The sequence below is a fragment of the Limnobacter parvus genome, assembly GCF_024623725.1.
In the GTDB taxonomy this organism is placed as follows: Bacteria; Pseudomonadota; Gammaproteobacteria; order Burkholderiales; family Burkholderiaceae_B; genus Limnobacter; species Limnobacter parvus.
The window spans coordinates 633847-690893 of record NZ_JANKHG010000017.1 but is presented as its reverse complement, the minus strand read 5'-3'; the positions used below and the strand labels follow the sequence as shown (position 1 = coordinate 690893).

At 50.6% G+C, this 57047-nt stretch carries 52 protein-coding genes and 2 tRNA genes (2 of these 54 only partly in view); 30 read left to right on the top strand and 24 right to left on the bottom strand.

Going from position 1 to position 57047, the window contains the following annotated elements; translation table 11 throughout:
* The 3 genes in view from hrpA to NSP04_RS10340 are tightly spaced (at most 23 nt apart) and all read left to right on the top strand, a layout consistent with a single transcriptional unit that may run on beyond the window.
* A protein-coding gene (hrpA, locus tag NSP04_RS10350) for an ATP-dependent RNA helicase HrpA (RefSeq protein WP_257512248.1) crosses the window boundary here: on the top strand, nucleotides 1-2445 show its 3' portion. 1491 nt of this gene lie to the left of the window's left edge; only the last 2445 of its 3936 coding nucleotides appear in the window; its start codon lies off the left edge, out of view; its stop codon occupies nucleotides 2443-2445.
* A gap of 13 nt (nucleotides 2446-2458) precedes the next feature.
* Nucleotides 2459-3223 carry an EI24 domain-containing protein gene (locus NSP04_RS10345; RefSeq protein WP_257512247.1) on the top strand — a complete coding sequence of 255 codons (765 nt, stop codon included), beginning with the start codon at nucleotides 2459-2461 and terminating at the stop codon, nucleotides 3221-3223.
* Nucleotides 3224-3246: 23 nt separating this feature from the next.
* A complete protein-coding gene (locus NSP04_RS10340) occupies nucleotides 3247-4029 on the top strand; it encodes a competence/damage-inducible protein A (RefSeq protein ID WP_257512246.1) in 783 nt (260 codons plus the stop codon).
* A gap of 95 nt (nucleotides 4030-4124) precedes the next feature.
* Here NSP04_RS10340 and NSP04_RS10335 read toward each other — a convergent pair whose 3' ends face one another.
* Nucleotides 4125-4682 carry a phasin family protein gene (locus NSP04_RS10335; protein WP_257512245.1) on the bottom strand — a complete coding sequence of 186 codons (558 nt, stop codon included), beginning with the start codon at nucleotides 4680-4682 and terminating at the stop codon, nucleotides 4125-4127.
* A gap of 145 nt (nucleotides 4683-4827) precedes the next feature.
* Here NSP04_RS10335 and NSP04_RS10330 point away from each other — a divergent pair, with 145 nt between their 5' ends.
* The gene (locus tag NSP04_RS10330; protein WP_257512244.1) at nucleotides 4828-5784 is read left to right on the top strand and encodes a histone deacetylase family protein; all 957 of its coding nucleotides are present in this window, start codon (nucleotides 4828-4830) and stop codon (nucleotides 5782-5784) included.
* 132 nt (nucleotides 5785-5916) lie between these two features.
* A complete protein-coding gene (locus NSP04_RS10325; protein WP_257512243.1) occupies nucleotides 5917-6825 on the top strand; it encodes a serine hydrolase in 909 nt (302 codons plus the stop codon).
* Here NSP04_RS10325 and NSP04_RS10320 read toward each other — a convergent pair.
* Nucleotides 6822-7622, bottom strand: a complete 801-nt coding sequence (locus NSP04_RS10320; protein ID WP_257512242.1) for an IclR family transcriptional regulator — start codon at nucleotides 7620-7622, stop codon at nucleotides 6822-6824. The genes NSP04_RS10325 and NSP04_RS10320 overlap by 4 nt on opposite strands.
* A 139-nt stretch (nucleotides 7623-7761) precedes the next feature.
* Between NSP04_RS10320 and NSP04_RS10315 the strand changes: the two genes are divergently transcribed.
* A complete protein-coding gene (locus NSP04_RS10315) occupies nucleotides 7762-8502 on the top strand; it encodes a (Fe-S)-binding protein (protein ID WP_257512288.1) in 741 nt (246 codons plus the stop codon).
* Between the two features lie 17 nt (nucleotides 8503-8519).
* A complete protein-coding gene (locus tag NSP04_RS10310; protein WP_257512241.1) occupies nucleotides 8520-9929 on the top strand; it encodes a LutB/LldF family L-lactate oxidation iron-sulfur protein in 1410 nt (469 codons plus the stop codon).
* A 74-nt stretch (nucleotides 9930-10003) separates the two neighbouring features.
* Here NSP04_RS10310 and NSP04_RS10305 read toward each other — a convergent pair whose 3' ends face one another.
* From NSP04_RS10305 to NSP04_RS10290, 4 genes are read right to left on the bottom strand one after another with little or no spacing between them, the layout of a single operon-like run.
* Entirely contained in the window at nucleotides 10004-11059 is a 1056-nt protein-coding gene (locus NSP04_RS10305) for a quinone-dependent dihydroorotate dehydrogenase (protein ID WP_257512287.1), read from the bottom strand.
* Between the two features lie 56 nt (nucleotides 11060-11115).
* The gene (locus NSP04_RS10300) at nucleotides 11116-11853 is read right to left on the bottom strand and encodes an arginyltransferase (RefSeq protein WP_257512240.1); all 738 of its coding nucleotides are present in this window, start codon (nucleotides 11851-11853) and stop codon (nucleotides 11116-11118) included.
* A complete protein-coding gene (gene aat / locus NSP04_RS10295) occupies nucleotides 11840-12568 on the bottom strand; it encodes a leucyl/phenylalanyl-tRNA--protein transferase (protein ID WP_257512239.1) in 729 nt (242 codons plus the stop codon). Before aat ends, NSP04_RS10300 begins: the two co-directional genes overlap by 14 nt.
* Complete coding sequence (locus NSP04_RS10290) at nucleotides 12568-13131, bottom strand: NUDIX hydrolase (protein WP_257512238.1); 564 nt, start codon at nucleotides 13129-13131, stop codon at nucleotides 12568-12570. The genes aat and NSP04_RS10290 overlap by 1 nt, the downstream gene beginning before the upstream one ends.
* Before the next feature lie 191 nt (nucleotides 13132-13322).
* Here NSP04_RS10290 and NSP04_RS10285 point away from each other — a divergent pair.
* The 6 genes from NSP04_RS10285 (at nucleotide 13323) to NSP04_RS10260 (ending at nucleotide 19643) form a co-directional block, all read left to right on the top strand.
* Nucleotides 13323-13398, top strand: a tRNA-Ala gene (locus tag NSP04_RS10285).
* A gap of 16 nt (nucleotides 13399-13414) precedes the next feature.
* Nucleotides 13415-13490: transfer RNA gene (locus NSP04_RS10280), tRNA-Glu, on the top strand.
* Between the two features lie 169 nt (nucleotides 13491-13659).
* A complete protein-coding gene (locus NSP04_RS10275; RefSeq protein ID WP_257512237.1) occupies nucleotides 13660-13863 on the top strand; it encodes a hypothetical protein in 204 nt (67 codons plus the stop codon).
* A 130-nt stretch (nucleotides 13864-13993) separates the two neighbouring features.
* The gene (locus tag NSP04_RS10270) at nucleotides 13994-15073 is read left to right on the top strand and encodes an efflux RND transporter periplasmic adaptor subunit (protein WP_257512236.1); all 1080 of its coding nucleotides are present in this window, start codon (nucleotides 13994-13996) and stop codon (nucleotides 15071-15073) included.
* On the top strand, nucleotides 15070-18198 hold the full coding sequence (locus NSP04_RS10265) for an efflux RND transporter permease subunit (protein WP_257512235.1): 3129 nt from the start codon (nucleotides 15070-15072) through the stop codon (nucleotides 18196-18198). Before NSP04_RS10270 ends, NSP04_RS10265 begins: the two co-directional genes overlap by 4 nt.
* Nucleotides 18195-19643, top strand: a complete 1449-nt coding sequence (locus NSP04_RS10260) for an efflux transporter outer membrane subunit (protein ID WP_257512234.1) — start codon at nucleotides 18195-18197, stop codon at nucleotides 19641-19643. Before NSP04_RS10265 ends, NSP04_RS10260 begins: the two co-directional genes overlap by 4 nt.
* On the opposite strand, the gene NSP04_RS10255 is transcribed toward NSP04_RS10260, so the two are convergent.
* Nucleotides 19644-21131 (bottom strand): OmpP1/FadL family transporter, encoded by a 1488-nt coding sequence (locus NSP04_RS10255; RefSeq protein WP_257512233.1) that lies wholly within the window; start codon nucleotides 21129-21131, stop codon nucleotides 19644-19646.
* Nucleotides 21132-21405: 274 nt separating this feature from the next.
* Here NSP04_RS10255 and NSP04_RS10250 point away from each other — a divergent pair, with 274 nt between their 5' ends.
* A complete protein-coding gene (locus NSP04_RS10250) occupies nucleotides 21406-21948 on the top strand; it encodes a hypothetical protein (RefSeq protein ID WP_257512232.1) in 543 nt (180 codons plus the stop codon).
* On the opposite strand, the gene NSP04_RS10245 is transcribed toward NSP04_RS10250, so the two are convergent.
* The gene (locus NSP04_RS10245) at nucleotides 21945-22745 is read right to left on the bottom strand and encodes a crotonase/enoyl-CoA hydratase family protein (RefSeq protein ID WP_257512231.1); all 801 of its coding nucleotides are present in this window, start codon (nucleotides 22743-22745) and stop codon (nucleotides 21945-21947) included. The genes NSP04_RS10250 and NSP04_RS10245 overlap by 4 nt on opposite strands.
* Here NSP04_RS10245 and NSP04_RS10240 point away from each other — a divergent pair.
* Nucleotides 22744-24075, top strand: coding sequence for a PcfJ domain-containing protein (locus NSP04_RS10240; protein WP_257512230.1), 1332 nt, complete (start codon nucleotides 22744-22746; stop codon nucleotides 24073-24075). The two genes, NSP04_RS10245 and NSP04_RS10240, sit on opposite strands and share 2 nt — an antisense overlap.
* On the opposite strand, the gene NSP04_RS10235 is transcribed toward NSP04_RS10240, so the two are convergent.
* From NSP04_RS10235 to yjgA, 4 genes are all read right to left on the bottom strand, one after another.
* Nucleotides 23998-24312 (bottom strand): DUF3717 domain-containing protein, encoded by a 315-nt coding sequence (locus NSP04_RS10235; RefSeq protein WP_257512229.1) that lies wholly within the window; start codon nucleotides 24310-24312, stop codon nucleotides 23998-24000. The genes NSP04_RS10240 and NSP04_RS10235 overlap by 78 nt on opposite strands.
* A 103-nt stretch (nucleotides 24313-24415) precedes the next feature.
* Nucleotides 24416-25093, bottom strand: coding sequence for an alpha/beta hydrolase (locus NSP04_RS10230; protein WP_257512228.1), 678 nt, complete (start codon nucleotides 25091-25093; stop codon nucleotides 24416-24418).
* Nucleotides 25090-25710 (bottom strand): molybdopterin adenylyltransferase, encoded by a 621-nt coding sequence (gene mog, locus NSP04_RS10225; RefSeq protein WP_257512227.1) that lies wholly within the window; start codon nucleotides 25708-25710, stop codon nucleotides 25090-25092. Before mog ends, NSP04_RS10230 begins: the two co-directional genes overlap by 4 nt.
* Nucleotides 25707-26273 (bottom strand): ribosome biogenesis factor YjgA, encoded by a 567-nt coding sequence (gene yjgA / locus NSP04_RS10220; protein WP_257512226.1) that lies wholly within the window; start codon nucleotides 26271-26273, stop codon nucleotides 25707-25709. The genes mog and yjgA overlap by 4 nt, the downstream gene beginning before the upstream one ends.
* A 27-nt stretch (nucleotides 26274-26300) precedes the next feature.
* Between yjgA and pmbA the strand changes: the two genes are divergently transcribed.
* The 4 genes from pmbA to NSP04_RS10200 all read left to right on the top strand — a co-directional run bounded on the left by pmbA (nucleotide 26301) and on the right by NSP04_RS10200 (nucleotide 30793).
* On the top strand, nucleotides 26301-27653 hold the full coding sequence (gene pmbA, locus NSP04_RS10215; protein ID WP_257512225.1) for a metalloprotease PmbA: 1353 nt from the start codon (nucleotides 26301-26303) through the stop codon (nucleotides 27651-27653).
* A 21-nt stretch (nucleotides 27654-27674) separates the two neighbouring features.
* Nucleotides 27675-28754, top strand: coding sequence for a TRAP transporter substrate-binding protein (locus NSP04_RS10210; protein ID WP_257512224.1), 1080 nt, complete (start codon nucleotides 27675-27677; stop codon nucleotides 28752-28754).
* Between the two features lie 214 nt (nucleotides 28755-28968).
* Nucleotides 28969-29637, top strand: a complete 669-nt coding sequence (locus tag NSP04_RS10205) for a response regulator transcription factor (protein WP_257512223.1) — start codon at nucleotides 28969-28971, stop codon at nucleotides 29635-29637.
* 10 nt (nucleotides 29638-29647) lie between these two features.
* On the top strand, nucleotides 29648-30793 hold the full coding sequence (locus NSP04_RS10200; RefSeq protein WP_257512222.1) for a sensor histidine kinase: 1146 nt from the start codon (nucleotides 29648-29650) through the stop codon (nucleotides 30791-30793).
* Here NSP04_RS10200 and NSP04_RS10195 read toward each other — a convergent pair whose 3' ends face one another.
* The 3 genes from NSP04_RS10195 to argH are packed head-to-tail and all read right to left on the bottom strand — an operon-like array spanning nucleotide 30794 to nucleotide 34184.
* Nucleotides 30794-32236 (bottom strand): TRAP transporter large permease, encoded by a 1443-nt coding sequence (locus tag NSP04_RS10195; RefSeq protein WP_257512221.1) that lies wholly within the window; start codon nucleotides 32234-32236, stop codon nucleotides 30794-30796. It abuts the gene before it with no gap.
* Nucleotides 32227-32757, bottom strand: coding sequence for a TRAP transporter small permease subunit (locus NSP04_RS10190; RefSeq protein ID WP_257512220.1), 531 nt, complete (start codon nucleotides 32755-32757; stop codon nucleotides 32227-32229). The genes NSP04_RS10195 and NSP04_RS10190 overlap by 10 nt, the downstream gene beginning before the upstream one ends.
* Before the next feature lie 2 nt (nucleotides 32758-32759).
* Nucleotides 32760-34184 (bottom strand): argininosuccinate lyase, encoded by a 1425-nt coding sequence (gene argH, locus NSP04_RS10185; protein ID WP_257512219.1) that lies wholly within the window; start codon nucleotides 34182-34184, stop codon nucleotides 32760-32762.
* Between the two features lie 149 nt (nucleotides 34185-34333).
* Between argH and hemC the strand changes: the two genes are divergently transcribed.
* From hemC to ppa, 4 genes are read left to right on the top strand one after another with little or no spacing between them, the layout of a single operon-like run.
* A complete protein-coding gene (gene hemC / locus NSP04_RS10180; protein ID WP_257512218.1) occupies nucleotides 34334-35266 on the top strand; it encodes a hydroxymethylbilane synthase in 933 nt (310 codons plus the stop codon).
* Nucleotides 35267-35274: 8 nt separating this feature from the next.
* Nucleotides 35275-37239, top strand: coding sequence for a uroporphyrinogen-III C-methyltransferase (locus tag NSP04_RS10175; RefSeq protein WP_257512217.1), 1965 nt, complete (start codon nucleotides 35275-35277; stop codon nucleotides 37237-37239).
* Nucleotides 37236-38426 (top strand): heme biosynthesis HemY N-terminal domain-containing protein, encoded by a 1191-nt coding sequence (locus tag NSP04_RS10170; protein WP_257512216.1) that lies wholly within the window; start codon nucleotides 37236-37238, stop codon nucleotides 38424-38426. Before NSP04_RS10175 ends, NSP04_RS10170 begins: the two co-directional genes overlap by 4 nt.
* Nucleotides 38427-38476: 50 nt before the next feature.
* Complete coding sequence (gene ppa, locus NSP04_RS10165; protein WP_257512215.1) at nucleotides 38477-39004, top strand: inorganic diphosphatase; 528 nt, start codon at nucleotides 38477-38479, stop codon at nucleotides 39002-39004.
* A gap of 52 nt (nucleotides 39005-39056) precedes the next feature.
* On the opposite strand, the gene NSP04_RS10160 is transcribed toward ppa, so the two are convergent.
* Nucleotides 39057-40262, bottom strand: coding sequence for a GNAT family N-acetyltransferase (locus NSP04_RS10160; protein ID WP_257512214.1), 1206 nt, complete (start codon nucleotides 40260-40262; stop codon nucleotides 39057-39059).
* 41 nt (nucleotides 40263-40303) lie between these two features.
* Between NSP04_RS10160 and NSP04_RS10155 the strand changes: the two genes are divergently transcribed.
* On the top strand, nucleotides 40304-41959 hold the full coding sequence (locus NSP04_RS10155; protein WP_257512213.1) for an NAD+ synthase: 1656 nt from the start codon (nucleotides 40304-40306) through the stop codon (nucleotides 41957-41959).
* Nucleotides 41956-42294, top strand: coding sequence for a P-II family nitrogen regulator (locus NSP04_RS10150; RefSeq protein WP_257512212.1), 339 nt, complete (start codon nucleotides 41956-41958; stop codon nucleotides 42292-42294). The genes NSP04_RS10155 and NSP04_RS10150 overlap by 4 nt, the downstream gene beginning before the upstream one ends.
* Here the strand turns inward: NSP04_RS10150 and NSP04_RS10145 are convergent.
* The 4 genes from NSP04_RS10145 to trxB form a co-directional block, all read right to left on the bottom strand.
* Nucleotides 42291-43796: an NEL-type E3 ubiquitin ligase domain-containing protein gene (locus NSP04_RS10145; RefSeq protein WP_257512211.1), complete on the bottom strand. Its 1506-nt coding sequence runs from the start codon at nucleotides 43794-43796 to the stop codon at nucleotides 42291-42293. The two genes, NSP04_RS10150 and NSP04_RS10145, sit on opposite strands and share 4 nt — an antisense overlap.
* 104 nt (nucleotides 43797-43900) lie before the next feature.
* Nucleotides 43901-44821: an alpha/beta fold hydrolase gene (locus NSP04_RS10140; protein WP_257512210.1), complete on the bottom strand. Its 921-nt coding sequence runs from the start codon at nucleotides 44819-44821 to the stop codon at nucleotides 43901-43903.
* Between the two features lie 34 nt (nucleotides 44822-44855).
* Entirely contained in the window at nucleotides 44856-45518 is a 663-nt protein-coding gene (locus NSP04_RS10135; RefSeq protein ID WP_257512209.1) for a Smr/MutS family protein, read from the bottom strand.
* Between the two features lie 26 nt (nucleotides 45519-45544).
* A complete protein-coding gene (gene trxB, locus NSP04_RS10130) occupies nucleotides 45545-46510 on the bottom strand; it encodes a thioredoxin-disulfide reductase (RefSeq protein ID WP_257512208.1) in 966 nt (321 codons plus the stop codon).
* Nucleotides 46511-46618: 108 nt separating this feature from the next.
* On the opposite strand from trxB, the gene NSP04_RS10125 reads away from it, so the two are divergent.
* From NSP04_RS10125 to serS, 4 genes are all read left to right on the top strand, one after another.
* The gene (locus NSP04_RS10125; protein ID WP_257512207.1) at nucleotides 46619-48931 is read left to right on the top strand and encodes a DNA translocase FtsK; all 2313 of its coding nucleotides are present in this window, start codon (nucleotides 46619-46621) and stop codon (nucleotides 48929-48931) included.
* Nucleotides 48932-49052: 121 nt separating this feature from the next.
* The gene (gene lolA / locus NSP04_RS10120; RefSeq protein WP_257512206.1) at nucleotides 49053-49688 is read left to right on the top strand and encodes an outer membrane lipoprotein periplasmic chaperone LolA; all 636 of its coding nucleotides are present in this window, start codon (nucleotides 49053-49055) and stop codon (nucleotides 49686-49688) included.
* On the top strand, nucleotides 49685-51052 hold the full coding sequence (locus tag NSP04_RS10115; RefSeq protein ID WP_257512205.1) for a replication-associated recombination protein A: 1368 nt from the start codon (nucleotides 49685-49687) through the stop codon (nucleotides 51050-51052). Before lolA ends, NSP04_RS10115 begins: the two co-directional genes overlap by 4 nt.
* An 84-nt stretch (nucleotides 51053-51136) precedes the next feature.
* Nucleotides 51137-52426, top strand: a complete 1290-nt coding sequence (gene serS, locus NSP04_RS10110; RefSeq protein ID WP_257512204.1) for a serine--tRNA ligase — start codon at nucleotides 51137-51139, stop codon at nucleotides 52424-52426.
* An 18-nt stretch (nucleotides 52427-52444) separates the two neighbouring features.
* On the opposite strand, the gene NSP04_RS10105 is transcribed toward serS, so the two are convergent.
* The 3 genes from NSP04_RS10105 to NSP04_RS10095 all read right to left on the bottom strand — a co-directional run bounded on the left by NSP04_RS10105 (nucleotide 52445) and on the right by NSP04_RS10095 (nucleotide 54985).
* Nucleotides 52445-53761, bottom strand: a complete 1317-nt coding sequence (locus tag NSP04_RS10105; RefSeq protein WP_257512203.1) for an MFS transporter — start codon at nucleotides 53759-53761, stop codon at nucleotides 52445-52447.
* A gap of 69 nt (nucleotides 53762-53830) precedes the next feature.
* On the bottom strand, nucleotides 53831-54454 hold the full coding sequence (locus tag NSP04_RS10100; protein WP_257512202.1) for a hypothetical protein: 624 nt from the start codon (nucleotides 54452-54454) through the stop codon (nucleotides 53831-53833).
* 138 nt (nucleotides 54455-54592) lie between these two features.
* Complete coding sequence (locus NSP04_RS10095; RefSeq protein WP_257512201.1) at nucleotides 54593-54985, bottom strand: GIY-YIG nuclease family protein; 393 nt, start codon at nucleotides 54983-54985, stop codon at nucleotides 54593-54595.
* A 319-nt stretch (nucleotides 54986-55304) separates the two neighbouring features.
* On the opposite strand from NSP04_RS10095, the gene NSP04_RS10090 reads away from it, so the two are divergent.
* The gene (locus NSP04_RS10090; RefSeq protein WP_257512200.1) at nucleotides 55305-55940 is read left to right on the top strand and encodes an NYN domain-containing protein; all 636 of its coding nucleotides are present in this window, start codon (nucleotides 55305-55307) and stop codon (nucleotides 55938-55940) included.
* 46 nt (nucleotides 55941-55986) lie between these two features.
* Here the strand turns inward: NSP04_RS10090 and NSP04_RS10085 are convergent, their stop codons facing one another.
* A protein-coding gene (locus tag NSP04_RS10085; RefSeq protein ID WP_257512199.1) for an AMP-dependent synthetase/ligase crosses the window boundary here: on the bottom strand, nucleotides 55987-57047 show its 3' portion. The gene runs 619 nt beyond the window's last position; only the last 1061 of its 1680 coding nucleotides appear in the window; its start codon lies off the right edge, out of view; the stop codon is at nucleotides 55987-55989.

Sequence of the window (57047 nt, the reverse complement as noted above, 5' to 3'; positions counted from 1 at the left end):
GCCGACAATGCGCAGCAGCAATTTGACGACACAGAATCAGACTTCATGTCATTTCTTAAATTGTGGAAGTATTATGTTAATTTAAAAGAACAATCATTGACCAATCGCGAAATGAAAAATGCGCTGCAGCGCAAATTCTTGTCAGCCAACCGCCTTCGCGAATGGGGCGAAGTGCACCAGCAGCTAACCGCCATGGTGAAAGATCAAAAGTGGACCTTGAACACCAAAGCAGCGGAATACGATCAAATTCACATGGCTTTTATGGCGGGTTTGCTGGGCAATATTGGTTTGAAGCACGAAACCGACCCGATTTATTTGGGTGCACGCAGCATTAAGTTTTCAGTGCACCCGGGGTCGAATCTGTTTAAAAAAGGATTTAAGTGGATTATGGGCGCAGAGCTTGTTGAGACCACGCGCCTTTACGCCCGCAGCGTGGCCAGAATTCAACCCGACTGGATAGAAAAGGTCGGGGCACACCTGCTAAAGCGAAACCACACCAATCCGCATTGGGAAAAGGGTTCAGGCCAAGCTGTTGCACTGGAAACTGGCACCATTTACGGTTTGCCCGTGTATTCACAGCGCAGGGTCAGCCTTGCCCGGTTCAATCAGGCCGATGCGCGAAGGCTGATGATTCACGAGGGATTGGTGCCGGGGCAAGTTAAAACCAACGTGCCCTTTTATGTTCACAACCGCAAGTTGATTGAAGACTTGGAAAAGCTTGAACACAAAGCGCGTCGCCAGGATATTTTGGTCGACGAAGCATTGATCGCCCAGTTTTACGACGACAAGCTGCCAGCAGGTGCCTACAACCAGCAAACCCTGGAAAACTGGGCCAAGCAAGCCAGCAAAGAAGACCTGGCCGCCTTGTATTTGAACAAGGAAGACCTGCTGAGCAAAAAAGCGGGTGACATTACCACCGAGTTTTATCCCAAGAAGCTGGAAATGGGTGGTTTGGCCTTTGATTTAAGCTACCACTTCGAACCAGGCAGCCCCCGTGACGGCGTTACCTTAACCATACCTTTGATGTTGCTGAACCAGGTGAATGTAGGCCGCACGGAATGGCTGGTGCCCGGCATGCTGAAGGAAAAAGCCTTGCTGCTGCTGAAAAGCTTGCCCCAAAAAATTCGCCGCCATTGTGTGCCAGTGCCGCAGTTTGCAGAGAAATTTGCGCAGGCGCATTACGACCCCAAGCTATATGAAAAACCTTTGCTTGAACGCCTGCGCGACTTTGTGGCCAGTGAAACACCCGCACGGCCCTTGCTGAGCGACTTCAGAATTGAAACCCTGCCACCGCACCATTTCATGAATTTCAAGCTGGTGGATGAACATGGTCGCCAACTTGACATGCAACGCAGCCTGTCTGCCTTGAAAGCCGAATGGGGGCGCAAAGCGCAAGAAAGCTTCAAAAGTTCAGCTGTAGTTGAACAGGTTCGCGCGCAGGTGCAAGTGCAAGTGGGGGTGGGTGAGGGAGCTGCCCCCCAGGCTAACGCAAAACCCGGACACCACAATGTTACGCAAAACAAGCTGACGCAAAACAGTCAAGCCGCCAAGACCAGTGAGGCCAGTGAGGCCAATAAGTTCAACGACCAGCCAATCACCGACTGGAGTTTTGGAACCTTGCCCGACATGCTGGAAATCAAGCGCGGTGGGCAAACCTTCTTTGGCTACCCCGCTTTGAAAGACATGGGCGAGCACTGCATTGTCGAGGTGTACGACGAAGAAGAAATCGCACGAAAGGTTCATCTGGATGGTGTGCTGCGCCTGTTCAATATCGCGTTGAAAGAACCGCTGAAATACCTGACCAAGAATCTGCTTGATTTCCAAAAAGTGGCCATGCTGTACATGCCTTTGGGTTCGGCAGAAGATCTTCAATTGCAGTGGATAAAGTTGACCTTGATGCGCAGCGCTTTGGCTGCTGGTCTGCCTTCCACGCAAGCAGAATTTGCAAGCAAAGTGCAAGAAGCACGTGCACGAATGAATTTGATTGCACAGGAAATCGGAAAAATCCTGTTGATTATTTTGAATGAGCACAGTGCCTTAAGTAAAAAGCTTCAAGCCTCTGCCAAAGCCTTTCCAGATTGTGTGGCAGACATTCAAAACCAGTTGAACTGGCTGTTGCCCAAGGGCTTTCTGCTGAAAAAACCATGGGAGCAATTGGCCCATTACCCACGTTATTTAAAGGCAGCACAGATTCGCCTGGAACGTGCGCGCAATTCAATCGACCGTGACAAGCAGTTGATGAAAGAAGTCATGGATCTTCAATTACACTGGGTCCGTGCAAGTTCGCAATTGAAAGGTCAGGAAGACGAAAGCTTGAGTCAGTTTGCCTGGCAGCTTCAAGAACTAAGGGTGTCTTTGTTTGCCCAAGAGCTGAGAACCCCCATGCCTGTGTCGGCAAAACGACTGCAGAAAGCCTGGGAAACCATGGCCAGGCGAAATCAATAAATAAGGAACGTGTATGAACAATGCAATGTCCATTCTTTTTAATGCCCTGGTCGATTCTTTCCGCCCAAAAATGCTGATGCTGACTTTGGTGTCAGTGGCCATCGCCTCTGTATTCTGGCTGGTGGTTATCTGGCTTTCTATTGACCCTTTGGTCAATGCGGCCATGTGGGCTTTGTCGTTTGTTGGGCTCGACTTTTCTGTAGAAGCCTTGGCCACCGATGCAGCGTTTCTAGGCTGGCTTAAGTTCATTCTTGTGCCGTTGGCTGTATTTGGATTGTTGTGGCCAATTGTTGCCACTTCAGCAGTGCTGCTGGCTGGCTTGTACGTCACCCCGCCTGTGGTGAACTATTTGACCGACAAAGAGTTTCAAGGCATTGCGAAGAAGGGCGATTCAGGCACGGTCATGAGCTTGTGGGTCACCTTAAAAGCAGTTGTTGTCTTCTTGATTGCCTGGATTGTGACATTGCCCCTTTGGCTGATTCCCGGCATGGCTTTCGTGTTGCCAGTGTTGCTTACTGCCTATTTGCTCATGGCGGTGATGCGGTTTGACTCCCTGGCTGGGCATGCCACCAAGTTGGAAATAAAGGAAATCAAAAAGCGCGACAGCACTTCGGCCTGGCTGATCGGTTTGGTGTGTGCGTTTCTTAGTTTCATACCGCCCATCCTGTTAATCATGCCTGTAATGTCAGCCCTTGCGTTCACACGCCATTACATGGGCGCATTGGTCAAAGTGCGTGAAGACAAAGTCATTGAAATGCCCATGATTGAAACAAACTAAAAACCTTATCGAAGAGCAACACAATGGCAGTACCTAAAATTGGCCTCATCGTGGTCGGCGATGAAATTTTGTCGGGCTTGCGGCAAGACAAGCACATACCTGCAGTCATCGAAAGACTTTCAGCACGAGGTTTGCATCTTTCTTGGGTGCAGATGGTGGGTGACGACCGTGAATTCTTGACTGATACATTAAGGCGTTCATTCGCAAGCGACCACATTGTGTTGAGCTGCGGCGGGATTGGTGGCACACCCGATGACCACACTCGGCAAGCAGCGGCACAAGCATTGGGTCGGCCTATCGTTCGCCACAGTGGGGCAGTGGAATTGATTCGCCAGCGTTGCGAAGAAAGTGGTCAGCCGATGGATGAATTCAGATTGCGCATGGCTGATTTCCCTGAAGGTGCCACTCTGATCCCCAATCCTTTTAATCGAATCGCTGGCTTTACTGTGGGGCAGCACCATTTTGTGCCAGGCTTTCCGGTCATGGCATGGCCCATGATTGAATGGGTTCTAGATACCTTGTACATCGAGTATCACCATCAGGAACTTGAATACAAGCGTGCCTTGCTGTTGTTTAATACCCCCGAAGCGAGAATCACGCCTGTAATGGAGCTGCTTGAAACGGCATTTCCCGACTGTAAGCTGTACAGCTTGCCCAGTGTTGGCGACAATAAAATGGCCAGGCACATTGAACTGGGTGTTAAAGCGCGTGGTGGCATCGAGAAGAAAGAGGTGGTTACAACTGCATTCAACGAGTTGTTAAAAATTCTTGAAACCATGCAGTGCAAAGTTGAATTGATTGTATAAAAATTGAATAAAAAAAAGCCTGCCACAAAAGTGGACAGGCTTTGAGAATTCGTTCCAGGAGGAACGAGGAGACATCGTTACAGGCAAGCTACCAATTAGGCAGCTTTGCGGGCCTTGGTTGTGGCTGTGTTGGTGGCCTTGATGGTTGCCTTGCTTGCGGCGTCCATATTGGCTTCTGCCATTTCAACAGCTTGTTTTGTGGCCTTGCTTACACCTTCGTAAGCTGTATTCGCTGCCGTCAGTGCGGACTTCATGAATGCAACTGCACTCTCAGAACCGGCTGGGGCGTTCTTGCTGGCTGTTTCAACGATTTCGGCCAGTTTTTCATTGCTTTCAGCAACTTGCTGCTCAACCATTTTGGCTGTCTCAGAAGCGAAACTGGAAGTCAAAGCGTAAAGATCTTTGCTGTATGCAACTGCTTTCTCAGACATTGGCTGAGCAACAGAGCTAGATACAGCCATAAATTCTTGGATGTCTTTCGCAGATGACAAAGCCTTCATGGCTTCAGCGCTGTCTTCCATGTAAGATTTAACAGCATTCAAATTCAATTCGACTACTTTCTCAACGTTGCTGAACGACTGCTGGCTCAGACCCAAGATCTTCTCAAGGTTGGTTTTTTGAACGTCCAGGAATTGTTCGGGGGTCATCATCATAGTTTGCTCCGTCAGGTTTTTTAACGCTAAATTTGTCGTTTTGAACACCGTTTGACGCGGTGCACAAATTGAATTCTACCAAAATTTTTTTCGCTGTCAATAAAAATGTTGCGATGCAATAATTTATGTTCGTTCTGTTGTATTAATGATGATTGACGTTTTCTACACCGATGAGTTCGTGCTGCCGCTGCCTGCTGGTCATCGGTTTCCAATGCAGAAGTATCGGATTCTTCGTGACAAAGTGGAGAAAACCCTTCACACAGCAAAGCTTTGTGTGCCTTTAGCGGCCACGCCAGGACAATTGGCGCTTGCGCACTGCACCGAATATATTCGTCGAATTGAAAGTGGTGAAGTTTCCGCAAATGAACAAAGGGCGATTGGTTTTCCCTGGTCTGAACGAATGGTTGAACGTTCGTTGCGCTCGGTGGGGGCGACTGTGGCGGCAGTTCGGAGTGCGGTGCACCATGGGGCATCAGTAAACCTGGCTGGCGGCACTCACCATGCCAAGCGTGCTGAAGGTGGTGGTTTTTGTGTGTTTAACGATTTGGCAGTAGCGGCCAGGGTGTTTCAAACAGACGCAATCGCGGCGGGCACCAGAACTGATCATTTGGCAGCCGGCCCTACGGTTACTCCCAAGGTGCTGGTCATTGATCTGGATGTTCACCAAGGTGATGGTACGGCAGAAATTTTGACTGGTGACAACAGCACTTTTACTTTTTCAATGCACGGCCAGAGCAACTATCCATTTGTGAAGACCAAAAGTGATCTGGACATCGCTCTGTCGGACGGAACTGGCGATGCGGACTATCTCACTCAACTTGAATCCGCACTTGAGAGCATTGAACGGGTGTTTTCTGCCGATCTAGTCCTGTATGTGGCAGGGCTTGATGCTCACCATGCCGACCGATTGGGCAAACTGTCACTGAGCGATGCGGGCATTGAGCAAAGGGATCGAGTTGTACTTCATTGGGCTAAAAAACAGGGGTTGCCTGTGGTGGCGGTTATGGCGGGTGGTTATTTTAACGACCTTGAATACTTAACAGACCTCCAATTGGGGGTGGTCCAAAGGCTCGCAGAATACGGTCAGCACTACTCAATCTAGGTATATTTAAGAAAAAGCTCGAAATAGGCCACTTAAAAGCCTGTTATTAAAAGATCTAGGGCCTTGGCTGCGCGAGGGATTCTGCGTAGAATTCATTGCATTATTCGTACAAATAAAAAAGACAAACACACCATGATTTACAAAGCGCTGTTGTTTAAGGTAATTCTGGCTTTTTTCATGGTGGCGCATTCAGGTTTACATGCCTCTCCGACTTCAATTGAACGTGCCGATTTAAAACAGGCCCACGACCCCCTGTCGTTAAACAGTTCGGTGGCACTGGTCGCAGATGCCGACTCGCTTGAAGTGCTATACGCAAAAAACCCATCTGTAGTACTCCCGATCGCTTCAATTACGAAGGTCATGACCGTGGTGGTTACGCTCGAAGCCGGGCTCGATCTCGATGAAGTGATTACCATTACAAACGCAGACATCGACTATTACAAAAATACGCGCTCACGCTTGACGCCTGGAAGCGAATTTACTCGTCGAGAATTAATTCATTTGGCATTGATGGCGTCGGAAAATCGTGCCGCCTCAGCCTTGGGTCGCAGCTACCCGGGTGGTTTGGCCGCATGTGTGGCACAAATGAACCGCAGGGCTACTTCCCTGCGAATGTTCAACACAAATTTCGCTGAAACCACGGGTTTGTCGGTTGAAAACAAGTCGAGTGCAAACGACCTCGCTCGCATGGTACTTCATGCTCAGCGCTTTCCGTTGATCCGCCAGTTTTCAACAGACCCGCAGTTTTCTGTTCAGTCCGGGAAAGGTCAACTCAACTTCAGGAATACTAATCGGTTAATCAAGAACAAAGAGTGGGATATTCAAGTTCAAAAAACCGGATTTATTAATGAGGCAGGGCGTTGCCTGGTGATGAAAGCTCGCGTGGGAGATCGCAATCTGGTTATCGTGCTGTTGGATGCATTGGGTTCTCAAGCCCGTTTCGCGGATGCAGAGCGCATTCGCGAATATGTGATGGCTGTTGAGTCAAACATCAGCCCGACTATCACTGCCACCGGCTACGTGCCCAAACAAGCCAACTAAAGTCTGAATTTGCCGCTGGGGGGAATGACCCGACCCTGCCAGCCTAGTGATGCGCTGATGCGCTGGGCTGTGTGCATTAGTTCCTGTAACCAGTCTTCCTGAATTCGGTCGGCAGGCGCGGAAATCGATAAACCGGCAATCAATTTTGAAGAGTCATCGAAAATGCCTGCGGCCATGCAGCGCACGCCCATTTCAAGCTCCTCGTTGTCCCGTGCAAAGCCATCGATTCGAACCAGATTCAGCTCTTTCTCGAGTTTTTCCAATGTGGTCAAGCTGTTCATTGTGGTGCCACGCAAGGTGGTTCGTTCTGCATACAGCCTCAAATGTTCGGGTGTTTCACTGGCCAAAAATAATTTTCCAGTGGATGTAAGATGCAAAGGTGCTCGGCCACCGATGGCGCGCACCACCTGCATGCCGGAACGTTCGCTGTACGCGCGATCTACGTAAACAATTTCGTCGCCCTGGCGAACGGACAGATTAACGGTTTGTCCTGTCAAGCGGTGTAGCTTACGCATCAATTCCAGCGCAGCGTCGCGCACGTTCAGTCTGGCTTTTACAAGGTTGCCCAATTCAAGCAACCGCATACCAAGTCTGTAAAGACCTGGGTCGGTTCGGTCCACAAGTCGGCAGGCCACCAAATCATTCAAAATACGGTGTGCTGTGGAAGGATGCAGCTTGGTGTCTCTCGCCAGGTCCTTCAATGCAACCGGGTCTTGGTGTTCGGCCAAAGCATCCAGTAACTGCATCATTCGTTCAATAACTTGAATACTGGTGCGCCCAATCGACTCTTCGCTCATACCAACAATTTCCTTTTCATCAAGTGGAAAGTGTAAACCATATTGTGAAAAACGTCACTCCTTATGGTTATCACTACTGGCTTGAAAGCGGCGCGCTGCATACACTTGATCGGGTTTGATAAAAATTTGGGGAATGACCTTGCGTGTCGGTTTGTTTGTAACTTGTCTCGTGGATTCAATGCGGCCTTCGATCGGGTTTTCAACCGTCGAGTTGTTGGAGTCAGCGGGTTGTGACGTAGTGGTTCCACAAGCGCAAACCTGTTGTGGTCAACCCGCCTGGAATTCGGGCGACCATGAAAGCACACACAAATTGGCACAAAAGTGGTTAGCGGAGTTTGAGCAATTTGATTATGTTGTGGCGCCTTCAGGGTCATGTGCCGGAATGACCAAGGTGCATTACACCGAAGTGTTTAAAAACGATCCGGATTTGAAAATGCGCGCAGCACGCCTGGCAACGCGAACTTATGAATTAACCGATTTTCTGGTGAATGTGATTGGTCTTGAAAAGCTCAAGCTGGGTGCCAGTGAGTTAAGTCAGATCACGTACCACGATTCGTGTAGCGGTCTTCGTGAATTGGGGGTTCAACAGCAGCCCCGAACCTTGATCGGAAAGATGGGTGGCGTGGAAATTCTCGAGATGAAAGACAGCCGCCAGTGTTGCGGTTTTGGTGGTACTTTCGCATTGAAATACGGCGAGGTTTCAAGCGCAATTTGCACTGACAAGTGTGAACAGGTTCAAGCCACCGGCGCGCAAGCCGTGGTGCTGGGCGACCTGGGCTGCATGATGAACATTGAAGGGCGCCTGCGCCGCATGGGTGACAACACGCAGGTGCTGCACGTGGCTGAATTGCTTACCGGGCGCAAGCCGGGCCAAGTCTAAATTGGAGTTGTAACACCATGCAAGTTCAAAGCATGTTTTTTGAGCGCAAGGCCAGTGAAAAGCTGAATGACCCGCGCTTGCAGGAAAACCTAAAGCGTTTATCCAGCAAATTCGTGAATGCGCGCGCCACCAGTATTTTGGAATTGGAAGACTTCGAAGGTACGCGTTCAGCGGCTGTTGATATTCGCAACCGAAGCATACAAAACCTGGATGTATGGCTTGAATTGTTTGAGCAGAAAGCAGTTGAAGCTGGGGCTAGAGTTTTGTTTGCCCGCACGCCACAGGAAGCAGCAGAATTGGTTGTGAAAATTGCCAAGAAGCACGAGGTGAAATCAGTAATCAAATCGAAGTCAATGGTGACTGAGGAAATGGCACTGAACAAAGCACTTGAAGCCGCCGATGTGAAAGTGCGTGAAACTGACCTTGGCGAATACATTCTGCAGATCAATGACAACGAGCGGCCCAGCCACATTATTGCGCCTGTTGTTCACAAGGACAAAGAACAGGTGGCCGACCTGTTCGAGAAGCACCACCACCTGCCTAGAAAAACAGACATCGCCGAAATGACCCGCGAGGCGCGGGAAATTTTGCGCCCGCAATTTTTGGCAGCCGACATGGGTGTAACGGGGGGCAATTTCATTATTGCCGACACTGGTTCGGTGGCTTTGGTCACCAACGAGGGCAATGAAGGCATGTGCACCATCAACCCGCGTGTGCATGTCGCCATAACCGGTGTTGAAAAAGTAGTGCCCACACTGGAAGACTTTGCGACGCTGATTCGCTTGTTGCCTCGTTCAGCAACAGGCCAAAGTATTTCCAATTATGTATCGCTACTCACAGGCCCAAAACGTGAAGGCGATTTGGATGGCCCTGAGCACATGTACTTCGTAATTTTGGATGGTGGTCGAACCGGTTTGCTGGGCGGCGAATTTGAGGAAATGCTTCGCTGCATTAAATGTGGTGCCTGCATGAACCACTGCCCCGTGTATCAAAAAATAGGTGGTCATGCTTACGGTTGGGTGTACCCAGGCCCTATGGGTTCTGTGTTAACGCCAAGTTACACCGGCATTGAAAAGGCACTGGATTTGCCTCAGGCTGCTACGCTGTGCGGTGAATGCCATGTGGTGTGTCCGGTAAAAATTCCTTTGCCAGATTTGCTGCGCAAATTGCGTGAACAGCAGTTCTCGCGAGGCTTGCGCCCATGGCAGGAAAAAACAGCATTTAAGGTTTGGGCTTTTGTGGCACAACGGCCAACGTTGTACCGTGTTTTATCCCGTATCGGCATTAAAGCCATGGCATGGTGGGGAAGGCGAAAAGGTGGCATTCACAGCCTGCCAGGTGCAGGCGGATGGACCGGTCAACGCGACTTTCCTGTGCCCACAGGCGAAACCTTTTCGAACCTGTATCAAAAGCGGAAAAAAAAGTGAGCGCCTCGTAAACAAAAAAGCGGCTTTAATTAAGCCGCTTTTTTTTGTTGCAACAGACCTGACTATTTGCTTTTTTATACAGCTTTTCGGCGCATTGGAATTTTGCAGTTCGCTCGAATTGTCGCGGCACATTCGGTGACCAACTCGGGGCCTTTGTAAATTATGCCAGTGTAGATTTGAACCAGTTTTGCGCCAGCGCGAATTTTTTCCACAGCGTGTTCACCGCTGGAAATACCGCCTACACCAATAATCGGAATGTCATCGCCCAGTTCTGCGTACAAACGCTTAATCACATGGGTAGATTTCTCCAGCACTGGTGCGCCACTTAGGCCGCCTTGTTCATCACCATATTGCAAACTTGCAACGCTGCTTTTGTCGATGGTGGTATTGGTTGCGATTACGCCGTCAAATCCAAAGTGAGTCAAACGCTGCGCAATGGCATCGATCTGATCATCATCCAGATCGGGTGCAATTTTAAGGGCCATAGGTTTGTACAGGCCATGCTCATCCGCCAGCGCTTTCTGCTTCTCTTTCAAAGAACCCAACAAAATATCCAGGCTGTCGCCGCCTTGCAGGTCGCGCAGGTTTTTGGTGTTGGGTGAAGAAATATTCACCGTTATGTAAGTGGCATAGGGGTACACAGCCTCTAGTGCAGCCAGGTAGTCATCAGCGGCTTTTTCCACCGGGGTTACTGCATTTTTGCCAATGTTGATACCCAGTACGCCCGGGTAATTGCTGGCTTTCACATTCTGGATCAGCTTGTCCACACCCTCATTGTTAAAGCCCATGCGGTTGATCAAAGCGTCAGCCTTGGGCAAGCGAAAAATTCGAGGTTGTGGATTGCCTGGTTGTGGCTTTGGAGTAACGGTTCCTACTTCCAGAAAACCGAAACCCATAAGGCCCAATTCACTGATGTAGGCGGCGTCTTTGTCCAGGCCTGCCGCCAAACCCACACGGTTCGGAAAATCGATGCCCATGACCTTCACAGGGTCAGCCACTGCTGTGGGTGAAAAATATTTCAGCAGACCCAGTTTTCGAAGTGTTTGCAGGTTACTGAAAGTGACGTGGTGGGCCTTCTCAGGATCTAGTGCAAAAAGGGCGGGGCGTATCAGGGAATAGGGCAGTAACATGCTTGTGGGGTAGGGTGTATGACAACAGCCTGCATTGTAACGGGGAATGAGGCTGCTTATTTGATATACGGGTCTGGCAAAGTTTGCCATGCGTTGTCTTGCAGAATTTCTGCTGCAGAAAAGCGTGCTTTGTAAGCCATTTTCTCGCTTTCTTTGATCCAGTAGCCCAAATACAAATAGGGCAACTCAAGGTCGCGGCATTGGTCGATTTGCCACAATACGCCATACACACCCAAACCGCTTCGTTCCTCAGGGTCGAAGAAGGTGTAAACCGATGAAAGTCCATCAGTCAGTATGTCAATAATCGACACCATCACCAATTTGCCTTGTGCATTTCTGAATTCCACCAAGCGGGAATTTACACGTGTTTGAAGCAGAAATTGTGAATATTGTTCGCGGCTGTCTTCGTCCATGCCGCCGCCGTGGTGGCGGGCGGATTGGTACTTTAGATACAAGGCATAGTGTTCTGAATTGAAATGCAAGCGTTGCACACTGGGCTTTAGATCTGAAAATGTTTTTACTGTGCGTCGCTGGCTTCGGTTGCTTGAAAAGTGGGCTACTTTCAAACGCAAAGGCTTGCAAGAAGTGCAGCCGTCACAATGCGGCTTGTAAGTGAACAAACCGCTGCGCCGGAAACCCAGGCGCACCAGTTCGCTGTAAACATCTGCATTGATCAGGTGGCTCGGCGTTGCCACCTGCGACCTGGCCAAGCGGTTGTCCAGGTAACTACATGGATAGGGCGCAGTTGAATAAAACTGCAATGTTGAGAAGGGCAGTTCCTTAGGTCTGGTCATACGTCCAAATTAATTCGCGTGGTTCCCAATTCAAGGTGGGCTGCACAATGGAATTTGCCATTTCAGTTTCAAACACCTTTCGATTTACCGTGCGCGCCCCCATCGACATCAAATGCCCCGTGGCTTGCTGGCAGTCAATTATGTGCACATTCTGGGATTTTAGCCAATACACAAAGTGGGCGAATGCCACTTTTGATGCATCGGTTTGGGTAGAGAACATGCTTTCGCCATAAATCATCTTGCCCAAAGCCACGCAGTACAGCCCACCCACCAGCTGATCACCTTGCCAATGTTCAACCGAGTGGGCAAAGCCCCGGCGGTGAAGTTCAACATAGGCGGCGATCACTTCTTCGGTGATCCAGGTGCCTTCTTGCCCCTGCCGTGGGGCCGCACAGGCGCGCATCACCGCTTCAAAAGCAGTGTTGATTTGAATGCGGTTATCACGGTTGTTGCGCATTTTACGAACGGCTTTTAACAAAGACCGGCGCAGCTTGAATTCTGTTGTGTACAACACCGCACGGGGCGAAGTGCTCCACCACAGCACGGGCTCCCCTTGGGAATACCAGGGGAATATGCCTTTGGCGTAACTGGATTGTAGCCAATCAGCGTTGATTTCCTGGCTTGCAGCCAGCAAGCCTGATGGGTACTCAAGGGCTTCAGAGGTATCGGGAAAGTCTTTGGGTGAGTCCAGCCAGGGAATGGTGGTTTTACTCATCAGGCCTTGAATTGCGACTCGGTCCAGTCGGTGTGATTAAACACATCGCCTGTATGCAAGGTGTAGCGTCCAGCCTTGCGGTCTGCAAAAAAAAGTGAAAGGGTTTTTGACACGGTTTTGAAAGCCAGCTCATCCCAAGGAATTTCTTCTTCTGAAAATAGTTTCACATCGAGACTTTCTTCACCGGCAAAGTAATCTGCGCTTGGCATTTCTGCACGGAAGAAAAGATGAACCTGATCTGCCCTGATCACATCGAACATCGTGAATAAAGGGCCAAGGACAATTTTCGCGCCTGCTTCTTCCCAGGTTTCACGCGCGGCACCTTGATGGGTGGTTTCATTTAATTCCATGAAACCTGCGGGCAGGGTCCAAAAGCCAAGCCTTGGTTCAATCGCCCGCTTGCACAACAGTACCTTACCGTGAAAAGTTGGAATGGTTCCAACCACGATTTTGGGATTCACATAGTGAATAGCGCCGCAGCCTGGGCAGCAACTGCGTTCACGGTTGTCGCCTTCAGGAATTTGAACTTCAGTCGGGGTGCCACATGTGCTGCAGAATTTCATTTGTTGTTTGCTTCTATTGCGATGTAAAAACTACTTGCAGTGTAACCGACAATTGTGTGTATAATTCGGGCTGCTCGAATTGCTGAGGCAATGCAGGCAGAAGGCAGATTGGCTTAAAAGTTTCGTTTAAAAAGGTTGGTCAAGTTGTTGACAAGCTGAACGAAATAATTAATAATCTTGGTCTTCGCTTAGGGGGTATAGCTCAGCTGGGAGAGCGCTTGCATGGCATGCAAGAGGTCAGCGGTTCGATCCCGCTTACCTCCACCAAAGCACACGGTTTTAGGTCCCCATCGTCTAGAGGCCTAGGACACCGCCCTTTCACGGCGGTAACACCGGTTCGAATCCGGTTGGGGATGCCAGTTACGGCAAAAACGCTTCTCACCCACAGGGTCAGAAGCGTTTTTTATTTGCTGACCCGAATTGCACATTGTTAACCCGTCTTTTAAGACTTACAGGGTTCGAAATTCTGTGTAGCATCGAAATCAATCTTCCTCCAATTTCAGTTTCTCAAACGTGCGTAATTTAAACATGGGAAAACCATTTCGAAGCGGCATTATTTGTTTGCTCGCGCTGACCGCATTTGCAAATTTGCAGGCCTGCGCAGTGGTCAGCGCAACAGCGGGTGCGGCTATATCCATTACTGGCGCAGTCGTGTCTACTGGTATCAAAGTAACAGGTGCGGTGGTTGAAGCAGGCATCGATGCGGTTAGCGACGACGATGTGCCTGAATAGTGGTGGTTAAGCTAAGTATTATCCCCAATCGGTAGGGGTTATTCGAACTATTTCCCCCCACTTGTGTCTGCAAGTAGGTACTTCCTTACGTGTTAATCTTCCTCGTCGCAGTTGCAGTGGAGCCATCGGCTTGATCAAACGTCTCGTTTATTTCCTTATTGTCGTGCTTGTATTGGGTGCTGCTTACGCTCTGGCCCAAACATTGATAGGCAACGCATCTTCTGAAACACCCAATCAAGGAAGCAAGGGCGCTGCGCCCAAAGTCTTGGTTGAACCCGTGGTTTTTGAATCGACTGGTAGCTCGTTTGGTGCAATCGCAACTGGCTGGGCTGGCCAATCAACAGACATATATGCCGTGGTTGATGAAAAAGTCAGCAAGGTATTGTTCAAGTCCCAACAGAAAGTAAAGCGCGGCGACCTGCTGGTGCAGCAAGATGATCGCGAAGAGCAACTGGCGCTGCGCCTTGCACAGGTACAACTTAAAAACACCCAAAGTCTGTTGGAACGCTACAAACAGGCCGTGGGTAAAGGCGCAGTCCCTCAAACACAGGTTGATTCAGCCCAAGCTGATTTCGAAGCTGCGCAGGTTGCAGTTGAACAGGCGAGGCTGGCCATTTCTTTTCACCAAATTCGCGCGCCTTTTGACGGTGTTGTCGGAATAACTGACATTGATCCAGGTCAGAGGATTGGACCTGATGTACTGGTAACTGGAATTGATTCAAGAGAAATAATCTATGTTGATTTTGATGTGCCCGAAGCGATCATCAGTCAACTCAATCCAGATTCGATGGATCAAATACAGGTTACCGCAACTACCCCTGCAGTCGCCGGCAAACAATTCGACGCGGCTGTAGTTGCGCTTGACAGCCGACTTGACGCTGAAAAGCGAACCCTTCGTGTGCGAGCAAACATTAACAATTCTGAAGATTTGCTTCGCCCGGGCATGTCGTTTTCTGTCCAAATGGCTGTGAAAGGGCAAATGCTTGCCGCAGTGCCTGAAATTGCCCTTCAGTGGGACCGTGAAGGGTCTTATGTTTGGCTGGTGCGTGATGGCAAGGCCGATAGGGTAAATCTTCGCGTGGCAGACCGAAGGCAGGGAAAGGTTTTTCTTGAAGGCGACATTCGGGAAGGTGATTCGGTTGTTGTAGAAGGCGGTCTGCGTCTGTCGGAGGGTGTGCAGGTAGAGCTGGTTGAGGATCCTCTTCAATGAGCCGCGCCACTGAAGGTTTAACCGCCCTGGGGCTAAAGCGACCTGTACTGATTGTGGTCCTCAATTTGCTGATTATGCTGGCAGGTGTTGTCAGCATGTTCGGCATGGAAGTGCGTGAATTGCCAGACATTGACCGACCTGTTGTGTTGGTGCGTGCTGTGTATCAAGGTGCATCGCCGACTACCATGGATGCCGAGGTAACGTCCAAAGTAGAAGGCGCGGTTGCCCGCGTTTCCGGCGTGCTGCGAATTCAAAGTTCAAGCGAAGAAAACAACATGCGGGTTCGCATGGAATTTTCGCCCGATGTGGATGTGAACGTGGCCGCCAACGATGTTCGGGAAGCGGTTAGCCGAATTACCAACCAACTGCCGGAAAATCTGGATCAGCTGCTTGTGATCAAAGCGGACGACGATGCTCGGCCAGTGGTGCAACTTGCCGTTTATAGCAACACCTTGGCCATGCAGGATTTGGCCGAGCGCGTAGAGCGCGACCTGGTGCCCGCATTTGTCTCTGTAACAGGCGTGGCAGATGTGCCGCTGAATGGTAGCCAACCTCGCGTACTGCGGGTGTTGCTCGACCCTGCAAAGCTTGCCCGGTTTGGCATGGTGACCACCGATGTGCTCAGTAGCCTGGAGTCGATGAATCTGGATGTGCCTGCCGGCAGTTATTTGTCTGGTAAGCAGGAACTGCTGGTGCGTGCCAATGCTTCAACAATTGATACTGAGGCAATCAATTCAATTCTGATTGGAAACGGTGTTCGGGTTCGGGACGTGGCCGATGTATTTTATGGCCCAATGTCTGCAGAGTCCTATTCATTGCTCAATGGCCGCGCGGTGGTGGGCATGGGCGTACTGCGTCAGGCCGGGGGCAATACGATTGCAATTGCCAGTGATGTAAAAAAGCGTATGGCTGAAATTAATGCGCAGTCCAAAGACCTTCAGGTCATCATGATTTCCGATGACTCGGTATTTATCAAAGGCGCGTTGCAAGAAGTTTTAACCTCGCTGGTATTCGCCGTGCTGGTGGTACTGGTGGTGATCGCATTGTTTCTGGGGCAATGGCGCGCAGTGTTAATTCCAGCCGTTACCATGCCCGTTGCCTTGGTGGGTACGCTCGCTGCGATCTGGCTGGCGGGTTTCTCAGTCAATATGCTGACTTTGCTGGCCCTGGTGCTGGCCACCGGTTTGATTGTTGATGATGCCATTGTGGTACTGGAAAACATTCAACGCCGCAAGAAGTTGGGTGAGTCCATCACCGTTGCATCGGTGCTGGGTACTCAGCAGGTCTTCTTTGCGGTGATTGCAACCACAGCTTCACTGGTCGCAGTGTTTCTACCCATCGCTTTTTTGCCTGGAGAAACAGGTCGCCTGTTCCGGGAATTTGGCATGGTGCTGTCCATGGCAGTCATTATCAGCACGTTTGTAGCGCTTAGCCTTTGCCCCATGTTGGCAGTTCGATTGTTAAAAGAAGACCCACCCACCACGGGCAAAGGTGCCCGGTTCATGGGTCGAATGGAGCATGCCGGCGATAAAATTGCCAATTATTATTTCCGCACGCTGGACAGTTTTTTGAAACACCGTTTGGTGTCTCTTCTCTTTTTCGTTGGAATTGCCATCTCGGGTGCATTCGTCTTCACATTGCTGAGCCAGGAACTGGTTCCTCCCGAAGATCGCGGCCGTTTGGTAGTGGATTTCACCGGGCCTGATGGCGCTTCACTGGAGTACAGCGGCAGGCAGGGACAAATTGCAGAGAAAATAATGCGCCCTTATCAAGAGCAGGGCCTGATCACTGATTTTTTCACCATTGTTGGACGGTATGACAAAAACCGTGTTGCGATTCAGGCCAATCTGGCCGATTGGGGCGATCGTGACACGTCACAGCAGGAATTGGCGGCCAAGTTAAGCAAAGAACTCTCCAGCATTCCGGGCGCACAAGTGCGTTTCCAAAATGAAAGCAGCTTGAACATTCGTGGCGGCGGTGGTGGTTTGCAAGTTGCTTTGTTGGGTGATGACTACGACGTGCTGGCCAACAATGCCGACCTGCTTGCCGATGCATTGATTAAACAGATTGACGCCGTGCAAGACGTTCGAGTGCAGTACGACACATCACAGCCGGAACTGGGATTTGAAATTGATCGGGAAAAAGCCACCGACTTGCAAGTGCCGGTGAGCAGGATTACGCAAACCCTGCAGATTTTGGCTGATGAATATCAACTGATCGACTTGAGTGTGGGTGATCAAGCGGTGCCTGTCATGCTCGGCTCAAGCAAGGGCAGCCTGAACTCGCCATTTGATTTGCTGAATGTTTACACCAAAAGCGATGCTGATCAATTGGTACCCCTGGCCTCAATGATTTCGGTTGAAGAGCGTGGCGTTGCAGCGGAACTGGACCGCCATGGGCAGCGCAGGGCAGTGGAATTGAATATTGGTATTCCGCCCGGTACAGATTTGGGTACAGCCATGCAGCAAATTCGCGCTGTGGCCGCCGCGGAGTTGCCTTCTACTTCGACGCTGATTTTCTTGGGTGAAGCGGCCACGCTTGAAGAAACTTCCAATGAAATGTTCATTACCTTTGCTGTGGCATTGGTGGTGGTGTTTTTGGTACTGGCTGCGCAATTTGAAAGCGTAGGCAGCGCTGTGGTGGTGATGTTCACGGTGCCGTTTGGTTTGGCAGCGGCGGTGTTTGCGCTGTTGCTGACCGGCCAATCGCTTAACCTGTTCAGCCAAATTGGTTTGGTCTTGCTGATTGGCTTGATGACAAAGAATGCAATTTTATTGGTTGAAATGATGGATCAATTGCGTGATGAAGGGCACACAGTTGAGTCGGCCGTGCGTGAAGGCGCGCGTTTGCGCTTGCGCCCAATCGCCATGACAGTTCTATCCACTGTGTTGGGCGTGTTGCCCTTGGTGCTTACGTCGGGCCCAGGCGCAGAAGCGCGTGAGGCGATCGCCTGGGTGGTATTGGGTGGTTTGGGTTTGTCGACCGTGTTTACACTTTACTTGGCACCCATGGGCTACAGTTTCATTGCGCCGTATATGAAGCCCAGAGCGCATGCCGCCGAACTTCTCGACAAGGAAATTGATGAGTACGAAGCCCGGGTGAAGAAAGACGAGGTGAGCGCATGAAAGGCCTTTGTTCGTTATTCATTCTTTCTCTGGCCATTGTTGGATTGTCGGCCTGCGCCACCGCGCCTTCACCTGAAATACCGGAATCAAAAACACAAACCCCCGCGCAGTTTGTTGCCCAAGACATTCTGCAGAATTTAAGCAGCGTGAACGACGCAGGTGTGGCGGGCGTTCGCTGGTGGGAAGGATTCAATGACCCGATCCTGAACCAACTGGTGCAAACCAGCCTGGAAAGCAATTTTCAAATTGCATCGGCTGCAGCCCGCGTAAAAGAGGCCAGGGCGCTTCTGGCGCTCAGTGAAACCGGCGACTCACTGTTGCTTGAACTGGATGGCGAAGTCAGTGGGCAGCGTTCAGACCGCGGTAATTCAAACGGCGGTTCATCCAATAACACCGGCAATGTCGGAAACAACAACCGCGATGAACGCAACGCCCTGCTGGGCTTGGGATTCACGTTACCAATTGATTTGGCGGGCAGGGTGGAGCAAGAGGTGCGCGCAGCCGCTGCAAGCTTGTTGGCTGAGCAAGCCAGCCTTCGTGCGCAAATTATTTCAACCAGCACCAATGTGGCGCAAGAATATTTGCTGTTGCGCGGCAATCAAAAGCAATTGGACATGCTGCGTGATTCCGTGAGCTTGCAGGAGAAAACACTGGCCATTGTGCAAACCCGTTTTGAAAGCGGTTTGTCGCCCGAGCTAGATGTTCGGCGCGCGGAAACATCGGTTGAAACATTGCGTGCTGATATTGCCCCCCTGGAACAGGCACTTCAAGATTCCAGGCATCGTTTGGCCACGCTGGCTGGCCAGTTCCCCGGCGCTTATGAGGAATTGTTAAAGCCAGAAGGCGCGCTGCCGCAATATGGTTTAAGCATTCCTACACGTTTGCCGTTTCAAGTGGTACAAGCCCGGCCAGATGTTCAGCTCGCCCAGGCTCGCTTTGCGCAGTCGGCGGCTGAAGTGGGTTTGGCACAAGCTGATTTTTATCCAAGTATTGAATTGATGGCCAGCATTCAAATTGGAAGTACGGCGCTCAATTCAAACCCTGCGACCAGTATTTTGATCGGCTCTTTGTCTGCTTTGCTGAATCAGGTCATTTACGACGGCGGTGCAAGAAACGCCCGGCTGGATGCAGCCAAGGCCCGTGCTGAAGGTTCATTGGCTGACTATGAACAAGTGCTGCGCGAGGTAACTCAAGAAGTCGAAAATGCATTGACGGCAATAAACTCATCCGCATCGCGACAAACCGCGCTGGGCAAAGCGGTGGTTTCCAGCAAACGCAGTTTTGAACAAGCGGATGCGCTTTATCAACTGGGTTTGGTGAGCTTTCTGGATGTGGTGGATGCGCAGCGTGTGTATGCCAACGCTGAACAGGCCCTTGCCACGGAACAGACCAACTATGCCACGTTGATTGCAGGTTTGTTCCGCGCTTTGGGTGTTCAAAGCTGATTAAAAACGTTCGGTGAAACCAATACCGAAGAAGTGAGTATCTAGCTGCACATTGCCTTGAAATTCCCCTCCGCGCACTTCGGGTGGGTCAATGCTTCGGTTGTTTCCCACTGGCGCCGGGTCTGTGTCCAGCTTCTGGTATGCGAAATGAATGCTCGTGTCGCGGCTTAAATCAAACTGGCCACCGAGTGCGAAATATTGACGATCGCTGTCGGGCAATATCGTAATTCTGGTTGCATCATCAATTACGCTGTTTTCAATGGCATAACCCGCGCGCAAGGTAAGTCGTTTATACAGTTTGTAATTAAGGCCCACGCGATAAGATTCAGCAGCCTTGAAATTCTGTGGAATGTTTTCCAGAGTGCGGCCATTGCTTTCACGCTGGAAATTCAAAGTGGTTACGGAAAAATCCTGCCGTGTGTAAGTACCCATTAAATCAAGTTTTGGTGTTGCATGGTGAAACACCGATATACGGAGTTCATCGGGCAAGGTTATTTCCTGTTTGATAATTTGCTCTGGTGCCAAATCCCCAGCGGCCTGGGGACCATTCACACCCAAGGCGGCAAAGGCTAGGCTGTTGATTAAGCCATCGCTGTTCAGGAAGGCACGGAAAGCGGCTTGTTCGGGCGAATCATTAAGTTTGAATTTGCCCCTGTTGCCCGTGAATTCTGTTTTCGGGCGATATGAAATACCCACGCGCGTTTTTTCTGTGGGTTCCCACAAGCCACCGACTTGCGCATTGAATGCCCAGCCAAACATCCGCAAACCCGCATTGCTTTCGCCTGGAATTGGTGGCGCTCCAATTAACGCGCCGGCCGGACTTTCGAGCAAAGCCGCTGAACCGGGTGCAAGTGCCTCGACTGCTTCGCGGTAATTCAGCTTCAGCTTGATCGATTGAAAGTATCGTTCATAGGAGCCATTCACGCCCAAGGACAAAGTAGGGCTGAGTTTGTAACCAAGACCCAGGTTTAATCGCGTTACTTTGAAATCAATATCGCGCCCTTGATTTCGTCCTGGAAAGTTTTCATCGTAGTGAATCACCAGTCCGTGTGAAGCCGAAGCCCCAAAGCCCATAACCAATTTTTCATTGATTGGGATCGCTACATACAAATTGGGGGCCAATGCGCCAGCATCAAAACCATCTTTGCGGCTAAACACCTGGCCGTTTTGACCCCGTGGCGCCCCAGAATCCGCACCATCATTGTTTTGAGTCGATGTGTAATCGGTGCCAATGGCCACCACCGCAGCACCTTGAGTAAGCTCGGCACGTTTGAAACGCGTCAGCGCAGCCGGGTTTGCAAACAGTACAGACGCATCGCCTGCTTCAGCGGCTTGACCAGCGGATGCGTTGCCCATTGCACTAATGCTGGTCGCATCAAATGCCGTTCCACCCGCCAAAGCCGACGATGAGGAAAAACAGAAAACAAAGCTTGCAGCCAAGCGTGTGTAGCGAAACGAGGATCCGGCTCCTCGAACAGAAGATTGCATGGGTGATGTCTCCGATGTATCGATCAGTGCACTTGCTTCAAGTGATTAGCTCAAGGTAGTGACTTTTATGTAGTCATTTCAGTGTATCACCAAAGCCTAAAACTGTTACTTTTGACTTGTGAAGTAGATCTCATACTCTAAAGAGTGCCTTCGGCATTGATTCAGCGCACGATCCATGGCAGCCCCGCTTTGGGGGTAGTCCAATCATGTAGTTGATTTGTTGTAGGAATTAATTGTTAATGGTTGTAAGTATTTTTCTGTATTGAAGGAGGGCATGATGAGAACATCGGTCATGAAACGGATGACAGTGTCGCTTTCAGTGATTGCTCTTGGCGCCACGTTGACTGGCGCTGCCCGTGCTGGCGACTACTTGGTCTTGAAGACAAGCCGTACATTGAGTGTAATCAATCAGCCAATTCCTGAATACACGACAGCAAAAAAAATCGATCCTGGTTTGCTGGCCAAAGTGCCTTTATTTCGTGGTGTGAAAGTGGACGAAAGTCCTCGCCATGCCACCAAATCCACTCAAAGCAAAATTAAGCTTGATGACAGCGAAAACCAGGCGCTTTCCATGGTCAAAGCCGTTTATGGCGGGCTTCAAATTTCACTGAAAGAAAATTTGAGTTTGGTGTATGCACCGGGGCGCTTGTCAGGTAACTCCATGAACAGCGAAAGCCAAGGCCTATATTTGTTGGCCAATCGTGGTGGAGTGGCCAACTGGTTCGTGGGGGTTGAATCGCGTTCATCCAATCTCACAGCGGAATCACGCCGCAGTGCCAACACTGCACGATTTGGCGTGGTGATGAATCTGGATTAAACAGTCTCTCCGTGCCTGCCGGATCCTTCTTTAAACGCAGTAGCACCTTCCACGGTTTCGCCCGAAGTGAGGGTGTTCAATCCAAACTCAAACTCTTCTTCAAGCGCTTCGCGTTCTCCAAATCCCCACTGTGTCAGCACACTTTGCCTGTCATTTCGCATGCAGGTTTGCGGATGTTTGCACAGCAATTCAGCCAATTCCAATGCACCTTCAAATGCAGTTCTGTCTATTTCCAGTCTGTTTGCCAATCCCCACGAAAAAGCTTCGTTCGCTTCAACGCCACGGCCAGTAAGGATCATGTCTAGCGCTCGGCTTTGACCAATCAATCGGGGTAAACGCACCGTGCCGCCGTCAATTAGCGGTACGCCAAAGCGGCGGCAAAACACGCCAAACACAGCAGTTGAATCGGCCACGCGCATGTCGCACCAGGCCGCCAGTTCAAGTCCACCCGCCACGCAATAACCTGACACTGCTGCAATAACAGGTTTACTTAATTCCATGCGACTAATTCCCATGGGGCCCGCACCGTGGCGCTCCATGCGATTGACGCGGCTTGGGTCGCCAGAAGCAACCGCTTTCAAATCTGCCCCTGCACAAAAGTTGCCACCTTCACCTGTGAAGATTGCCACTCGCGCTGTGGCATCAGTTTCGAAAGCCTGAAAGGCCTTCTCTAGTTGATCCGCTGTGTAACGGTCTACGCAGTTTCTGGCTTCGGGGCGATTAATCGAAATTTTCCAAATCTTTCCTTGCTGTAATATCGTAATGTTGACGGGTTCTTCTGTTGTGTTGTCCATCATGCGCCCTTTGTTAGATTTTGAATTGAACACTGCCCAAAGCATACCGCGAGTTCGGTCCATGCGCCTGCCTGCACGCTTTGTGAGTACGCGGAGTGGTTTGTATTTCGAATGGGGAATGCGTTTGCGGGTCAAGTTGGCAGAATCCAGCCCGGTGCTGTTAGACGATTCGTCCGCATGGAATTTGAAAGCTGAATTGATGCGTTCCATTTGGCAGCCGCCGCCCAGTATCCGGGTTCCAGAAGAATTTCAAAATGCAGTACTTAACCTTCCCATTGAATCGGTGAGTTTGAAAGATGTCCAACGTGCTTGGTCAGCTGCAATAAGGCGGCGGTTTGGCTATGAAGTGTTCAAGTTAAGTCTGCGTGTGTTGCCTCGCAAGTCCACTCTGTTTGATTTAAGCCAGGTGGCTGCTTTTAAGCATGTATTGAATGCAAGGCTTTTGGAAAACCCTGCCTTGGCTCCACTATTGGCCCAAGACCGTGGTATGTGGAGTAACTTGCCCAATTGGCGAGTGGTTAAAAATCGAATGCTTGCGCAGGGACTCAGCCAGCATTCGTGGCGTTGGCTGACACACCAGAAAAAAGCTTACATTGCCAGAATCGACTGGGGGCAATTAAGTCACCTAAGCTGGGTTAATTTTCACTCGGCGCTGGCGCGTGAAGTTCCAATTTCCTGGGTGGACAAGCAAACCGCGGCCTTGTTGGGTTTTGGCGGTTTGGGAACCTGGTTGCGTCGCAACCACGAGGACCTGAACACAATGCCAGCCCTGAACATTTTGCGCGGGGTCAGGCTAGCACTCCAACGCCGCCAAAGTACCGACAAACTGGCGCACCGGCATGAACTTGCCCACGAGGAGTTCCCACTCATTACCGATTGGTTGTTGGGTAGTGCTGCGGGTTCAGGCAAACAGCGCGTGGTGATTTCGCGGCATTGGACATACGACACTTTGATGTCTCGCCAAGTGCACTGGCACTTGGTCGAACTCGACCTTGAAATGGGCCGACCGAATGTGTTCTGGCCTGAAGTAATCGGAATGGGAAGTTTGGGTAACAACATTGATTTTATCGAACTGACTTCGCTAAATGCTTTGCTAAGCGAAGCAAAGAAAATGCACCATTGCGTGCCTTCCTACATTGACCGCTGCATGGCTGGCGATGTGTGTATTTTTCACCTGCAGATTAAAGGCCATGCTCCGCAACGCGGTACGCTGGAATTTCGCAGGGAAGGTGCGAGCGGGTGGCAAATCAGTCAGTTAAAGGGTCCTTGCAATTCCCCGGTCTCCAGCCAATTGTGGAGTGCTGCCCATGTATTGCTCAGCAGGCTGGGTTGATTGACCTGCACCCTGAAATGCTTCTTTTGCCTTGTGTGAAAATTCAGACCACATAACAGCTGTACGCTGAAAAATAATCATTTGTGCATAAATTTCAGCAAGGCTGGCGGCCTGTGAACACAATGTCATGGTGTCGCGCGACGAGGGAAACTGCTGTCGCCAGTAGTTAATTGCCCTCTCAATTTCTACCACTGACACTGGGTGGTCTGGAGATTTGGATTGTTTACTTGTTGGCATTGTGTGCCCCTGCGTGGTGATTCCATGTTCTCAATTGTAAACCAAAATACTGTCGATTTAAACAGTATTAGGCCGTGAAGAGGAAACATTAACATGCAGGGAGTTAGAGTACTTTCTTAAGAAAGTTCGCAATTTCAACCACTTCCTCGCCGCACACGGAATGTGCCATTGGGTAGGTGTGCCAGTCCACAGAAAAACCTTTTTCAAGCAATAACTTGACAGCTTTTTCTCCGCGTTCCATCAACACAATATTGTCTTGTTCGCCGTGCGCAGCAAGCACTGGAATTCTGATATTTTCGGGGTTCATTTCGCCATCTAAAGCGCTTTCACAAGGCAGGTAGGTGGACAAGGCAATTAAACCTGCCAGCTTGTGCTGAGTACGCACGCCGGTTTGGTAAACAATTGCGCCGCCTTGCGAAAAACCAGCCAGCACAATTTGCTCGGCCTTGAAACCCAACTCAATTTGATCGTTGATAAGCTGTTCAAGCGAGGCTTGGCTTTGGCGGATACCGCCTTCGTCTTCTTGGCGTTGTAAATCAACATTTTTAATGTCGTACCAAGCACGCATTACATAGCCACCATTGATGCTCACCGGAATTTTGGGTGCATGTGGAAACACAAAGCGGGTATTGGGCAAGCCCATCTGCTCGAGTTCTTTAACAATGGGCACGAAGTCGTAACCGTCTGCGCCCAGGCCATGCAACCAAATAACACATGCCGTGGGGTTGGGCCCGGTTTCTACTACAACACATTCAATGCTTGGATTCGAATTTGGGCTCACTGGGCATTTCCTTCAACGGGTTTGCTTTCTGCTGGCTTTCGTATGGCCGATTTCGGTCGAAACGCTTGGATCACGGTTTCACGGGTTTCCATGTAAGGGCCGCCGATCAAATCGATGCAGTAGGGTACCGCAGCGAAAATGCCTTTCACCAAGCTGTTGCCTTCCTGGTCTTTCAAACCTTCCAGTGTTTCAGCAATCGCTTTGGGTTGACCCGGCAAGTTCAGAATCAGGCTTTCACCACGAATCACTGCCACTTGGCGAGACAATATCGCCGTGGGCACAAAATGCAGGCTGATCTGGCGCATTTGTTCGCCAAAACCTGGCATTTCCTTGTGTGCCACGGCCAATGTGGCTTCAGGGGTTACATCGCGCTTGGCAGGGCCTGTGCCACCGGTGGTGCAAATCAAACTGCACTGGTGTTCATCGGCCAGCTTCATCAAAGCATTTTCAATTTCAGCCTGTTCATCGGGAATTAAAATTTCAACAAACTCAACCGGATTCAATAGCGCAGTTTGCAACCAGGTCTTCAGGCTTGGAATGCCCTGGTCTTGGTAAACGCCGGCCGATGCACGGTCGCTGACCGACACCAAACCAATTTTTACGGCATCAAAATTCATTCTTCGCCTCTGTCAGCATCTTGCTCGGCTTTTTCTTCGATCAAGCGGTAAATGATCTGAAACAGCTGTCGAAAATTGCGGGGGGCTTTTTTGGCAGCACGTTCCTGAACGGCTTGCCGAATGATCGGGTTCAGGTTCTCGCGCGCAGCAGCTGGGTAACTTTCAATGAAGGTCGCCAGCAGTCCTGGGTCTTCAATCAAGCGGTCACGCCACTGCTCGGCGGCGTGCAGGTGCAGCACTTTGAGCTTTTGCTCCACGGTTTCGCCATTCACCCAGGCTTGAACCTCTTCATGCTCTTCATCGCGCATCAATTTGCCAATGAACTGCATTTGGCGTTTTTTTGCACCAAATGATTTGCATTTGTGAAATTCTGCGATCTCGATAAGCAGGCGCTCGCCGATCGGTGCCCTCTTGACTTTGTCAAAGGGCATTTCGCACAAGGTTTTGCCCAAATCTTGCAGGGCCAGCATGTCTCGCTTCACTGATGACTTGCTGGGGCGATCATATTCTTCAAACTCGCCCTGTTTTTCGTTTTCTGGTTCCATGGGCTGTATATTAGCCATTTTTGGCAGCACTTTTCGCAGGGCAATATGGGCTTTAGCTTTAAATCCGAGACATTTCAGGAATTAACCGAATACGCATTGAAAAAAGCCAAATCACTGGGCGCCACTGATTGTGCAGTGGACATCAGTGAGGCTGTGGGCCAGTCGGTCAGCGTGCGCATGGGTGAAATTGAAACCATTGAACACACCCGAGACAAGAGTTTCGGCGTTAGCGTGTTCAAGGGGACCAAACGGGGCAATGCATCGTCTTCCGATTTTTCAATTGAGGCAATCGATTCCGCCATTCGAGCCGCGCTGGACATTGCAAAATACACTGCGGCCGACAAATTCGCAGGCCTGCCAGACGAAGGCAATATCGCCAAGCGGCATCGCGACCTTGATTTGTACCATCCGTGGAGCCTAAGCACCGCCAAAGCGGTTGAGAAAGCCTTGATCATGGAGCAGGCGGCATTTGATGTCAGCAAACAAATTCGCAATTCCGATGGGGCCAATGTGTCCACGGAATCGGGGCATTTTTACGCAGCCAACAGCAAGGGTTTCAAGGGCGGTTATCCGTATTCACGGCACTCTTTGTCGGTTTCACCAATCGCTCAGGCCAAGAAGTCAAAAGACAGCCCCATGCAGCGGGATTTTTGGTATTCATCCGAGCGAAAAGCCAAAGACCTGGCAAAGCCTGCAAAAATTGGTACGTATGCCGCACAACGTGCATTGGCACGTTTGGGGTCTAAGCCAATAACAACGCGCAACTGCCCAGTTATTTTTGAAGCTCCGATTGCCGCCAGTCTGGTCAGCCATTACGTGGGGGCAGTGTCGGGTTCATCGCTTTATCGCAAAACCAGTTTCTTATTGAATTCATTGGGCAAGGAAGTGTGGGCACCGCACATCACCATCAAGGAAGACCCATTTATCGAAGGAGCGCATGGTAGCTCACCTTTCGATGAAGAAGGCGTGAAAGTAAAGGCCCGCACGGTTGTTAAAAAGGGCGTGTGCAACGGCTATTTCCTGTCAAGCTATTCGGCGCGCAAGCTGGGCATGGAAACCACTGGAAACGCGGGTGGAACGCACAACCTGATTTTGAGTTCGACCAAAACAGTGGCGGGTGGTCTGGATGCATTGTTGAAAACGATGGGCACTGGCCTGCTGGTCACTGAAATGATGGGGCAGGGTGTGAATGGCGTTACTGGCGACTATTCGCGTGGCGCATTTGGCTACTGGGTTGAAAACGGAATTATTGTTCACCCTGTTGAAGAAATTACCATTGCAGGTAACCTCAAAGACATGCTGGCCAATATCGTGGCAGTGGGCGACGACGCATACTGGCGCGGCAGCAAGCACGTGGGCAGCATTCTGATTGAATCCATGACGGTTGCAGGCAACTAAAAACAAGTTGGAGAGAAAGCAATGGAACGTCGTTCCTTTCTTAGAAAAGCCAGCGTGGGTGTTGCTGCGGCTGCGGCCAGCACCGGCGTAGCGCTGGCGGATGGGCCCAGTGTTCGCTGGCGCCTTACTTCAAGCTTCCCGAAAAGTCTGGATGCCTTGTGGGGTGCTGCGCCCCAACTGGCCAAACGGGTTTCGGATTTGACGGGTGGCAAATTCGATATTCGCCCCTTTGCCGCTGGTGAAATTGTGCCGGGTTTGCAAGTGCTAGACGCGGTTCAGCGGGGCACCGTGGAATGCGGGCACACCGCGGGCTACTACTACGTGGGAAAAGATGCCACTTTCGCTTTTGAGGCGGGTTTGCCGTTCGGCCTAACCGCCCGCCAGCAAAATGCCTGGTTGTACCACGGTGGCGGTTTGCAAATGACCCGCGATTTCCTTAAAAACTACAACATCATCAATTTCCCTGGCGGCAATACCGGAACCCAAATGGGCGGCTGGTGGCGCAAAGAAGTGAAAAGCCTGAACGACCTGAAAGGTTTGAAAGTTCGCATTCCCGGGTTTGGTGGCAAGATCATGGCCGCACTGGGTGCAGTACCGCAAACCATCGCGGGCGGCGACATTTACCCTGCATTGGAAAAGGGCACCATTGATGCCGCCGAGTGGGTAGGGCCCTATGACGACGAAAAGCTGGGTTTCCAAAAAGTGGCCAAGTTTTATTACTACCCGGGCTTTTGGGAGCCTGGTCCCTCGCTGAGCTTCTACATCAATCTGGACGCCTGGAACAAACTTCCCAAAAACTACCAAGCTGCGCTGGAGGTTGCTGCAGCCGAGGTTAATGTCACCATGGTGGCTGAGTACGATGCCAAAAACCCAGCGGCCTTAAATCGCTTGATTCAGTCTGGTGCCCAGTTACGGATTTACCCTCGGGATATTCTGGACGCAGCCTACAAAGAGGCCGAAAAGCTGTATGCCGATGAGTCGAAGTCAAACTCCCAGTTCAAGAAAATGTTCACTTCATGGAATCGCTTTAGAAACGACCAAAGCAATTGGTTCAGAGTCGCGGAAAATTCAATGGCCTCTTACATACCCAGATCGAAGTAAGTTTTTGACCTACAGGTAGGTAGTCAGATATAACAAGCGGCTCTAGTGGCCGCTTTTTTTCTTAATGGAACTATTTGCGTGCCACAAGTCACCCAACGCAGTGTCGCTCCACTCGGGGTTGTTTGCACTTCTTTTGGCTGTCGTAATGAGTGGTGTGGGCACTATTCTTTCCACTGCGACAGTTTCTGGCACTTGACTTGTATGGGACAAATTTATGTCGACTCCTAATCAGCTACGCGTTTTCATCATTGACGATCACCCAATCATTGCAATGGCTTTACGCGACATCATGAACTCGCGGTACACCGACCTGGAGGTGAAGCTGTTTAGCCGAATCGGCCCAGCACTTGAACACAGCCGTTTTGAACAACCCGATCTGGTTCTACTTGATTTGGGCCTACCCGACATGTCACCAGAGAAAGTACTCGAAACTGCACTTGAAACATTCGATTACAGTCGAACATTGGTCATTTCTGGGAATGAAGAAATTTTGGGTGATATGGCTGATGACTATCCAGAAACGGAATTTGTCTCGAAAGGCATTACCCAGGACCGTGTACTAAGCGTGTTAGACAGCATGGTTCTTCGTCTTCGCAGAAATAACTGGACCGATCAGATCAGCCAGAAAAACCAACAGGCCAATGGATTCACGATTGGTCAGCGCATGGCGCGAATCACCGAACGTCAGGTGTCGGTGCTGTATCGCATCGCCAAAGGCGAGTCGAACCATGAAATTGCGCAGAACCTGGGACTGTCACCAGAAACTGTTAAAACCCATGTCCGAAGCATTTTGGCACGTTTGAACGCACGCAATCGACTGGAAGCAGCCATGCTTTACCGCGCATGGCAGGAGCAAAAAACCGATGAGGTTTATTCCGATTAAGCTGCGCTCCATGAGGAAAATCAACCAGCTTAGCGCTTGGGTTCAGCAGCATTACGATGCTTGTTTATTGGCCTCTTTGTGCCTGCTGCCCTTGTCGTTTCAGCTGGTAGGGCTGGAAACAGGTGCGCAAGCTCAATTGGCCTACATCGCGTTTGTCAGTGGATGTTTGCTGAACGCCAAGGTTTCTTGCCGCCGTGCTTTTCGTGTACCCCCAACCGAGAAATTGTGGTTTCTGGTGTTTGCCTCCGCATTTGGTGGTTGGGTGCTTTCATTGAACTGGCAATCCATCAGCTTCCTGGTGTTGTGTTGGGTGACACCTTTTACCTTGCTTGCTGTACTCCTAGAGCGACAACACCGCTATAGCATTGCAAAGCAACGCATTCAAAACAGGCGCACGCAGCAAGCGAGGTGGCGCAATGCCAAGCACGCGGTGTTGAGCGAATGGAAAGACCGCCTGCGCTGGCTTGCAGGCGTGCAGCATGACATGCGGCAACCTTTGCATGCTTTGGGTCTATTGGTGGGCCACCCGTCACTGGAGAATCATTCGCAGCATGCCCAGTCAAGTCAGGTTATTCGTCAAATGACCAGTTGCCAACGCTGGTTGCATGACCTTGCAGAGAACATGTTGGAAGCCACCCGCCTTGAACTGGGTGAGCAACGTGAAAAACGCATAGACAGTGTTTCAAGCACCGAGATGTGCAGGTCGCTTGAAGGCTGGATGGGGCAGTTGGCCGAAACCAAAGGCCTGACATTTGAGGTTGATGTTGAGGAATATCTGATTCACACGGACACCCGCCGACTGAAGCGCGTGATGGGTAACTTGGTTTTCAATGCAGTTCAGCACACCTATGAGGGCGGTGTGTTTTTCTCTTATCGCCGCCACGGCGGGGTGCATCGGTTTACTGTCAAAGACTCTGGCCCGGGCATCAGCGAAGATTTGATCAGCGACAAAGCGCAGAAAAATTCGAGTTTTGGCAGTGATCTTCCAAAGACTGGTATTGGCTTATACGTTGTGAAGCGTTTGTGTCAAGAAATGGAATGGAATTTATCGATGTGCAACGTTCAGGAGGGCGGCACAGTTTTCGTGCTGGAGTTGGCTGATCGAATTCCATTAAAAGCGGAAACGCCTGACGGAAGAATTCAACGAGCCAGTTAATTATTGTGTGAACTGTGGGTTGAACTGTGGCGTGAAAGGTTGTTCGTTTCCATAACCTTGTGCGGGCAGTTCTAGCTGTAGCGGGCTGTCTTCGTATTCCACTTGCTTGTCCCGGGACACCAGTTCAGGAAACACAAAAATAAGCACCACCATCAGCAACTGCATCAAAATAAACGGCACTGACCCTTTGTAAATTTCCAGGGTTTTGATTGCCTTCGGTGTAACCGATTTCAAGTAAAACAAGGAAAAGCCGAACGGTGGTGTTAAAAACGATGTTTGCATGTTCATGGCGATCATTACGCCAAACCACACCAGGTCTATTCCCAGTTTGTCTGCCACCGGCACCAGCAAGGGAATTACAATAAAAGCAATCTCGAAAAAGTCTAGAAAGAAACCCAGTACAAAAATCAGGATTTGAACGGCGATCAGAAAGCCTAGTTCACCGCCGGGCAAACTACCCATCAAGTGCTCAACCCACAAATCGCCTTCGACCGCTCGAAAGGTCAAGCCAAATACTGTGGAGCCAATCAGGATAAACAGCACAAAGCAAGACAGCTTGGTGGTGGAATTCAGGGCTTGTTTCAACATAGAAAGGCTCAGCCGCTTTTTTGAGGCTGCAATCAGTAAAGCACCAATCGCGCCCATGGCGCCGCCTTCGGTGGGTGTGGCAACACCCAAAAAGATGGTGCCCAGCACCAGAAAAACCAGGACCAAAGGCGGTAGTAGTACAAATACTACGGCTTTCATTATGCGGGGCCCAGAGCCAGGCTCGTCGTAATGGCAGGCTTCAAGGGGCAGGGCAGGAAGCGCGTTTCTTTGAAATCGGGTCACCAAGAACACATAGGCGATGAACAGGGCAACCAACATCAGGGCAGGAAGCAGGGCGCCCTGGTACATGGCACCAACGGATACGCCAAGCTGATCCGCCATCACAATGAGCACCAGTGAAGGTGGCAGAATTTGTGCCAATGTGCCTGAAGCCGCAATGACCCCCGTAGACACCGATTTGCTGTAACCGTATTTCAACATGACAGGCAATGAAATCAAGCCCATTGAAATAACCGAGGCAGCGACCACGCCTGTGGTGGCAGCCAGCAAGGCCCCCACCAAGATGACTGCATACGCAAGGCCACCGCGTACTCGGCCAAAAAGCTGGCCGATGGTTTCCAGCAGGTCTTCGGCCATCCCACTGCGTTCAAGCACTAGGCCCATGAAAGTAAAGAAGGGAATGGCAAGCAGCGTGTCGTTGCTCATGATGCCAAAAATACGTTCGGGCAGTGCTTGAAGCAGGGCAGTGGTCATTAACCCTTGTTCAATGGCAACGTAGCCGAATAAAAGGCCATTAGCGGCCAATGCAAAGGCCACCGGAAAGCCACTGACCATGAACACCACCAACACGGCAAACATGATGGGGGGCAACCATTCAACTGGAATTATGGGCATGGTGTGGCTAGCCCTTTTGCGTGATTTTGTAACACGTCAATTTTCTTGATGACTTCAGAACACACCTGCAAACCCAACAGTACAAAACCCACAACAATCAGCGCTTTGGCTGGCCAGCGAATCAAGCCGCCCGGGTCTGGGGAATACTCATTAACCAGAAAAGATTCGTACGTGAAATGCCAGCCCGACACCACTACAAAGCCAATCAGCGGCAGGGTGAATAAAACATGGCCCACAATGTCGATCCATGCCCTGGTTTTTTCAGAAAATCTTCCTGAAACCACATCGATGCGCACATGCTCGTTTTGCTGAAGGGTGTAGGCTGCGCCTAGCAGGAAAACAGCGCCGAAAAAGTACCACTGAATTTCCAGCAAGCCATTGCTGCTGGTGTCAAATGCCTTTCGCACCACCGCGTTGTAAGCGGAAATAACGGTGGTCAGCAAAATCAACCAACCCACAGCCAAACCGACCTTGGCACTTAGCCAGTCGATTCGGCGGGACAAGGCCAGCAAGGCATTCAATTTTAGAAACCCAGGCGCTTGCGGGTTTCAGCAGCCGCTGCCTTTACTTGGTCAGGGTTGGTGCCGCCAATGTGATTGCGCGCCTGAAGCGAACCTTCCAGGGTAAGCACTGCGCAAAGGGCGGTGTCGACCAAATCGTCGCTGTAGCCCAATTCAGTAAGTCGCAATGCTTCCTGTAACTGGGGAACGGTTAAGGCTTCCAGGCCACACTGTTGCGTGTCGCAATAGCGAACTGCGCGTGCAACCGCCTCGTGAGCATCGCGAAACGGCATGCCTCGCTTCACCAGTGCATCGGCCAAGTCGGTGGCCGTGGCATAACCTTCCAGGGTAGCTGCGCGCATGTTGTCTGCCTTTACCTGAATGCCCTCAACCATTTCAGCAAAGATGGTCAATGTGTCGACTACCGTGTCCACGGTGTCGAACAGGGGTTCTTTGTCTTCCTGATTGTCTTTGTTGTAAGCCAGTGGCTGGCCTTTCATCAGGGTCAGCAGACCCATCAGGTGGCCGTAAACACGGCCTGTTTTGCCGCGCGCAAGTTCGGGCACATCCGGGTTTTTCTTTTGCGGCATGATGGACGAACCCGTGCAAAAGCGATCGGGTAAGTCAATGAAGGCATATCGCTGGCTCATCCAGATAATCAATTCTTCCGACAAACGCGACACGTGCATCATCAAAATGCTGCTGGCTGCGCAAAATTCAATTGCGAAGTCACGGTCGGAAACAGAATCGAGGCTGTTGCGCGTGGGGGCATCAAAACCAAGTAGTTCGGCAGTGCGGTTGCGGTTGATCGGAAACGTAGTACCAGCAAGTGCCGCAGCGCCCAGTGGCAGGCGGTTAATTCGCTTGCGGCAGTCTTGCATGCGTTCAAGGTCGCGTTCAAACATTTCAGCGTAGGCCAGCAGGTGGTGGCCAAAGGTGACAGGCTGCGCCACTTGCAAATGGGTGAAACCGGGCATCACGGTGGCGTGGTTCTTTTCAGCGACCGTAACAAGCGATTGAATCAGGGCTTTCAACAAATCCTGAATGCGGTCCACTTCATGTCGCAAAAACAGGCGAATGTCGGTGGCCACCTGGTCGTTGCGCGAGCGGCCCGTGTGCAGCCGCTTGCCAGCGTCGCCAACCAGTTCGGTCAATCGGCGTTCAATGTTCAAGTGAACATCTTCCAGATCCAGCTGCCAGTTGAATTTACCGGCTTCGATTTCTCCAAGGATTTGCTTCATTCCGCCTTCAATGGCCTGCAGGTCGGAAGCAGCAATTACATTGGATTCAGCCAACATGGTGGCATGGGCCAATGAGCCCTGAATGTCGAATTCCGCCAGTCGCTTGTCGAAAAACACGGAGGCCGTGTAGCGCTTGACCAGCTCTGACATGGGTTCATTGAATCGCGCTGACCATGCTTCCTGTTTTTTGGACCATTGGTTCGACATGGGGAATCCTTTATGCACTTTGGAATAGGGGCTAATTATAAGGGTTTGACGTGCTAGACTTTCGCAATAAACGCCTTCTCACGGCCTTGCCGTTGGGAATACACCAAATTTTCTCAACTGAATCGCGACTTGTCGGGTCGCCACACCGAATGAAAATAAGAATTGCATCAAGGGAAAGCCGCTTGGCCATGTGGCAAGCGGAGCACGTTCGAGATCTTTTGTTGGCACTGCCCGAGGTAACCAGCGTTGAAATTGTGGGCATGACCACCAAAGGTGATCAAATTCTCGACCGCTCATTGGCAAAAATAGGTGGCAAGGGCCTGTTCATCAAAGAACTGGAGCATGCCCTGCTTGAAGGCAGAGCCGATTTGGCCGTGCATTCCGGGAAAGACATTCCCATGGACTTAGACCCTGAGTTCCGATTGCTCGGCTTCATGACCCGTGAAGACCCGCACGATGCATTTGTATCCAACGACTATGCAAGCTTGGCCGACCTGCCAGCTGGCGCGGTAGTGGGCAGTTCAAGTTTGCGTAGGCAAGCGCAGATTCTGGCCCGTTACCCGCATCTAAAAGTTGAACCCTTACGCGGTAACCTTGATACTCGTTTGGGCAAACTTGATTCCGGGCAGTACCAAGCCATTGTATTGGCCGCTGCCGGCTTAAAGCGATTGGGCCTTCATTCCCGAATTCGCAATGTAATTGACTCTGTGGACATGCTGCCTGCGGTTGGACAAGGGGCGCTAGGGCTTGAAATTCGTGCAGAAGACGAGACCCTTGCCCGTGTGGCCATGCGTTTAACCGACCCAGTGTTCACCACCTTGGTGAGTGCTGAACGTGCTGTGTCCAAGGCGCTGGGTGGAAGTTGCCAGGTACCTATCGCTGGTTACGCCACGCTGGACAACTCAACTCATTTCACATTGCGTGCATTGGTGGCTAGCCCGGATGGAAAATCAGTCATGGAAAAAAGCGCCACCGGCGCTTTGGCAGACTGGCAGAACGTATCAGCCAAGGTAATTCAACAATTACTTGAAGATGGTGCGCAACAATTGATCAACTCTGCCATTCAACAGTTCAAGGAATAAACATCGACATGAGTCACACTTTGGTCGTTTGCAAACCCAAATTGCCAGAGCAGTACTTGGCGCAAAGACTGGATTTAAAGTACCAGCTTGAGCAGGCTCAGCACGCGAACGTGCTGTACTTTCCTGTGTTTGAATTGGTGCCCGACTTTGCGGCCATGGGTGAAATCAACTCATGGCTATCACAGGAAACCGAACGTACAAAGCGCATGATTGTCTTTGTAAGCCCATCGGTACTGGAAATTACAGTTACACACATGGGTAAGTGGCCTACAGATGTTTATTGTGGTGTGATGGGACGCCAAAGTGCCAAGCTGGCCAGTGATCTCGGGGTGCCACAAGACCGAATCATTGCGCCCACTGGTGAAGGCAATGATGAAACCGAGGACTCTGATGGCTTGGCACGTTTGGTGTCCAGTCAATTCGAGGCAGGAAGTTGCGAAGTGTTGGTGTGCAAGGGGCCTCGCGGGAGGGTTGAATTTCCCAAGAAACTTGAGAACATGCAGCACGGTGTGAAAGTGCTGGAATGCTACGATCGACGCGTAATCAAGCAAAGTGATGCCCAATGTGAGGCACTTCTATCTCTTTCTAACAGTGCTGTTTTGTGGATTACCAGCAGTGAAACCATTGACGCACTCGACCGAGAACTTGAACTTCGTGTGGACCCGCGATTGGATGTTCTTAGAATGCAGTCGGTTGTGTTGACCACCCACCCACGCATTACCGCCAAATGCAAGGAATTGGGATATGCCCATGTTGTGCAGATAGCAACAGGGATACAATCAGTGAACTCTTGGCTTAATTCCAACAAGAAGAGCATGGACAATAACAAACCTACACCCGCATCAACCCCAGCGCCGGCAACCCCACCTGCAGCCCGAGTTGGCACCGGCCAGATTGCTCAAGCCAACAACCAATGGTTGGGCAAAGCCGCGTTTTTTATCTCGGTTGTCAGCTTTGTTCTAATTTTGTTGATCGCATTTGCCGGAAAAAACCAGATTGAAAAAACTCGCATGGCCTTTGGTGAGCGAATCCAAAAAGAGTCGACCACCCTGGACCTTGTGAAAGAAGACATTGGTGAAGCCGGCGACTTGGCCAAAGACCTGAAGACGCGCTTTGATGTGCTAGAACAGGCGCAAAAAGAGGAGGCCAGCCAGCGCGCCAGCCTCGAAGAAATTTACAACAGTTTGTTGTCGAGCCGCACTGAAGTCTCTCTCAGCGAGGTCGAGCAGTTAATTTCAATCGCCAAGCGCCAGCTTTACCTGCTGGGCAATGTCAATGGAGCTGCAATCGCCCTGACACAGGCCATTGAGTTACTTGAAAGCAGCGAAAAGCCGTCTTTGTTGAACTTGCGCGTCGCGCTGGAAAAGGATTTGTCAGAAATCAAGGCATTGCCCACCGATGACTTGCTTCGATTGGCAATTTCTCTGGATTCGGTCGTGAATTCGGTAGAAAGTTTGCCTATGCTTTCTAGTGTTGACGCGACCAAAGACCAAACCCTGGCGGAAATGACTGACGAGCCAGCCGCAAATAACAATACAGAAGCACCACCCGTTCAACCCAACCAAAACACTGCGCTGGGATTTCAGCAAGCGTGGATTACCGTTAAGGATTTGGCGAAAACGGTTTGGTACGACGTGAAGTCGCTGGTTGAAGTGACCAAGGTCGACAGCCCAGAAGTATTGTTGCTTTCAAGCAGGCAGGAAACTGATTTGCGAAACTCGCTGCGCCTTTCTTTGCTAAACGCCAGAATTTCCTTACTATCCCGCCAGGCCACCTTGTTGAGATCCGATCTGGAGCGATCCTCCAACCTTCTGAACACTTATTTCGACACCCAGTCGATTCAGGTGCAGCGCGCACAATCTGTAATCGGCGAAATTGGCAAGGTTCAGCTCGATTTGGTTTTGCCTGAATTGCAGGCCACTTCAGCCGCGCTTCGACTGGCTGTGGCGGGGCAGCAGGGGGAGCGTCAATGAAGCAACTGATCGGTTTGTTGCTGGTTGTTGTCGTAGCAGTGGCAGTGACACTGATGGCTCAAGGCAATTCTTCCAAAGTGTTGATCTTCTTTGGTCAATACAGAATTGACATGTCGCTGAATTTTGCAATCATTGCAATTTTGTTTTCTTTCTTTGTTCTTTATATTCTGATGCGTGCGTGGCGCGCCTCCAGCCAGTTGCCAGGCAAATTCAAAGAATATTGGATGAACCGCAAGCAAAATGCTTTGCTGAAAGCCAACACACAAGGCCTGATTGCCCTGATCACCGGTGACGAACAAGGTGCTCAGAAGGCATTGAATCAAGCCAGCAAAACTGGCATAGAAACCGATTTGAGTTACTTGATTCGAGCCATGTCGGCTATTCAGGCTGACCGCTACGACATCGCTGAAGAAATACTTAATCAGGAAAAAGCCATGGTGGGCGAACACTCCAACGCGTTGGTTGTGTTGAGAGGCAAAGTGGCCTTGTCCAAACAAGACTTTGCAGGTGCGCTGGCCCTGCTTGAAGCGATGGATCCGTTGGCTGCGAAATTACCCCAGGTTCAACGTCTTCGCATGTTGGGCTTGATGGGCCTGCGGCGCTGGCAAGACGCCCTGGTTCAATTTCGTGGCTGCGTGGCTGTTTCTGCGCTTACCCACAGTGAAAAGAATGAAGCACTAACTCGAATTTATGCTGGCCTGTGTGAAATTGCTGGCCAAGACTCGGCGAAAATGCAGGAAGTACTTTCAGGTGCCAAACCTGTCGAACTTGAAAGCAGCAGTGTGTTACGCATGCTAGCCGCTGGCCTGATGCGCAGTGGGCTGGTTACTGCAGCGCGCACCATGCTGGAAACAGCGTTGAAGCAGCAATTCAATAAAGATTTGCTGCCTGTGTACCACCAGGTTGCGGTGCTGGAACCACGGGAATCACTTCCCAATGTTGAACATTTGTTGATGCAACATCCTGCAGATCTTCGTCTGCTTGAGCTGGCTGCCGACGTGTGCGAACGCGAGCAGTTGTGGGGCAAGGCTATTTCACGATTTGAAGCGGTGTATGCCAAACAGCCTTCAGCCCATGTGGCGGGAAAGCTTGAGCGCCTGTATGAGTCGGCCAACCAGAGTGAACGCGCCAAGGTTTGGCGGGAAAAGTTGAACAACCATCTACAGAACGACCGTCAGCTTGTGTAAAGCAATATTCGATACAATACGAGCAATTTTATTTTCAAGGATTAACAAGCATGGGCTACGAAAGCATTTCCCCTGGTAAAGACCTACCGAACGATGTGAATGTCATTATTGAAATCGCCGCGAATTCAGATCCGGTTAAATACGAAATCGACAAGGAAAGCGGTGCCTTGTTCGTGGATCGCTTCATGGGCACCTCCATGCAGTACCCCTGCAACTATGGCTATATTCCTCAAACTTTGGCTGCCGATGGCGACCCCGTGGATGTGTTGGTGATGACGCCTTACCCCCTGCAACCCGGTTGTGTGGTTCGTGTTCGCCCCATCGGCATGTTGAAAATGACAGATGAATCGGGTGGCGATGCCAAGCTGCTGGGTGTGCCGGTTGAAAAGTTGCTACCGCAGTACAAGCACTACCAAAGCATTTCAGACGTACCCCAGGAATTCCTGGCGCGTATTCAACACTTCTTTGAACACTACAAAGACCTGGAAAAAGGCAAGTGGGTAAAAATTGAAGGTTGGGGTGACATGAAAGACGTTGAGAAAGAAATCAGCGACGGTGTAGCCAACTACAAAGGCTGAATGCTGCCTTGAACCGTGTGTGAAAAAAGCCAGCCTGCGGGTTGGCTTTTTTTTATTCTTCCAGCGTTGTGCCTGCACGGAATGCAGTGTGCTCGCTTAACTCGGTGGCATAAGCTTGCAAGTGTGCTTTTTCACGCCTTAAAAAATTCTCGATGGGTAGCTTGAATTCATTGTCGTGCACATAGTGCGCACTTACCATGGTTTGCGGGTTCAAGCCACGAGCCATTTTGTGCTCCCCCTGCGCACCACCCTCGAACCATTCAATGCCTTGTTCAACCGCAAATTCAATGGCCTGGTAGTAACACAACTCAAAATGCAGACATGGCAGGTTTTCCACGCAGCCCCAATAGCGGCCGTAGAGTCTTTTTTCGCTGTACAGAAAAAATGAACTGGCCACAGGCTGCTCATTCAGGCTTGCTTGAATGATTAAAATCTGTTCACCCATGCTGGTACACAGTTGCCTGAAAAACTTCAAATTCAAATAGGGACTGGAAAAATGTTCCATGTACGTGCGTGAATAGCACTGGTAGAAAAACTCCAGCTGTTCAGCCGTAACTTGCGTGCCGTGAATGCGCTGAATGCGCAAACCTTCGACTTGTGCCTTGCGCCGCTCAGCGCGAATATTTTTTCGCTTCTTTTGGTTCAAGCTATCCAGAAATTCATCGAATTCGTCAAATGGCTGCCCGCTTGAAGGGTTTTGGTTGCGCCAATGAAACTGCACCACATGGCGACTGCTGTTATTCAGACTGGTGGCGTTGCCAAGTAGCAGTTGTTGATCTTGCTCGGTCAAGAACAAGGCATGCAGTGTTGAAATTTGGGTGCCCAAAAGCTCGGTGTTTTCAGCTGCTTGCCAGGTTAATTGGGCCAAGCCCTGCGCCAATGCAGCGCCCGCATGAAGATCAGTACACAACACCTTTGGCGCTAATATCGGGGTAAAAGGAATGGCGCACAGCAGTTTGGGGTAATAACGCAGGCCGTTTTTTTCATAGGCTTGGGCCCAAGCCCAATCAAAGACATATTCACCGTACGAATGTGATTTCAAGTACAAAGGCAATGCAGCCAGCAAACCGCCAGTATCGCTGTGAATGGCCAGATGCAAAGGCCCCCAGCCGGTTTCAGCCGTGGCGCTGCCGCTGCTTTCCAAAGCCAGCAGGTATTCATGGCGAAGGGCAGGGTGAAGCACACCACCATTGCATTTAAGCACAAGTGAATTCCATTCAGCTTGTGCGATCTCGCCAATGGATTGGCAAATCTGCATGCGATAATTCATAAAGGCGACAACTACTATGCAGGTACCCAGTGAGTTTATCCCGAGTCCGATTGGCGATTGCGCAGTTAAACCTGACTGTGGGTGATTTAAAAGGCAATTGCGCAAAAATTCTTGAATATGCGCAGCAAGCCGCAGAACAAGGTGTGCGAATCCTTCTTACGCCTGAACTTTCAATCACTGGTTATCCACCTGAAGACCTTTTGTTGCGACCGTCTTTCCAGCGCCAAACCGATGCTGCACTTGATCGTTTGCGCGAAAGCCTGGCCTCGCTTGATCTGTATGTCGTGGTGGGCCACCCAGCACACCGCGAAGGCGAGCTGTTCAATGCTGCCTCGGTGTTGCACAAAGGGCAGGTGGTGGGCATGTATCACAAGCATGATTTGCCCAACCGCGAGGTGTTTGACGAACAACGCTACTTTACGCCCGACAATCGCCCGCTGGTGTTTGAAGTAGATGGCATTCGTTTTGGCTTGAATATTTGCGAAGACACCTGGAACCGGTACGCACCCGAGGCTGCAGCCGCAGCTGGTGCCGAGGTACTGTTGGTGCCCAATGCATCGCCATATCACATGGGCAAGCAAACCATTCGAAAATCGATGGTTGCGCAGCGTGTGCAAGAAACTGGAATGGCGATTGTGTATGCCAACATGCTGGGCGGGCAAGACGAATTGGTGTTCGATGGTGCTTCTTTTGCCATGGACGGCAAACAGCACGTGGCCATGCGTTTGCCCCAGTTTCAGGAAGCGCTGGCAGTGCTTGATGCTGTGGCGCGCCCGGGCGAACCGATTGTGCTTGAAGCGCATCAGCCATGTGTGCCTGAACTTGAGATACACGCGCAGGTGTATGAAGCCCTGAAAATGGGTGTGCATGATTACGTGACCAAGAACCGCTTTCCTGGCGCAATAATTGGTTTGTCTGGCGGCGTTGATTCAGCACTAACGCTCGCGATAGCCGTGGACGCGCTGGGCGCCGACAAGGTTCGCGCTGTGATGATGCCATCGCCTTACACCGCCGACATTTCGCTGGACGATTCCCGCGACATGGTGAAGCGTCTCGGCATTCAGTACGATGAAATTTCCATTCAAGACTGCATGAAGGCTTTCGATTTCAGCCTTGCCCCCTTGTTCAAAGGCTTGCCCACCGACACCACCGAGGAAAACCTGCAGGCCCGAATTCGCGGCACCATGCTGATGGCGATTTCCAATAAAACCGGTCGCATTGTTTTAACCACGGGCAACAAAAGCGAAATGGCCACTGGGTACTGCACCCTGTATGGCGACATGGCTGGCGGCTTTGCGGTGATCAAAGACATCTTCAAAACCCTGGTTTATGAGCTGTGCGAATACCGCAACGGTATATCCGAGATTATTCCGACTCGAATCATTACCCGCCCACCTTCTGCCGAGTTGCGCCCTGACCAGGTCGACCAAGACAGCTTGCCTCCATATGCTGTGCTTGACGCCATTCTCGCGCGCTACATGGAAAAAGATGAATCGGTGGAAAACATCATTGCCAGCGGCTTTCAGAAGGACGATGTGTTCAAGGCTGTTAAACTGCTTCGTATCAACGAATACAAAAGAAGACAAGCGCCCGTGGGTATTCGGGTCACGCACCGGGCATTCGGTCGTGACTGGCGCTATCCAATCACATCAAAGTTCAACGATCTAGAAGGATTCCAAGAATGAAACTGATCAGCGCAATCATCAAACCATTCAAACTGGACGAGGTACGCGAAGCATTGTCGGAAGTGGGTGTTAATGGCCTTACTGTGACGGAAGTAAAAGGCTTTGGTCGCCAGCGCGGCCACACCGAGCTGTACCGCGGTGCGGAATATGTGGTTGATTTTCTGCCAAAGGTAAAAATTGAATTGGTGGTTGACGACAAAATGGTGGATCAAGCCATTGACGCAATTCAGAACGCGGCGCGTACCAACAAAATTGGCGACGGCAAAATTTTCGTAACCGATGTTGAGCGTGTTATTCGGATTCGTACCGGCGAGCAGGGCGAAGCCGCAATTTAAACCAATGACTGATTGGGCGAGTGTTGGGCAATTTGCTGCCTGACCTTGCTTGTCAGGGCTGAAAGTTCGCTTATTTCAAGACTTCGATATTTGGCATTTGCTTCATTGTTGGCTGTGACCACGCCCAAATATTGTTCACTTAATTTTCCATACCTTGCTTCTGTATCAGCCAATTGCTCGGCCAGGGCAGCGACTTCCTCAAACAACATGGCCTTTTCTGCGCTGGCTTTGGCCACCGCTTCGGTGTATTCAAGCGGGCAGTATTTCGCCATGGCGTGTTTCCAGGGTTCCCATGCTGCAAGGTATTTGTTCAGATTTTCGTCAGTGGCCAATTCCTGAATTTGATGCCGAGCGCGATCAATGTCAGCACCCGTAACCTGTAATGCGCAGCGCTGAAAAATCATCTCGTTCAGTTGGCTGGGCAAGTTCAATTCAGTTGAAAGCTTCACCACATACTTCAAGATAATTTCAGTGTGATCTACAAATCCAACCAAGGTGCCAATTTTCTTCTGGGCAATTTCCTTTAACAACTGCGATTTATGCAGGCCTTTGGCAGTGGTAATTAAATTTTGTAACGTATTCACATCACGGCGGCTGTCCAAATCAAGGCTTAACTTGGCACTCCGGTGGTGAACAATGGCTTCTTCCAGCTCAATAAATGCAAGTGCGATTCGGTCATCACATGTTTCTGTACCCTCAACTGCAACTGCCGCGCAGGTGTGCAATACATCCACGTTGTTGTGCATGTAATCAAGCACATCGTTGACTCGTGCCACAAGGTTTTGGGGGGCTTTGGTGTAGTGCGCTGTTGCTCGCATGCGGGCAAGTTGCGAAGACAGTGCACTTGCCGCGGGCGCTGGCAAAAACTCTATTGCTTGTGACAAATCCACAGCTTGCGAATAGCGCCCAGAAAGGCCTGCTTCAACACGCCAGGAGTCAATTTCTTCCTTCAACGGCAGCACTGTGACCATCTGATTTTCCAATGCCATGTCATGGTAAATTTGTGGGCCCTGCTGTGGGTTTTGGGCATGCAGAGCCACAATTGCATGGTGCAACTGCTGGCGAACTGTTTGTGGAAGTAAATTGGCATTCAGATTGACATAGCACCGATGGCGAAGGTGCGCGAGGCTACGCGGAAGTTCAGTCAAATTGTTGTCGTTTAGCCATGCCTGGCGAAGTGATTGCAGATTTCCAAAAGCTTCCGGCAGTTGAACAAGCACATTGTCGTTGGAGCGCAAAATGACCAGTGATGCAATTGAACAAATTGATTCCGGCAAACGTTCCAGGCGGTTGTTGGCCAACCTTATTTCGTGAATGCCGTTCAAAAAACTTAAGTCTTCTGGCAAAGCTATTAAACCAAGATTTTCAAGATTTAGCGTGCGATGGGGTGTTTGGCTTTCCAAGCACTGCATCATCCTGTTCTTGGCTTCGATACGATTTTCACAAGGCGCAGCGTCGCGAATGTAAACACTCAGCATGCGCTCAAGCTCAACCGAATTCATCGGTGTTTGGTGTATTTGATTGGTACCTTGATACTGCGTGCGGGCAGAGGTCGCGAAATGGCTTGACCTGCTGCCCGACGCACAAGGTATGGGACTTGTTCGTATCAACTCAAATGACTATGAATGATTTCCGCGAAAGTGGGTGCCAGGGGTTCGGGCAGGTCATGACCCAACCCCTTAATCAGGTGAAGCCGCGAATTTGGCACCAGCTTGGCGATTCGCTCTGAACACACTTTTCTTAGCAATGGGTCGTCAAGTCCATGAATTATGCACGTTGGCACCTTGATTTCCCGGGTGTAATCCTCGATTGAGCCTGTTGCCACTACGCAGTGGGTTTGGCGCAAAACACCCGCAGGTTTGTAGGAACGGTTGTAAGAATTTCGCGCGCGCTCACGCAGTTTGGCAGGGTCTGGTGGGTAGCCGGGGCTGCCAATGGCGGTGAAAACGCGCTCCACATGCTCAACCACATCTTCGAGCTTCTGGCTTTTCGGTTTCTTCAAGAACATGTTGTGCAACACATTGGGCGAAGGCATGGGCAGCTTGGGGCTGTTGGTGGTCGACATCAAGGTCACCAGCTTGCCGATTTTGTCGGGGTGCTGGGCGGCCACAATTTGCGAGATCATGCCACCCATTGAAATGCCCAGCAGGTGAGGGCGCTTTAACTGCAACGCATCAATCAGGCCCACAGCATCATTGGCCATGGTGTCGAGTTTGTAGTTTGTCGGTGTTTTCAAGCCCAATTTGTTGCGAATGAATGTGGCGGGCACATTCACTTTCATGCTGCTGGGATGCTGGTCGGTCAATCCGATGTCGCGGTTGTCAAATCGCAGCAGGCGGTAACCACGTTCAAGCAAAGGTCTGCAAAACTCATCGTTCCACATGGTTAACTGGCAACCCAGACCAGCCACCATGAAAATGGTTTCTGCATCTGCGGGGCCGGCACTTTCCCAAGCCATGGTCAATCCAGTAGTGGTCGATTTGGCAAAGCCTTGTTGCCATGCAATTGCCGGGCTGGAAGTTTTCATCTGCGTGTGTCTCCGCGTTATTTAACTGTCGTTTTTATTGTCGGGCTTTCAGTATCACCAGCAGTGCACCAGCACCGCCATCGCGCGGCGGGGCCTGGCAAAAGGCCAGTACTTCATCCTTTTGTACCAACCATCGTTTTACTTTCTCTTTCAGCACGGGTTCTTTGCCGATTGAGCCCAAGCCCTTGCCATGAATGATTCTTACACAACGAATGTCATGTTTTACGCTGGATCGCAGAAATTCTCCAACTGCTGTGCGGGCTTCATCAGAACGCAATCCGTGAAGGTCGATTTGAGCTTGCACAACCCATTTGCCTTTCCGAAGTTTTTTCAGCGCTTCAAGGCCTACGCCGTTGCGGCGATAGGAAAGTTTGTCATCAGTTTCCAGAAACCGTTCAACATCCATTTCATCCGAAATACTTTCCCAAAGCACCGATTCATCGTCCAGTTCGCGTTGACGGGCAATGGGCAAAGGTTTTACTGGTTTATGGATTTTGATGTTGACATCGCGTAGGGGCGTTACGTCACGAACCTGCCGCTTGAACAGGTTCGCTTCGTCGTGACGTTTTTTTTCTTCCTCAGCCTTGATCCTTGCTTTTTCTGCCTTGATTTCCCCAAGGCGTTCAGCCTCAAGGCGCTGTGCTTCAAGCGAGCGCCTGACCCCTTCAAGATCAGCCATGGATGTCAGCTTTTTCACTGCATGATTACCGCTGTAAAAACAAGTCAGCCTTCCTGTGCTTCCAACCAACGTTGTGCATCCAATGCAGCCATGCAGCCTGTACCTGCGCTGGTAATGGCTTGGCGGTAGACATGGTCTTGTACGTCGCCCGCTGCGAATACGCCTTCGATGCTGGTCATCGTCGCCAAGCCGTTCAAGCCGCTGCGCGTGGTGATGTAGCCGTTCTTCATCTCGATTTGACCTTCGAAAATATCCGTATTCGGCTTGTGGCCAATCGCGATGAAAACGCCTTGCAAAGCCAAATCCTGGGTTTCACCGGTTTTGGTCGACTTGATGCGTGCGCCATTCACACCCATTTCATTGCCAAGTACTTCATCCAGGGTGTAATCGGTTTTCAACTCAATTTTGCCTTCCTTCACCTTGTCCATCATCTTGTCGATCAAAATGGCTTCGGCTTTGAACTTGTCGCGGCGGTGAATTACGGTGACCTTTTTGGCAATATTGCTCAAGTACAAGGCCTCTTCAACAGCGGTGTTGCCACCACCCACCACACACACTTCCTGATTGCGGTAGAAAAAACCATCACAGGTGGCGCATGCCGAGACGCCTTTTCCTGCAAACGCTTCTTCAGAGGGCAGACCCAAGTACATGGCGCTGGCGCCGGTGGCCAGAATAAGTGCATCGCAGGTGTAAACGCCTGCGTCACCTTTTAGCGTGAACGGGCGTTGTTGTAGTTCAACAGTATGAATGTGATCAAAAATGATTTCGGTGTTGAAGCGTTCAGCATGCGCCAGAAAACGGTTCATCAGCTCTGGGCCTTGAACGCCTTCGGCGTCGGCGGGCCAGTTGTCTACATCGGTGGTGGTCATCAATTGGCCACCTTGGGCCATGCCAGTGATTAATACTGGGTTCAAATTGGCGCGGGCGGCATACACTGCAGCAGTGTACCCGGCGGGGCCAGACCCTAAAATCAGTACTTTGGCGTGGCGTGGCGTGTTAGAACTGGTCATTGCTACCTCTTTTGTGCTTCAAATGGTGTTCGTTCAAGATATTTCTCTCGAACTTTGTCAGAATACAGGCTTCAATTATATGCTGCATCACGGGCTACTCTTATTACAGTGAATTCCAAGACCACACAAAATACAAGCACACTTCGAATCAGCAAACTGCTGCTGGAAATTCGCTGGTTGTGCCTGCTTGTCTTCTCGATCTATCTGTTTTTGATCCTGGTTTCACACAGCAGCCAAGACGACAGCTTTTCTCATGAATCCGGCAGTGCAGTGGTCAGCAACTTTGGCGGGGCGGTGGGCGCGCATTTGTCCGATCTGTTGTTTTTCATCGCCGGTTATTCGGCCTACGCCTTGCTGGGTTTGTCGTTTTTCATGTTGTGGCGCGCCCGCAAAATGGTAGACACCATTGACCTACCAGGATTTAGCGAGCCTTTGCCTAAATGGATTGCCTGGGTGCGGCCAATTGGTTTCATCGTGCTGTGGGTTGGCTTAATGGGGCTGGAATCACTTTCGGTTTTCAAAGGCGAAGGTTTGCCTGCGGGTGCCGGTGGTGTGGTGGGTCAAACCATTTCAAGCGTTTTTCAACAATTGTTGGGATTGTCTGGCGCTGTCATGCTGTTGCTGCTGTGCACCGCCGCTGGTTTAAGCGGATTGCTGGGCTTAAGCTGGGCTGTGATGGCTGAACGCGTGGGTGGTTTTCTGGAAGGCTTGGTCTTTAAAACCAAAGATTTCATTACTGCCTATTTTGACCGCAAGGAAGGCAAGAAGGTTGCTTTGGCGCGTGTTGAAAAAGTGGAGCAAAAACGCGAGAAGTTTGAAGAGCACAAGCCCATTCGAATTGAACCGGTGGCTGTTGCGGCCGAACCCTCTGTTCAGGCCATCAAGGAAAAGCAACAGCCATTGTTTGCTGAGTTAACCGAAACTGAATTGCCACCCTTGGGCTTGCTGGACGATGCCCCGGCCACCATTGAAACGGTGTCTGCCGATACCCTGGAATATACGTCACGGCTAATTGAGAAAAAACTCAGCGACTTTGGTGTACAGGTTCAGGTGGTCGCAGCCCAGCCCGGCCCGGTGATTACCCGTTTTGAAGTAGAGCCTGCGGCCGGTGTGAAAGGTTCGCAAGTTGTGAATTTGGCCAAAGACCTGGCCCGCGCGCTTAGCTTGGTGTCTATTCGCGTGGTTGAAACCATTTACGGTAAAAACCTGATGGGCCTGGAATTGCCCAACCCACGCCGCCAAGTGGTCAAGCTGACTGAAATTCTGGGTTCACAGGTGTACAGCACCAATAAATCACCAGTAACCATGGCCTTGGGCAAAGACATTGCAGGCAAACCAGTGGTGGCCGACTTGGCCAAAATGCCGCATTTGTTGGTGGCAGGCACCACGGGTTCAGGCAAGTCGGTGGGTATTAACGCGATGATTTTGTCGCTGCTGTACAAAAGCGGCGCCGAAGAAGTGCGGTTGATTTTGATTGACCCGAAAATGCTTGAAATGAGCGTTTATGAAGGCATTCCGCACTTGCTGTGCCCGGTGGTCACCGACATGCGCCAAGCTGCCAATGCGTTGAACTGGGCGGTGGGCGAAATGGAAAAGCGCTACCGATTGATGAGCAAAATGGGTGTGCGAAACTTGGCAGGTTACAACGTTAAAATTGCCGAGGCCAAGAAAAACGGCACCAGCATTCCAAACCCTTTCAGCTTGACCCCCGACGCACCCGAACCGCTCGACACCTTGCCGATGCTGGTCATCGTGATTGACGAATTGGCCGACTTGATGATGGTGGTGGGCAAAAAGATTGAAGAACTGATCGCTCGCCTGGCCCAAAAAGCACGTGCGGCGGGTATTCATTTGATATTGGCCACCCAGCGGCCCTCTGTCGATGTAATTACCGGCTTGATCAAGGCAAACATTCCCACCCGAATTGCCTTTCAGGTTTCTTCGAAAATTGATTCCCGTACCATTCTTGACCAAATGGGCGCAGAAGCGTTGCTGGGTCAAGGTGACATGCTGTTCCTGCCGCCAGGCTCTGGCGTGCCCCAGCGGGTGCATGGTGCCTTTGTATCGGATGAAGAAGTACACCGTGTGGTTGAATACCTGAAAGAGAAGGGTGGTGAACCCAACTACATTGAAGGCATTCTGGAAGGTGGTACTGTAGAGGAAGGTGGCAATGCCAGCATGGATGCCACCGCGGGTAGTTTTGATGGTGAGAAAGACGCACTGTACGACCAAGCCGTGGGCATTGTATTGAAGCACCGCCGGGCCTCCATTTCATTTGTACAGCGGCACCTGCGCATTGGTTATAACCGGGCTGCACGCTTGCTGGAAAGTATGGAACAAGCTGGTTTGGTGTCTGCCATGCAATCAAACGGCAACCGGGAAATTCTTGCCCGTGCTGAAGCTGGGCAAGACGACGACTAACCAAGCGGGTGTAGTTGGGTGAACTATATTAAGTTTGGTTAAGTGTGTTTACCACCACCAATACGCGTGCGTTAAATGGGTGTATTTCACCCACATGAAGCAACAAAGGAAGCAAAATTTCATGCAAGTTCAACAGTTTTTTAACCGCACAGCCGTGGTGTTTGCTTTGCTGATAGGGGCCAGTTCAAGCGCGTGGGCTTCTGCGCAAGAAGCATTGACCAGTTTTGTGAAAGACCGCGGGTTTGCTGAAGGCCAGTTTTCCCAAGTGGTTATTTCTCCAACAGGCGCTATAAAACAACGTGGCACAGGTGAATTTACTTTCTCCCGGCCCGGCAAGTTTCGCTGGGAAATCAAGAAGCCTTACCCCTTGCTGCTGCTTTCAAACGGCACCAATGTGGTTTCTTACGATGAAGACATGGGTCACGCCACAGAAAAGCCGATTGGCAACGCAATGGACTCTACCCCCGTGGCCTTGCTGTTCGGTAGCAAGAACGTCGACAAATTGTTCGATTTGAAAGACGAAGGCATGACAGATGGCAAAGAATGGCTTGTGATCAAGCCCAAAGACAAAGACAACCTGTTCGACTACGCCCGCATTGGCTGGAAAGATGGTTTGCCAGTAAGCCTTGAAATTCACGATGCCTTGGGGCAGGTGACTCAGCTTGAGCTGACGAATTGGGACTTTTCCAAGCAACGACCTGCTGCTTATTTTGACTTCAAAGCACCCGCCGGCGTAGACCTTATTCGAGCGCAATGACACCAGACCTGTTTGGCGACGATCCTTCGCACGCAAACCACCGATTTACAGGCGGCGAGGGTGTGCCAAACTCAGTCAAGGGCTCTGTGCCATTGGCTGAGCGCATTCGCCCAAGCCAGCTTGCTGAAGTAGTTGGGCAAACGCACCTGTTGGGGCCTGGCAAACCACTTACTTTGTTGTTCGAGCAACAGCACGTTCACTCGCTGATATTGTGGGGGCCACCCGGGGTTGGGAAAACCACGCTGGCCCGCCTGTTGGCAGGTGCCGCAAAAGCACAGTTTATTGCCTTGTCGGCCGTGCTTTCCGGCGTGAAAGAAATTCGTGCTGCCATTGACCAGGCCAGTGAACACGCCCGCGCCGGCAAGTCCACTATTCTGTTTATCGATGAAATTCACCGATTCAACAAATCGCAGCAAGACGCGCTTTTGCCTTTTGTTGAAACTGGGCTGGTCACCTTCATTGGTGCAACCACTGAAAATCCTTCGTTTGAAGTGAATTCGGCATTGCTTTCGCGTTCGCAGGTGTATGTGCTGAACAGCCTGAGTGCTGAGGATTTCTCGCTTTTGCTTGAACGCGCCCAGCTTGAACTGAGTACTGAGATAAACGTTGAAAGCGATGCGTTCGATGCCTTGTGTGCCTATGCGGATGGCGATGCGCGCCGTTTTTTGAACCTGCTGGAAATCACCTTGCTACAAACCAAGGCACAGGGCTTGAAAAGTCTTGATTTGCCCGCATTGAAGCAAATCGCCCCCTCGCAAATTCGCAGGTTCGACAAGGGTGGCGATGCGTTTTACGACCAAATTTCAGCCTTGCACAAATCGGTTCGCGGTTCCGATCCCGATGCTGCGCTGTATTGGTTTTGCCGAATGCTAGATGGTGGCGCCGACCCGCGTTACATGGCCCGGCGCATTGTGCGCATGGCTTGGGAAGACATTGGCCTGGCAGACCCACGTGCATTCACCATTGCCAATGAAGCGGCCCAAACTTACGAACGCCTTGGCAGCCCTGAAGGTGAACTGGCTTTGGCCCAGTGTGTGCTGTATTTGGCTGTTGCCGCGAAAAGCAATGCGGGCTACAACGCGTACAAGCAAGCCATGGCCCATGTCAAACAAAGCAGCTCAATGCCAGTGCCCATGCATTTGCGCAACGCGCCCACCAAGCTAATGAAGGAACTGGGGCATGGCTCAGGCTATCGATATGCCCACGACGAAGAAGCAGGGCATGCAGCAGGTGAGAGTTATTGGCCAGACGGCCTGCAGACCCCGAAATTCTATCAGCCCACCGACCGCGGCCTTGAAGGTAAAATTGCCGAGAAACTGAATTGGCTGGCCGAGCGCAATGCCAAAGCGGCTGAAAAAAAGTAAGAAGCGCCCGCCCAAGCCCTCACTGTGCTTTAAGTTTTAGTACCATCACCGCTATTCACACCAACCGCAATTCGAGAAACTTCCATGCTAGACATTCAACTGCTTCGCAAAGACCTGAACAATGTGGCCGATCGCTTGGCCCAGCGCGGTTACAGCCTGGACATTGAACAGTTCAACCAGCTGGAAGGCAAACGCAAGCAACTTCAAACCAGCACCGAAGAGCTGCAAGCCAAGCGCAACAGCTTGTCCAAACAAATTGGCCAGTTAAAAGCCAAGGGTGAAGATGTTTCCACTGTAATGGCAGAAGTGGCTGGACTGGGCGATGAATTGAAGCGAAATGAGGCTGACCTCACGGCGTTGCAAGAGGAAGTGAATGCATTCTTGTTGAACATCCCCAATTTGCCGCACGAGTCAGTTCCACAGGGCAAATCCGAAGAAGAGAATGTGGAGCTACGCCGCTGGGGTACACCCGCGAAGTTCGACTTCGAGGTAAAAGACCATGTGGACGTGGGCACAAACTTGGGGCTAGACTTCGAAACAGCCGCTAATTTGTCAGGTTCACGTTTTGCCGTTCTGAAAGGTCAAATTGCAAAGCTGCACCGCGCTTTGGCTCAGTTTATGCTGGACACTCACACCGAGCAGCATGGTTACACCGAGCATTACACACCCTACATTGTGCGTGGTGAAGCCTTGAAGGGCACAGGCCAATTGCCTAAATTTGCAGATGACCTTTTTTCAGTGAAGAAGGGCGGAGAAGAGGGCGCTTCAGAGCCTTTGTATTTAATTCCCACCGCAGAAGTTACTTTGACCAACCTGGTGGCAGACCAAATGCTGAAAGCCAGCGACTTGCCCATTAAAATGACAGCACACTCACCTTGTTTCCGGTCAGAGGCGGGCAGCTATGGCCGCGACACGCGCGGGCTGATTCGCCAGCACCAGTTCGACAAAGTGGAAATGGTACGCATTGAAAACCCTGAAAACTCCTACGCGGCGCTGGATGAAATGACCCAGCATGCCGAGAATATTCTTCAAAAGCTCGGCTTGCCTTACCGGGTCATTGTGCTGTGCACCGGCGACATGGGTTTTGGCTCTACCCGCACACACGACATTGAAGTGTGGCTGCCCGCCCAAAACACTTATCGCGAAATTTCCTCATGCTCCAACTGCGAAAGCTTTCAAGCGCGTCGCATGAAAACACGCTTCAAAAATGACGCCGGGAAAAGCGAGTTTGTGCACACGTTAAATGGCTCTGGCCTGGCTGTGGGCCGCACTTTGGTGGCGGTGCTGGAAAACTACCAGCAGGCAGACGGCTCTGTGAAAGTGCCTGAGGTATTACAACCTTATATGGGCGGTAAAACAGTATTGACCGCCTGAAAAACAGGTCGTGATTTTTTAAGCTTTTTGAACAGGTAGTAAAACCGGGCACAGCACGCAGGCCAATGCGGAAAGAATACTGAACATCCACAACATGGCGTGGGTGTCTTGCCCGGCGATTATGCTAACCAAAGCACCCATGATCAAGATCAAAAAGCCGATGGCGGTGTTGCTAACCGCAACGTAGGCTGAACGGGTTTCCGCGGTGGCCATGTCCACCAACAAGGTTTTGCGGCCCAAACGCACACCGGCCAAACACACTGAAGCACCGAAGTAAGCTGCGACGAACAGCACCAATGCGCTTATTTCAACTTCAAATTGAAGCAATAGAAGCACTGCAATACCTACTAAAGCATTCAATCCACTTGAAATGGCCATCAACACCCGGCTTGAATAATCGGCCAGTCGCCCCCACACGTAACCTGAAACTGTGTTGGCAAGGCCAGACACAATCAGAAACAGACCAATCAGTGCAGCATTGCCCAGCGCATCTTGAGCCAGAATAATCAACATGGGGGCGCCCAGCGATACGCTAAGTAGCAGGGTGCGAACAATTACGAAATTGCGAAATGGTTTGTCATCCTTAAGCAGTCGCAGCGATTTCAGCGCTTCAACTCCCGCATTGCCCCCACCTTCAGTGGCACCCGGTTCTTCACGAATCGCCCAAATTGCGGCTGAAGAGATAATCCAGCACAAACCAGCAATGCCGAACAGGCTGGCCAAAATTAACTCGTTGTTTTTAATTTGATTGTAAAAACCCAGGTTCAGCCCCAAAAGCAGGGTGAAAATTCCCGAAACGCTGGTGGCCAGGCCCATCAAAGTGCCCCGCCTGGATTTCGATATGGTTTTGCCCAACACATCTTTTGCAGCCACAGAGCAAATTCCCCGGGCAAAACTGAACATTAGTAATGCGCTGAACACCAGCCAAGTGGCTTGCTGTGCAGGAATATCCATGAACAAGGCGAATCCACAGGCCCACAAAGCCAAGCCACTTAACAACCCGCCAAACATCCACACATACTTCCGCAAGGCCTTTGCTCGAATTTTTGCAGCGATGAATAACTGCGGCAACAGTACGCCCGATTCCCGAATGGGCACAGCAAGGGAAACCAGCAACATTGGAGCGCCCAACAAACCCAATACCCACGGGAAAACCAGGCGCGCGCTGGCAATTTCATCGGCCAGTTTGGTGAAAAAGTTGCTAATCAGGTGCAGAAAGAAATTGACAGGCTGGTGCCGGCACGATTCATCAGGAATGTCTCTGCACACCCGGGCATCTTCGTCGCCAGTTATCAGGTCGTACAGGGCTGTGCTGGTGTCTTTGGTTTTTTGCATGGCGCTACTTTGGCAAAGAAAAAAGGCACCCTAAGGTGCCTTTCAATTAACGGACGACGCGGAAGTTAATTACTGAGCGCCTACTGTGGCCTTGATTGCGGCAATAAATTTCTCGCTTTGGGCAATGTTGCTGACCGTGGCCTCTAGGCCATGGCGCGCGGAGGCCAGCCGAATAAATCGCTCCATGCGGCGGGTTTCATGTTTATTCCAGCGCACGGTGAACGATACAACCCGATTGTTATCCACCCAAACATTACTCGGCTTTAAGAACATAAAATCACCGAGTGCGGCTTTTGGAAGCCCAATTTCACCCGTGGCATCTACCCCCGTGAATTGCACCAGCAGGGGCGTACCATTTTGCAACCAACTGTTGTGCTCAATGGCATCACAAAAAATTGAGCATGTAGACCAAGTCAGGCCGCTGTAACGCACCATGAAAGCCAAGCGTGACTCTTCAAAATTATCTGTTACATCTGAACCAACTGCAGCCAAGTCTTCAGGTTTTACCTTAAGAGAAAGAAGTTCTTGCTCCAAAGTACTATAGGCAACACTCGACCGAATTTGCTCCGGGATGGGCTTGACCTGCAGCCAATGAAATAGGCAATATGATCGGGTCAGGCGCTCAGCGATCGAACTCATGATTAACTCCTGAAAACTAGCAACAACGTTATTTGTACTATCCGCAGTGAGCATTCAGATTCAAAAAAATGAGCGCTGCAGAGTCTATTTAAATGGCAATTACGTGTTTGTGTGCCAATTAAAAATAAAGTTTCAAATATTGTTAACGTGGCCGGTCTAAATAGGACTACACGAGCTGAAAAATAGTCAAGATCAGGCTGCTTTTTCCCGACCTTTTTGCTCCTGAATCTGGCTTTTTGTCGATTGTTCAGCCAAAAACTGGGGGAGAAGATCGTCCCACTCGGGATTCAAGGATTCAATCAGCAGCAAACGCATGTCACGAGGCCAATTCCTCACCCGGCGCAAACGTGCCACAAATTTGTCGTGATCAGACCAAACTTCAAAATAAACCAGTCGGTCTAAGCGATGGTAATGCGCATAGTCACGGCGTAGGCCTGCATGATGCTCATTCATTCGGGAAAGCAGACAGGCTGCATCACCCAAATACAAAGGGCCATTCGGTTTGGTATTGGACAAAATGTAGAGCCAGTACTTTTCTTGCTTTCGGGCGGTTTCATCTTGGCTGTAATCCGGGGTCGTACTCAATTCATCCTCCGCACAGATTAATAAAAAATAGAAATCAAGGTCTGTCAGTACAATGCTTACTAATTGTATGTGTATTGCTATTTATGAGGTCACCATTTCTCACTCTTAAGGGGTGTGGCCATCGCTATTTTTGCCCGATGTTCGGTGTTACTATATTGATGGACAGTTATTTTCTTCGCTAAAATTTAATTTACATTTTTAAATTTCCATTTAAAAATCAAGGGCTTATATGCTTACAGCTATCCTCGTGGATGGTCCCTTCTTCATTCGCAGAATTCGTCAAATCTTTCCAAGTTCGGTGCATCATGATGCAAAGGTCATGGCAGATTTGGTTTGGCGCCTGTCGGCCGCGCATTTGTTCGAACGAAACCAACCCAAACGGCATTTGTTCCGTATTTTTTTCTACGACACACCTGTTTTCACTCAACGAGTGACTCTTCCAATTTCAAAACAACAAATTGACTTGTCAAAGTCGAAGGAAGGGCAATTCCGGGTGGCTTTCCAGCGACAACTTCAGCGAAAACGAAAACTGGCAGTGAAACTGGGCGAGGCTCGCGAAGCAGACAACTGGAAGCTCAACGAAGACGCAATGGCTGATTTGCTGGGAAAACGCATCTCGGTCGACGATTTGGCTGATGAAGATTTCACCCCTGATTCTCACCCCAAAGGTATTGAACTCAGGATGGGCGTGGATTTGGCCACTTTGGCATACAAGCGTCAGGTTCAACAGGTCGTTTTACTGACAGGTGATGGTGCGTTTTCCAGCGCTGCTGAATTGTTGCGCCATGAAGGAGTAGATGTGGTGCTAGATCCCATGTGGCAAAACATTTCTGAAGATCTGTTTACTTACATCGATGGGCTTCGATCGACGTGCCCCCCCCCCGAGCGTGCTGCCGATTTTCTGGCCAGAATTGGATCAGACAATTACGACCACGAAGACCTTCCCACAGAATAAAAAAAGCCCACGTTGAAGTGGGCTTTTTCCGCTGACAATGCATGAATTAATCGCCCATGCCTTCCGCGTAAAGATCATTGATGCGGTCCTTGAATGCCTCAATTACCTTTACCCTTTTTACTTTCAGTGTGGGTGTCAACAAACCGTTGTCCACAGTCCAAGGCTCTTTGGTTGTGATAATTCTACGTACGCGAATGTACCGAGGTAGATGCTGAAGACGCTCGTTCGCACGTTTAATCAACTCTTTCTCATTGGAATTGGCGGTTACTGCGATCATTCCAATAAAGGGTCGCCCTTCACCAATCAAAACAATTTGCTCAAAAACATCATCACCTACAATGGCAGTTTCAGCGTCTTGTGGTGAAAACTTTTCGCCGTTCGACAACACCATAATGTCTTTGATGCGGCCACGAATATAAATCCGTTTGTCTTTAATTTCCGCCACGTCACCAGTGTGCAACCAACCGTCTGAATCGACCGCGCTTTGGGTGGCCTCCTCGTTTTGCCAATACCCCATCATGATATTGGGGCCGCGGGCAAGCAGTTCATCGTTTTCACCGAGCTTGACTTCAACATTGGGCAAGGGAGGGCCCACAGATTCAGGCACATTGCCTTCAGGCCGATTCACGGAAATCACAGGGCATGCCTCTGTCATGCCATAGCCGTGAAGTATCGTCAAACCCATGGAGATAAATGCCTTGGCGATGTTGCTGTCCAAGGCCGCACCGCCCACCACGGCTACACGTAATCGTCCACCAAGGCGTTCAAGGATGGGCTGCGCTACTTTGGCGCGCAGCAAAGGCAACTGGAAGTGATCAACGATCCCGCCTTTTCCCTGTTCCATGCGCCAGCCGACATCAACCAGTTTTTCGAATGCTTTGCGCTTGAATCTTGAATCTTTTACCGATGCCTGAATCCGTCCGTAAAATTTCTCGAAAATACGCGGTACGGCAAACAATACGGTTGGAGCCTGGGTGGCCAAATCCTCTGGCAACTGATTGATGCCCCGCGCGTAAATTACCTTTGCGCCTGCTCGCAAAGGCAAGTAGTACCCACCAATTCGCTCAAACATGTGCGACATGGGCAGGAAAGACAAAAACACATCGT

What these genes read in the sequence shown, in the direction of transcription:
- NSP04_RS10335 (WP_257512245.1), bottom strand. Translation starts at nt 4,682, where the DNA reads ATGATGATGACCCCCGAACAATTCCTGGACGTTCAAAAAACCAACCTT.
- NSP04_RS10275 (WP_257512237.1), top strand. Translation starts at nt 13,660, where the DNA reads ATGGGAAAACCATTTCGAAGCGGCATTATTTGTTTGCTCGCGCTGACC.
- NSP04_RS10345 (WP_257512247.1), top strand. Translation starts at nt 2,459, where the DNA reads ATGAACAATGCAATGTCCATTCTTTTTAATGCCCTGGTCGATTCTTTC.
- NSP04_RS10250 (WP_257512232.1), top strand. Translation starts at nt 21,406, where the DNA reads ATGATGAGAACATCGGTCATGAAACGGATGACAGTGTCGCTTTCAGTG.
- NSP04_RS10290 (WP_257512238.1), bottom strand. Translation starts at nt 13,131, where the DNA reads ATGAAATTCTGCAGCACATGTGGCACCCCGACTGAAGTTCAAATTCCT.
- NSP04_RS10325 (WP_257512243.1), top strand. Translation starts at nt 5,917, where the DNA reads ATGATTTACAAAGCGCTGTTGTTTAAGGTAATTCTGGCTTTTTTCATG.
- NSP04_RS10210 (WP_257512224.1), top strand. Translation starts at nt 27,675, where the DNA reads ATGGAACGTCGTTCCTTTCTTAGAAAAGCCAGCGTGGGTGTTGCTGCG.
- lolA (WP_257512206.1), top strand. Translation starts at nt 49,053, where the DNA reads ATGCAAGTTCAACAGTTTTTTAACCGCACAGCCGTGGTGTTTGCTTTG.
- NSP04_RS10255 (WP_257512233.1), bottom strand. Translation starts at nt 21,131, where the DNA reads ATGCAATCTTCTGTTCGAGGAGCCGGATCCTCGTTTCGCTACACACGC.
- NSP04_RS10240 (WP_257512230.1), top strand. Translation starts at nt 22,744, where the DNA reads ATGCGCCCTTTGTTAGATTTTGAATTGAACACTGCCCAAAGCATACCG.
- NSP04_RS10170 (WP_257512216.1), top strand. Translation starts at nt 37,236, where the DNA reads ATGAAGCAACTGATCGGTTTGTTGCTGGTTGTTGTCGTAGCAGTGGCA.
- NSP04_RS10140 (WP_257512210.1), bottom strand. Translation starts at nt 44,821, where the DNA reads ATGAAAACTTCCAGCCCGGCAATTGCATGGCAACAAGGCTTTGCCAAA.
- NSP04_RS10175 (WP_257512217.1), top strand. Translation starts at nt 35,275, where the DNA reads ATGAGTCACACTTTGGTCGTTTGCAAACCCAAATTGCCAGAGCAGTAC.
- NSP04_RS10100 (WP_257512202.1), bottom strand. Translation starts at nt 54,454, where the DNA reads ATGCTCACTGCGGATAGTACAAATAACGTTGTTGCTAGTTTTCAGGAG.
- NSP04_RS10320 (WP_257512242.1), bottom strand. Translation starts at nt 7,622, where the DNA reads ATGAGCGAAGAGTCGATTGGGCGCACCAGTATTCAAGTTATTGAACGA.
- NSP04_RS10330 (WP_257512244.1), top strand. Translation starts at nt 4,828, where the DNA reads ATGATGATTGACGTTTTCTACACCGATGAGTTCGTGCTGCCGCTGCCT.
- NSP04_RS10200 (WP_257512222.1), top strand. Translation starts at nt 29,648, where the DNA reads ATGAGGAAAATCAACCAGCTTAGCGCTTGGGTTCAGCAGCATTACGAT.
- NSP04_RS10260 (WP_257512234.1), top strand. Translation starts at nt 18,195, where the DNA reads ATGAAAGGCCTTTGTTCGTTATTCATTCTTTCTCTGGCCATTGTTGGA.
- NSP04_RS10090 (WP_257512200.1), top strand. Translation starts at nt 55,305, where the DNA reads ATGGCAGATTTGGTTTGGCGCCTGTCGGCCGCGCATTTGTTCGAACGA.
- NSP04_RS10305 (WP_257512287.1), bottom strand. Translation starts at nt 11,059, where the DNA reads ATGTTACTGCCCTATTCCCTGATACGCCCCGCCCTTTTTGCACTAGAT.
- NSP04_RS10265 (WP_257512235.1), top strand. Translation starts at nt 15,070, where the DNA reads ATGAGCCGCGCCACTGAAGGTTTAACCGCCCTGGGGCTAAAGCGACCT.
- argH (WP_257512219.1), bottom strand. Translation starts at nt 34,184, where the DNA reads ATGTCGAACCAATGGTCCAAAAAACAGGAAGCATGGTCAGCGCGATTC.
- NSP04_RS10195 (WP_257512221.1), bottom strand. Translation starts at nt 32,236, where the DNA reads ATGCCCATAATTCCAGTTGAATGGTTGCCCCCCATCATGTTTGCCGTG.
- NSP04_RS10150 (WP_257512212.1), top strand. Translation starts at nt 41,956, where the DNA reads ATGAAACTGATCAGCGCAATCATCAAACCATTCAAACTGGACGAGGTA.
- ppa (WP_257512215.1), top strand. Translation starts at nt 38,477, where the DNA reads ATGGGCTACGAAAGCATTTCCCCTGGTAAAGACCTACCGAACGATGTG.
- mog (WP_257512227.1), bottom strand. Translation starts at nt 25,710, where the DNA reads ATGAATTTTGATGCCGTAAAAATTGGTTTGGTGTCGGTCAGCGACCGT.
- NSP04_RS10115 (WP_257512205.1), top strand. Translation starts at nt 49,685, where the DNA reads ATGACACCAGACCTGTTTGGCGACGATCCTTCGCACGCAAACCACCGA.
- aat (WP_257512239.1), bottom strand. Translation starts at nt 12,568, where the DNA reads ATGAGTAAAACCACCATTCCCTGGCTGGACTCACCCAAAGACTTTCCC.
- NSP04_RS10145 (WP_257512211.1), bottom strand. Translation starts at nt 43,796, where the DNA reads ATGAATTCGGTTGAGCTTGAGCGCATGCTGAGTGTTTACATTCGCGAC.
- NSP04_RS10340 (WP_257512246.1), top strand. Translation starts at nt 3,247, where the DNA reads ATGGCAGTACCTAAAATTGGCCTCATCGTGGTCGGCGATGAAATTTTG.
- NSP04_RS10205 (WP_257512223.1), top strand. Translation starts at nt 28,969, where the DNA reads ATGTCGACTCCTAATCAGCTACGCGTTTTCATCATTGACGATCACCCA.
- hemC (WP_257512218.1), top strand. Translation starts at nt 34,334, where the DNA reads ATGAAAATAAGAATTGCATCAAGGGAAAGCCGCTTGGCCATGTGGCAA.
- serS (WP_257512204.1), top strand. Translation starts at nt 51,137, where the DNA reads ATGCTAGACATTCAACTGCTTCGCAAAGACCTGAACAATGTGGCCGAT.
- NSP04_RS10245 (WP_257512231.1), bottom strand. Translation starts at nt 22,745, where the DNA reads ATGATGGACAACACAACAGAAGAACCCGTCAACATTACGATATTACAG.
- NSP04_RS10235 (WP_257512229.1), bottom strand. Translation starts at nt 24,312, where the DNA reads ATGCCAACAAGTAAACAATCCAAATCTCCAGACCACCCAGTGTCAGTG.
- NSP04_RS10310 (WP_257512241.1), top strand. Translation starts at nt 8,520, where the DNA reads ATGCAAGTTCAAAGCATGTTTTTTGAGCGCAAGGCCAGTGAAAAGCTG.
- NSP04_RS10300 (WP_257512240.1), bottom strand. Translation starts at nt 11,853, where the DNA reads ATGACCAGACCTAAGGAACTGCCCTTCTCAACATTGCAGTTTTATTCA.
- trxB (WP_257512208.1), bottom strand. Translation starts at nt 46,510, where the DNA reads ATGACCAGTTCTAACACGCCACGCCACGCCAAAGTACTGATTTTAGGG.
- yjgA (WP_257512226.1), bottom strand. Translation starts at nt 26,273, where the DNA reads ATGGCTAATATACAGCCCATGGAACCAGAAAACGAAAAACAGGGCGAG.
- NSP04_RS10160 (WP_257512214.1), bottom strand. Translation starts at nt 40,262, where the DNA reads ATGCAGATTTGCCAATCCATTGGCGAGATCGCACAAGCTGAATGGAAT.
- pmbA (WP_257512225.1), top strand. Translation starts at nt 26,301, where the DNA reads ATGGGCTTTAGCTTTAAATCCGAGACATTTCAGGAATTAACCGAATAC.
- NSP04_RS10105 (WP_257512203.1), bottom strand. Translation starts at nt 53,761, where the DNA reads ATGCAAAAAACCAAAGACACCAGCACAGCCCTGTACGACCTGATAACT.